This window comes from Amycolatopsis sp. NPDC114503 (assembly GCF_055633655.1).
On the sequence record NZ_JBVKDT010000025.1, the window covers coordinates 1 to 57,671 of the forward strand.

48 protein-coding genes and 1 tRNA gene (1 of these 49 running past the window's edge) are annotated in these 57,671 nt (G+C 68.6%); 35 read left to right on the plus strand and 14 right to left on the minus strand.

The features are described 5' to 3' along the window. The 7 genes from ACZ7OI_RS48445 to ACZ7OI_RS48475 all read left to right on the plus strand — a co-directional run. Nucleotides 1-876: NDP-hexose 2,3-dehydratase family protein (locus ACZ7OI_RS48445; RefSeq protein WP_470270873.1), on the plus strand; the 876-nt coding region annotated here is incomplete at its 5' end. A gap of 81 nt (nt 877-957) precedes the next feature. Next, the gene (locus ACZ7OI_RS48450; protein WP_470270874.1) at nt 958-2,193 is read left to right on the plus strand and encodes a nucleotide disphospho-sugar-binding domain-containing protein; all 1,236 of its coding nucleotides are present in this window, start codon (nt 958-960) and stop codon (nt 2,191-2,193) included. Next, nucleotides 2,193-3,440 carry a nucleotide disphospho-sugar-binding domain-containing protein gene (locus ACZ7OI_RS48455; protein WP_470270875.1) on the plus strand — a complete coding sequence of 416 codons (1,248 nt, stop codon included), beginning with the start codon at nt 2,193-2,195 and terminating at the stop codon, nt 3,438-3,440. The genes ACZ7OI_RS48450 and ACZ7OI_RS48455 overlap by 1 nt, the downstream gene beginning before the upstream one ends. Beyond that, nucleotides 3,440-4,681, plus strand: a complete 1,242-nt coding sequence (locus tag ACZ7OI_RS48460; protein WP_470270876.1) for a nucleotide disphospho-sugar-binding domain-containing protein — start codon at nt 3,440-3,442, stop codon at nt 4,679-4,681. Before ACZ7OI_RS48455 ends, ACZ7OI_RS48460 begins: the two co-directional genes overlap by 1 nt. 108 nt (nt 4,682-4,789) lie before the next feature. Further along, nucleotides 4,790-5,563 carry a class I SAM-dependent methyltransferase gene (locus ACZ7OI_RS48465; RefSeq protein ID WP_470270877.1) on the plus strand — a complete coding sequence of 258 codons (774 nt, stop codon included), beginning with the start codon at nt 4,790-4,792 and terminating at the stop codon, nt 5,561-5,563. Continuing rightward, nucleotides 5,560-6,180 (plus strand): dTDP-4-dehydrorhamnose 3,5-epimerase family protein, encoded by a 621-nt coding sequence (locus ACZ7OI_RS48470; RefSeq protein ID WP_470270878.1) that lies wholly within the window; start codon nt 5,560-5,562, stop codon nt 6,178-6,180. The genes ACZ7OI_RS48465 and ACZ7OI_RS48470 overlap by 4 nt, the downstream gene beginning before the upstream one ends. A 61-nt stretch (nt 6,181-6,241) precedes the next feature. After that, nucleotides 6,242-6,766, plus strand: coding sequence for an NUDIX domain-containing protein (locus ACZ7OI_RS48475; protein WP_470270879.1), 525 nt, complete (start codon nt 6,242-6,244; stop codon nt 6,764-6,766). Here ACZ7OI_RS48475 and ACZ7OI_RS48480 read toward each other — a convergent pair. Then, nucleotides 6,753-7,652: an NAD-dependent epimerase/dehydratase family protein gene (locus tag ACZ7OI_RS48480; RefSeq protein WP_470270880.1), complete on the minus strand. Its 900-nt coding sequence runs from the start codon at nt 7,650-7,652 to the stop codon at nt 6,753-6,755. The genes ACZ7OI_RS48475 and ACZ7OI_RS48480 overlap by 14 nt on opposite strands. A gap of 512 nt (nt 7,653-8,164) precedes the next feature. Here ACZ7OI_RS48480 and ACZ7OI_RS48485 point away from each other — a divergent pair. After that, nucleotides 8,165-8,743, plus strand: a complete 579-nt coding sequence (locus ACZ7OI_RS48485) for a helix-turn-helix transcriptional regulator (protein ID WP_470270881.1) — start codon at nt 8,165-8,167, stop codon at nt 8,741-8,743. 28 nt (nt 8,744-8,771) lie between these two features. Here the strand turns inward: ACZ7OI_RS48485 and ACZ7OI_RS48490 are convergent, their stop codons facing one another. Beyond that, the gene (locus tag ACZ7OI_RS48490) at nt 8,772-9,725 is read right to left on the minus strand and encodes an aldo/keto reductase (protein ID WP_470270882.1); all 954 of its coding nucleotides are present in this window, start codon (nt 9,723-9,725) and stop codon (nt 8,772-8,774) included. Nucleotides 9,726-9,876: 151 nt separating this feature from the next. Between ACZ7OI_RS48490 and fabG the strand changes: the two genes are divergently transcribed. Next, entirely contained in the window at nt 9,877-10,662 is a 786-nt protein-coding gene (gene fabG, locus ACZ7OI_RS48495) for a 3-oxoacyl-ACP reductase FabG (RefSeq protein ID WP_470270883.1), read from the plus strand. A 22-nt stretch (nt 10,663-10,684) separates the two neighbouring features. Further along, nucleotides 10,685-11,653, plus strand: a complete 969-nt coding sequence (locus tag ACZ7OI_RS48500) for an aromatase/cyclase (protein ID WP_470270884.1) — start codon at nt 10,685-10,687, stop codon at nt 11,651-11,653. 108 nt (nt 11,654-11,761) lie between these two features. Here the strand turns inward: ACZ7OI_RS48500 and ACZ7OI_RS48505 are convergent, their stop codons facing one another. Further along, the gene (locus ACZ7OI_RS48505; RefSeq protein WP_470270885.1) at nt 11,762-12,532 is read right to left on the minus strand and encodes a cyclase family protein; all 771 of its coding nucleotides are present in this window, start codon (nt 12,530-12,532) and stop codon (nt 11,762-11,764) included. Between the two features lie 170 nt (nt 12,533-12,702). Here ACZ7OI_RS48505 and ACZ7OI_RS48510 point away from each other — a divergent pair, with 170 nt between their 5' ends. Then, complete coding sequence (locus ACZ7OI_RS48510) at nt 12,703-12,960, plus strand: acyl carrier protein (protein WP_470270886.1); 258 nt, start codon at nt 12,703-12,705, stop codon at nt 12,958-12,960. Nucleotides 12,961-12,964: 4 nt separating this feature from the next. Next, nucleotides 12,965-14,077, plus strand: coding sequence for a polysaccharide pyruvyl transferase family protein (locus tag ACZ7OI_RS48515; RefSeq protein WP_470270887.1), 1,113 nt, complete (start codon nt 12,965-12,967; stop codon nt 14,075-14,077). A gap of 52 nt (nt 14,078-14,129) precedes the next feature. Here the strand turns inward: ACZ7OI_RS48515 and ACZ7OI_RS48520 are convergent, their stop codons facing one another. The 3 genes from ACZ7OI_RS48520 to ACZ7OI_RS48530 form a co-directional block, all read right to left on the minus strand. Beyond that, nucleotides 14,130-15,338, minus strand: a complete 1,209-nt coding sequence (locus ACZ7OI_RS48520) for an FAD-dependent oxidoreductase (RefSeq protein WP_470270888.1) — start codon at nt 15,336-15,338, stop codon at nt 14,130-14,132. 3 nt (nt 15,339-15,341) lie between these two features. Then, entirely contained in the window at nt 15,342-17,465 is a 2,124-nt protein-coding gene (locus tag ACZ7OI_RS48525) for an AMP-binding protein (RefSeq protein ID WP_470270889.1), read from the minus strand. Between the two features lie 497 nt (nt 17,466-17,962). Continuing rightward, nucleotides 17,963-18,035 (minus strand) — tRNA-Ala (locus tag ACZ7OI_RS48530). A gap of 645 nt (nt 18,036-18,680) precedes the next feature. On the opposite strand from ACZ7OI_RS48530, the gene ACZ7OI_RS48535 reads away from it, so the two are divergent. The 3 genes from ACZ7OI_RS48535 (at nt 18,681) to ACZ7OI_RS48545 (ending at nt 23,746) form a co-directional block, all read left to right on the plus strand. After that, complete coding sequence (locus ACZ7OI_RS48535) at nt 18,681-20,561, plus strand: coagulation factor 5/8 type domain-containing protein (protein ID WP_470270890.1); 1,881 nt, start codon at nt 18,681-18,683, stop codon at nt 20,559-20,561. A gap of 108 nt (nt 20,562-20,669) precedes the next feature. Further along, complete coding sequence (locus tag ACZ7OI_RS48540; RefSeq protein ID WP_470270891.1) at nt 20,670-22,322, plus strand: NAD(P)/FAD-dependent oxidoreductase; 1,653 nt, start codon at nt 20,670-20,672, stop codon at nt 22,320-22,322. Continuing rightward, nucleotides 22,319-23,746 carry an ATP-binding protein gene (locus tag ACZ7OI_RS48545; protein WP_470270892.1) on the plus strand — a complete coding sequence of 476 codons (1,428 nt, stop codon included), beginning with the start codon at nt 22,319-22,321 and terminating at the stop codon, nt 23,744-23,746. Before ACZ7OI_RS48540 ends, ACZ7OI_RS48545 begins: the two co-directional genes overlap by 4 nt. Before the next feature lie 300 nt (nt 23,747-24,046). On the opposite strand, the gene ACZ7OI_RS48550 is transcribed toward ACZ7OI_RS48545, so the two are convergent. Next, nucleotides 24,047-25,447, minus strand: a complete 1,401-nt coding sequence (locus ACZ7OI_RS48550) for a hypothetical protein (RefSeq protein WP_470270893.1) — start codon at nt 25,445-25,447, stop codon at nt 24,047-24,049. Nucleotides 25,448-25,589: 142 nt separating this feature from the next. On the opposite strand from ACZ7OI_RS48550, the gene ACZ7OI_RS48555 reads away from it, so the two are divergent. From ACZ7OI_RS48555 to ACZ7OI_RS48565, 3 genes are read left to right on the plus strand one after another with little or no spacing between them, the layout of a single operon-like run. Further along, nucleotides 25,590-26,213, plus strand: a complete 624-nt coding sequence (locus tag ACZ7OI_RS48555; RefSeq protein ID WP_470270894.1) for a pentapeptide repeat-containing protein — start codon at nt 25,590-25,592, stop codon at nt 26,211-26,213. A 49-nt stretch (nt 26,214-26,262) separates the two neighbouring features. Then, entirely contained in the window at nt 26,263-26,862 is a 600-nt protein-coding gene (locus tag ACZ7OI_RS48560) for a sulfite oxidase-like oxidoreductase (protein ID WP_470270895.1), read from the plus strand. Further along, the gene (locus tag ACZ7OI_RS48565; protein ID WP_470270896.1) at nt 26,832-27,575 is read left to right on the plus strand and encodes a ferredoxin reductase; all 744 of its coding nucleotides are present in this window, start codon (nt 26,832-26,834) and stop codon (nt 27,573-27,575) included. Before ACZ7OI_RS48560 ends, ACZ7OI_RS48565 begins: the two co-directional genes overlap by 31 nt. A gap of 13 nt (nt 27,576-27,588) precedes the next feature. Here the strand turns inward: ACZ7OI_RS48565 and ACZ7OI_RS48570 are convergent, their stop codons facing one another. Together ACZ7OI_RS48570 and ACZ7OI_RS48575 are read right to left on the minus strand one after the other, a co-directional pair. After that, entirely contained in the window at nt 27,589-30,249 is a 2,661-nt protein-coding gene (locus tag ACZ7OI_RS48570; protein WP_470270897.1) for a helix-turn-helix transcriptional regulator, read from the minus strand. Then, on the minus strand, nt 30,246-31,388 hold the full coding sequence (locus ACZ7OI_RS48575; protein ID WP_470270898.1) for an Hsp70 family protein: 1,143 nt from the start codon (nt 31,386-31,388) through the stop codon (nt 30,246-30,248). Before ACZ7OI_RS48575 ends, ACZ7OI_RS48570 begins: the two co-directional genes overlap by 4 nt. Before the next feature lie 304 nt (nt 31,389-31,692). Here ACZ7OI_RS48575 and ACZ7OI_RS48580 point away from each other — a divergent pair, with 304 nt between their 5' ends. The 3 genes from ACZ7OI_RS48580 to ACZ7OI_RS48590 all read left to right on the plus strand — a co-directional run bounded on the left by ACZ7OI_RS48580 (nt 31,693) and on the right by ACZ7OI_RS48590 (nt 37,046). After that, complete coding sequence (locus ACZ7OI_RS48580) at nt 31,693-33,009, plus strand: IniB N-terminal domain-containing protein (RefSeq protein WP_470270899.1); 1,317 nt, start codon at nt 31,693-31,695, stop codon at nt 33,007-33,009. A 97-nt stretch (nt 33,010-33,106) separates the two neighbouring features. Then, nucleotides 33,107-34,879, plus strand: a complete 1,773-nt coding sequence (locus ACZ7OI_RS48585; RefSeq protein WP_470270900.1) for a dynamin family protein — start codon at nt 33,107-33,109, stop codon at nt 34,877-34,879. A 967-nt stretch (nt 34,880-35,846) separates the two neighbouring features. Continuing rightward, complete coding sequence (locus tag ACZ7OI_RS48590; RefSeq protein WP_470270901.1) at nt 35,847-37,046, plus strand: GTPase; 1,200 nt, start codon at nt 35,847-35,849, stop codon at nt 37,044-37,046. 247 nt (nt 37,047-37,293) lie between these two features. On the opposite strand, the gene ACZ7OI_RS48595 is transcribed toward ACZ7OI_RS48590, so the two are convergent. Next, on the minus strand, nt 37,294-37,680 hold the full coding sequence (locus tag ACZ7OI_RS48595; protein ID WP_470270902.1) for a pyridoxamine 5'-phosphate oxidase family protein: 387 nt from the start codon (nt 37,678-37,680) through the stop codon (nt 37,294-37,296). Between the two features lie 99 nt (nt 37,681-37,779). On the opposite strand from ACZ7OI_RS48595, the gene ACZ7OI_RS48600 reads away from it, so the two are divergent. The 4 genes from ACZ7OI_RS48600 to ACZ7OI_RS48615 are packed head-to-tail and all read left to right on the plus strand — an operon-like array spanning nt 37,780 to nt 42,091. Continuing rightward, complete coding sequence (locus ACZ7OI_RS48600; RefSeq protein ID WP_470270903.1) at nt 37,780-38,727, plus strand: ABC transporter substrate-binding protein; 948 nt, start codon at nt 37,780-37,782, stop codon at nt 38,725-38,727. Then, nucleotides 38,714-39,607 (plus strand): amino acid ABC transporter permease, encoded by an 894-nt coding sequence (locus ACZ7OI_RS48605; RefSeq protein ID WP_470270904.1) that lies wholly within the window; start codon nt 38,714-38,716, stop codon nt 39,605-39,607. The genes ACZ7OI_RS48600 and ACZ7OI_RS48605 overlap by 14 nt, the downstream gene beginning before the upstream one ends. Then, complete coding sequence (locus tag ACZ7OI_RS48610) at nt 39,600-40,367, plus strand: amino acid ABC transporter ATP-binding protein (RefSeq protein WP_344269526.1); 768 nt, start codon at nt 39,600-39,602, stop codon at nt 40,365-40,367. Before ACZ7OI_RS48605 ends, ACZ7OI_RS48610 begins: the two co-directional genes overlap by 8 nt. After that, a complete protein-coding gene (locus ACZ7OI_RS48615; RefSeq protein WP_470270905.1) occupies nt 40,364-42,091 on the plus strand; it encodes an aminotransferase class V-fold PLP-dependent enzyme in 1,728 nt (575 codons plus the stop codon). The genes ACZ7OI_RS48610 and ACZ7OI_RS48615 overlap by 4 nt, the downstream gene beginning before the upstream one ends. A 49-nt stretch (nt 42,092-42,140) precedes the next feature. On the opposite strand, the gene ACZ7OI_RS48620 is transcribed toward ACZ7OI_RS48615, so the two are convergent. After that, nucleotides 42,141-43,307, minus strand: a complete 1,167-nt coding sequence (locus ACZ7OI_RS48620) for a macrolide family glycosyltransferase (RefSeq protein ID WP_470270906.1) — start codon at nt 43,305-43,307, stop codon at nt 42,141-42,143. A gap of 285 nt (nt 43,308-43,592) precedes the next feature. On the opposite strand from ACZ7OI_RS48620, the gene ACZ7OI_RS48625 reads away from it, so the two are divergent. From ACZ7OI_RS48625 to ACZ7OI_RS48650, 6 genes are all read left to right on the plus strand, one after another. After that, a complete protein-coding gene (locus tag ACZ7OI_RS48625; RefSeq protein WP_470270907.1) occupies nt 43,593-44,495 on the plus strand; it encodes an ABC transporter ATP-binding protein in 903 nt (300 codons plus the stop codon). Continuing rightward, the gene (locus ACZ7OI_RS48630; protein ID WP_470270908.1) at nt 44,492-45,226 is read left to right on the plus strand and encodes an ABC transporter permease; all 735 of its coding nucleotides are present in this window, start codon (nt 44,492-44,494) and stop codon (nt 45,224-45,226) included. Before ACZ7OI_RS48625 ends, ACZ7OI_RS48630 begins: the two co-directional genes overlap by 4 nt. 54 nt (nt 45,227-45,280) lie before the next feature. Beyond that, a complete protein-coding gene (locus tag ACZ7OI_RS48635; RefSeq protein WP_470270909.1) occupies nt 45,281-45,928 on the plus strand; it encodes a hypothetical protein in 648 nt (215 codons plus the stop codon). Continuing rightward, nucleotides 45,921-46,226 carry a winged helix-turn-helix domain-containing protein gene (locus ACZ7OI_RS48640; RefSeq protein WP_470270910.1) on the plus strand — a complete coding sequence of 102 codons (306 nt, stop codon included), beginning with the start codon at nt 45,921-45,923 and terminating at the stop codon, nt 46,224-46,226. The genes ACZ7OI_RS48635 and ACZ7OI_RS48640 overlap by 8 nt, the downstream gene beginning before the upstream one ends. Nucleotide 46,227: 1 nt before the next feature. Then, on the plus strand, nt 46,228-47,553 hold the full coding sequence (locus ACZ7OI_RS48645; RefSeq protein ID WP_470270911.1) for a DNA polymerase IV: 1,326 nt from the start codon (nt 46,228-46,230) through the stop codon (nt 47,551-47,553). Between the two features lie 79 nt (nt 47,554-47,632). Then, nucleotides 47,633-48,763 carry a CapA family protein gene (locus ACZ7OI_RS48650; RefSeq protein WP_470270912.1) on the plus strand — a complete coding sequence of 377 codons (1,131 nt, stop codon included), beginning with the start codon at nt 47,633-47,635 and terminating at the stop codon, nt 48,761-48,763. A 600-nt stretch (nt 48,764-49,363) separates the two neighbouring features. Here the strand turns inward: ACZ7OI_RS48650 and ACZ7OI_RS48655 are convergent. Beyond that, nucleotides 49,364-50,386: a family 2 encapsulin nanocompartment cargo protein polyprenyl transferase gene (locus ACZ7OI_RS48655; RefSeq protein ID WP_470270913.1), complete on the minus strand. Its 1,023-nt coding sequence runs from the start codon at nt 50,384-50,386 to the stop codon at nt 49,364-49,366. Between the two features lie 523 nt (nt 50,387-50,909). On the opposite strand from ACZ7OI_RS48655, the gene ACZ7OI_RS48660 reads away from it, so the two are divergent. The 3 genes from ACZ7OI_RS48660 (at nt 50,910) to ACZ7OI_RS48670 (ending at nt 54,635) form a co-directional block, all read left to right on the plus strand. Further along, the gene (locus ACZ7OI_RS48660) at nt 50,910-51,671 is read left to right on the plus strand and encodes a bestrophin-like domain (protein WP_470270914.1); all 762 of its coding nucleotides are present in this window, start codon (nt 50,910-50,912) and stop codon (nt 51,669-51,671) included. Nucleotides 51,672-51,674: 3 nt separating this feature from the next. Beyond that, nucleotides 51,675-52,979, plus strand: a complete 1,305-nt coding sequence (locus ACZ7OI_RS48665; RefSeq protein ID WP_470270915.1) for a DUF6923 family protein — start codon at nt 51,675-51,677, stop codon at nt 52,977-52,979. 90 nt (nt 52,980-53,069) lie between these two features. Next, nucleotides 53,070-54,635 carry an esterase-like activity of phytase family protein gene (locus tag ACZ7OI_RS48670; protein ID WP_470270916.1) on the plus strand — a complete coding sequence of 522 codons (1,566 nt, stop codon included), beginning with the start codon at nt 53,070-53,072 and terminating at the stop codon, nt 54,633-54,635. Between the two features lie 6 nt (nt 54,636-54,641). Here the strand turns inward: ACZ7OI_RS48670 and ACZ7OI_RS48675 are convergent, their stop codons facing one another. Both ACZ7OI_RS48675 and ACZ7OI_RS48680 read right to left on the minus strand, forming a co-directional pair. Further along, nucleotides 54,642-55,655: an autoinducer 2 ABC transporter substrate-binding protein gene (locus ACZ7OI_RS48675; protein ID WP_470270917.1), complete on the minus strand. Its 1,014-nt coding sequence runs from the start codon at nt 55,653-55,655 to the stop codon at nt 54,642-54,644. A 98-nt stretch (nt 55,656-55,753) separates the two neighbouring features. Continuing rightward, nucleotides 55,754-57,217 (minus strand): alpha/beta hydrolase, encoded by a 1,464-nt coding sequence (locus tag ACZ7OI_RS48680; RefSeq protein WP_470270918.1) that lies wholly within the window; start codon nt 57,215-57,217, stop codon nt 55,754-55,756. Between the two features lie 97 nt (nt 57,218-57,314). Here ACZ7OI_RS48680 and ACZ7OI_RS48685 point away from each other — a divergent pair, with 97 nt between their 5' ends. Continuing rightward, nucleotides 57,315-57,671, plus strand: partial view of a DUF4396 domain-containing protein gene (locus ACZ7OI_RS48685; protein WP_470270919.1) — the 5' portion only. It continues 102 nt past the right edge of the window; the window shows 357 of its 459 coding nt (coding positions 1-357); it begins with the start codon at nt 57,315-57,317; its stop codon lies off the right edge, out of view.

Sequence of the window (57,671 nt, forward strand, 5' to 3'; positions counted from 1 at the left end):
GGAGCCTGGTTCCTCCACAAACGCAACCGCAACATGATCGTCGAAACCACCCGGGACATCCCCCGCCACGACGACTTCTGCTGGCTCACCATCGGACAAATACACCACCTCCTCAACCACGACAACATCATCAACATGAACACCAGAACGGTGCTGTCGTGCGCCCCGTACGAGGCCGACGGATACCCCGTCGGCGGCAGCGAGTTCCGTGCCACGCTGAGAGATTCGCTGTCCGCCGACCGGTTCTCCCGGCACACCACGCCGGAGCTGCTGAGCTGGCTGACCGAGATCAAGGCCAAGCACGAGCTGGACCGGCATTCGGTTCCGCTGTCCTCAGTGGACGGCTGGTACCGCACGGACGACGAGATCGCCCACGAGGACGGCAAATACTTCACGATCATCGCCACCGAAGTCGCCGCCGCCGAGCGCGAGGTCGCGCAGTGGAGCCAGCCGCTGCTGGCGCCGACGGAACAGGGGGTGGCCGGGTTTCTGGTGCGGAAGATCGGCGGGGTGCTGCACCTGCTCACCCAAGCCCGGATCGAAGCCGGCGTGCTGGACGTCGCCGAACTCGCGCCCACGGTGCAGTGCCTGCCCGGAAACTACCGGGACGGAGAACCCCGCCCGCGGTATTTCGACCTCATCCAGAACCCCGGCGGGCGGGCCCGCTACGACTCCGTGCAGTCGGAGGAGGGCGGCCGGTTCTACCACGCGGACAACCGCTACGTGGTGGCCGAGGCTCCGGAGGACTTCCCCCTCGAAACCCCGGACGAGTACCGGTGGATCGCCGTGCACCAGGTCATGGACCTGTTGCGGCACAGCAATTACTTCAACATCCAGGCGCGCAGCCTCATCGCCGGGCTGCATGCCGCGGCGTGAGCGCGCCCCGCGGCGCTCGACCCGCCTTCGAACGGCGACGGCAAGGGTGGCCGGACGGACGACACGACTGGGAGGCGCTGCATGCGCGTGCTGTTCACCACCTCGAATTGGGGTGGGCACTACTTCTGCATGATTCCGCTGGGCTGGGCGTTGCAGGCGGCGGGGCACGAGGTGCGCGTCGCCTGCCCGTCCGCCCAGGCGACCGCGATCAGCCGGGCCGGGCTGGTGCCGGTGCCGATCCTGCACGGCCCGGACATGACGTATTGGGCCCGGCTGACCGCGTACCAGGCGGCGGCCGAGACCGGCGTTCTGCCGCCGCACCCGATCACCGGGCGGCGAGTACGGCGCCTCGACGAGTTCGACGCCGCCGCGGCGAGCGCGCGATTCTGGCAGGAGCTGCCCGAATTGCTCCAGCAGAGCTATGACGGCGCGGTCGCGTTCGGCCGCGCCTGGAAGCCGGACGTGGTGCTCTACGACCTGATGGCGCCGGAGGGCGCGCTCGTCGCCCGGCTCGCCGAGGTGCCCGCTGTCTACCATTCGCTGGGCCTGTTCGGGGCGATGGAGACCGAGCCGGGGATGGAGATGGGCCTGGAGGACCCGACGGGGTCGTTCGCCCGGCACGGAGCCGAACCCTGGGACCGTTCGCAGGTGACGCACGTGATCGACCCGTCCCCCGACGAGGCGGTCCCGCCGCACGGCGCCGCGACCCGGATCCCGGTCCGGTACGTGCCTTACAACGGGCCGGGCGAGCTGCCGGACTGGCTGCGGACACCGCCGGACCGGCCGCGGGTGTGCGTGATGTGGGGATACTCGGTGTCGGCGATGCACGGGCTGGAAGTGCCCGCGCTGCGGCACGCGGTCGACGCGGCCGCGGCCACCGGCGCGGAGGTCGTGCTCACCGCCAGCGAAGAGCAGGTGGAGGCACTCGGTGAGCTGCCGCCGCACGTACGGGTCCTGCGGGACTTCCCGTTGCACCTGCTGCTGGAAACCTGCAATGCCGTTGTCCACCACGGCGGAGCCAGCGCGCTGATGACTGCTGCCGCCGCCGGCGTGCCGCAGCTCGCGCTGAGCCCGAGCGACATCTATCAGCGGTACGGCAGGCGAATCGCGCAAACCGGGGCGGTGTACTGCCTGCCTGGGCTCGAAGCCACCAAGCAGCAGGTCGTCGAGGCGACCCAAGCCGTGCTGTACGACGACGGATACCGGCAGGCCGCTCAGCGGGTCATGGCCGAGCAGCAGGCTCGGCCGACCCCCGCGGACCTGGTCGGCACGCTGGCCGGCCTGGCTTCGCCCACACTCGAGAGGACGGTCGCCTGATGCGCGTGCTGTTCACGGTTTCCGGATGGCAGGGCCACTATTTCTGCATGGTGCCGCTGGCGTGGGCGTTGCAGGCCGCCGGGCACGAGGTGCGGGTGGCCTGCCAGCCCTCGCAGACCGCGGCGATCAGCCGCGCCGGGCTCACGCCGGTGCCGGCGTTGGACGGTCCGGACGTGATGACCATCGGCCGGATGACCCTGTTCATCGACGCCCTGTTCGGCAAGCGGGAGACCGCGCCGCTGCACCCGTTCACCGGCGAGCCGATCCCCGACCCGCACGCCGTCGACATGGAGTCCGAGGCGCCCTACTTCTGGCAGGACGCCGCGGCCGCCGTCCGGCGCAGCTGCGACGGGGCGGTCGACTTCGCCCGGCTGTGGCGGCCCGATCTCGTGGTGCACGACGTGATGTCGGCGGAGGGGGCGCTCGCCGCTGCCGTGCAAGGAGTTCCGTCCGTCTACTTCGGACCCGGCTTGTTCGGCGCGGTGGAATCCGCTCCCGGGCTCGACCTGCGTCCCGGCGACCCGGTAGCGGCCTTCGACGACTACGGCGTCGGTCCGTGGAGCCGCGCCGACATCACGCACATGATCGATCCGTCGCCTGCCTCGGTGATCCCGCCGCTCGGCTCCGCGACGCGCCTCCCCGTGCGCTACGTGCCTTACAACGGACCGGGCGAGTTGCCAGTATGGGCCGCGGTGCCACCGGAACGCCGACGGATCTGCTTGCTGTGGGGCAATTCGGCGACCGGGTTGTGGGGCACCGAGGTGCCCGCTCTGCGGTACGCGATCGAGGCCGCGGCCGCGCAGGGCGCCGAGGTGCTGCTGATGGCGGGCGCTACGCAGGTGGACGCACTGGGCACGTTGCCCGACGGTGTGCGGCCGCTCCGCAACTTTCCCTTGCACCTGCTGCTGGACAGCTGCGACGCGATCATCCACCACGGCAGCGACAACACCTACCTGAACGCCGCGGCGAAGGGCATCCCGCAGCTCGGCCTCGGGCTGAGCGACGACCAGCTCACCTACGGGGAGCGGATGACCGGCACCGGCGCCGCACTCGCGCTTCCCGGGTTCGCGGCCAGCCGCGAGGAGATCGGCGATGCACTGCACCAGGTGCTGACGGACCCGTCTTTCCGCGCCGCGGCAGGCAGGCTGCAGGCGGAGATCGAGCAGAACCCGACACCCGCGGACCTGGTCGGACCACTGGCGGAACTCGCCGAAACCCGCCAGGCGCAGCTCAGCGAGGGGGTCTGATGCGCGTGCTGTTCACCGCGTCGGCATGGCGCGGTCACTACTACTGCATGGTGCCGCTGGCGTGGGCGTTGCAGTCCGCCGGGCACGAGGTGCGGATGGCCTGCACCCCCGGCCACGCCGAGCCGGTGGCCGGGGCCGGCCTGGTGCCCGTCCCGGTGCTGGACTGCCTCGACATGCCGACGCTGATGAGGATGACCAACTACCTGGAAGTCGTGCAGGGCGCCCGGAAAACGCCCGAACTGCCGCTGCATCCCTACACCGGCAAACCGGTCTCCTCCCTCGACGAGTTCGACGTCGAGGCGGAGGCGCCCAAGCTCTGGCAGCAATCGGACGAGACGATCGCGCGCAGCTACGACGGCGCCGTGCGGTTCGCGCGGACCTGGCGGCCCGATCTCGTGCTGCACGACCTGATGACCCCCGAGGGCGCGCTCGCCGCGGAAATCCTCGGCGTGCCGTCGGTGTACCACCCGCCCGGCCTGTTCGGCACCGCGGAGACCGAGCCCGGGGTAGACCTCGGAGACGGCGACCCGTCGGGGTCCTTTCCGCGGTATGGGCGGGAACCGTGGCACAACAACAGAATCACTCACGTTGTCGACCCCTCGCCGGATACCGCCGTCCCGCCGATGGGTTCGGCACACCGGTTTTCCCTGCGGTACCTGCCGTACAACGGCCCGACGATCGTGCCCGGCTGGGTGCGTGAGCCATCGCGGCGACCGCGCGTGGTCGTGCTGTGGGGCAGTTCCTCCGCGGCCGAAGCGGCCGAGGTGCCCGCATTGCAGGCCGCCGTCGAGGCAGCGCTGGCGGACGGCGCCGAGGTGCTGTTCACCACCGCCGGCCCCGAGGGCACGTCGGTTCTCGGCGCGCTCGCGGAACGGGTGCGGGTGCTGCAGAACTTCCCGCTGCATCTGCTGCTCGAAGGCAGCCGGGCGATCATCCACCACGGGAGCGTGAACTGTCTGCTCACCGCGGCGGCGCTCGGTGTTCCGCAGCTCGCGCTGGCGCTCAACGCCGAGCAGACCACCGTCAGCGGCCGGATCGCGGCGACCGGGGCGGCGATCTGCCTGCCTGGCCTCCAGGCGGCGCCGGAGCAGGCAGCCGCGGCCGCGATCGCCGTGCTGACCGATCCCGGCTACCTCGACGCCGCGCGGCGGCTGCGCGCGGTGATCGCCGCCCAGCCGAGCCCGGCGGACCTGGTGCCGGAGCTGGAAGCGTTGGCGCTCAAGGGAAGTCCGCTCGTATAACCGATTCGAGCCCAGCACCACTATCCGTCGAACCGAGCCGATCAGGATACCGAGACACGCCCGTCACCGGCGGGCGGAACGCCCCACGCGGAAAGGACACCCGTCACCATGACCACAGGCGAGTTCACCGATCCGAGGATCGTGCCGCACGAGTCCGACCAGGAGCGCGAGGTCCGCGAGCGGCTGACCAAGCTCCTCGTCGAGACGCCGATACCGCCGCAGTACCTGATCGACAACCTGGCCGTGTACATGCGCCGGCACCAGCTGTCGGACCTGCTGTCGATGGACGCGCTGTACCGGATGCTGCCGGAGGTGCCCGGCGTCGTCATGGAGTTCGGCGTGCTGCACGGCCGCCACCTGGCCGCGCTCACCGCGCTGCGCAGCATCTACGAGCCCTACAACTCGCTGCGCCGGATCATCGGCTTCGACACGTTCACCGGTTTTCCGGAGATCTCCGACGTCGACAAGGTCAGCACCAGCGCCGTCGCCGGCCGGTTCGCCATGCCGGTGGACGAGGTGGACCACCTGCGCGACGTGCTCGCCGCGCACGAGGCGAGCGAACCGTTCGGCCACACCCAGCGCACGTTCGTGGTCAAGGGCGACGTCCGGGAGACCGTGCCGAAGTACCTCGAGGACAACCCCGAGACGATCATCGCGCTGGCGTACTTCGACATGGACCTCTACCAGCCGACGAAGGACATGCTGGAGGCCATCCGGCCGCACCTGACCAAGGGCAGCATCCTGGCCTTCGACGAGCTGGCCCATCCCAAGTGGCCGGGCGAGACCACCGCGCTGCGCGAGGTTCTCGGGCTGGACCACGCCCACCTTCGCCAGGTGCCGGGTCGCGAGCCGCCGGTCATCTACTTCAAGTGGGGCGAGTGACGGTGACCTCAGTCGTGCCCGCCGCCGCGAGCCGGGAGCTCGCCGTGGAGGGCGCCTTCGAATTCACCCTCCCGGTATTCCCGGACCAGCGCGGCATGTTCGTCCAGACCTTTTCCGAGCAGGCCTTCAAAGCCGTTACCGGGCACCGGTTCCCGCTGGTGCAGTCGGCACACAGCGTGTCGGCGCGCGGGGTGCTGCGCGGGATCCACTTCACCAGGACCCCGCCGGGCATGGCGAAGTACGTCTACTGCGCCAAGGGCCGCGCGCTGGATCTCGTCGTGGACCTCCGGGTGGGGTCGCCGACGTTCGGCAAGTGGGATTCCGTGGTGCTCGACCAGGTGGGCTACCGGTCCACCTACGTCCCGGTCGGGGTCGGCCACGCGTACCTCGCGCTCGAGGACGACACGATGATGGTCTACAGCATGTCGGAGGGGTACGTGCCGGAGCACGAGCTGGCGGTGTCCGCGGTGGACCCGGCGATCGGGCTGCCGGTCCACGTCGGCACGGAGCTGATCTTGTCCCCGCGGGATTCCGTCGCTCCCACCCTCGCCGAGGCGAAGGCCGCCGGGATGCTGCCCGACTACCGGACGAGCCTGGAGCTCGAGGCCGCCCTGTGACCGCGCGTCGCGTCCCGGAGGGCGGGGACGCGGCCCGCGGGCACCAAGCGCAGGGGGAGCGATGACGCGGTGGGTCGTGCACGGCGAGCGGTCGATTTACGCCAGCGAGTGGGTGGAGCTGCTGCTGGCCGACATCGAGCTGCCCGACGGCAGGCGATACGACCACCATCTGGTGAAAGTCGCGCCCGGCGCGGCCGTCGCGATGGTCGACGCCGGGCGGGTGCTCATGCTGTGGCGGCACCGGTTCACCACGGACACCTGGAGCTGGGAACTGCCCGGCGGCGCCGTCGATCCCGGCGAGACTCCGGCGGCCGCGGCGGCGCGGGAGGCCGAGGAGGAGACCGGCTGGCGTCCCGCCGGACTGACCCCGCTGGCCTACCTCCAGCCGATCGCCGGGATCGCGAACGCCGAGCAGCACGTCTTCCTGTCGGCCACGGCGACCCGCGTCGGCGCGCCCACCGACCCGTGCGAGGCGGCGCGGGTCGGCTGGGTCCCGCTCGCCGACGTGCCGAACCTGATCGCACGGCGGGAGATCGTCGCGGCGGCGTCGCTGGTGGCCTTGTTGCGGCTGATCACCGAGCCCTGACAAGCCCTTCGGGGTAGGACTCCCAGGCCGAGGCCAGTGTCTGCGCCAGCGTGCGCCGCGGCCGCCAGCCCAGCAGTGCCAGCGCCGAGGAGTTGTCCAGGCAGCTCTCCCCGGCGTCCTCTGCGGCGGCGTCGCGCACGACGATCTCGGCGGGGGCACCGCTGATCTCGACGAGCAACTCGAGCAGCTCCCGGACCAGCACCACCCGCCCGCCCCCGACGTCGATCACCCCGGACACCCGGCGGCTCGCGGCGGCGGTCACGGCATCGGCGACGTCGCGGACGTCAAGGAAATCACGGCGTGCGCGCGAAGACTCCACGCGCAGGACGGCACTCCGCCCGGATGCCTTGGCCTCCTTGAGCATCGGCACGACCGTCCCCAGCAGACCGCTCACCGTCGGATGCGGACTGAGCACACTGGACAGCCGCAACACCACACCGTCGACCTCGCCGCGTTCGGTCGCCGCGCCCACCAGTTTCGTCGCCTGCCGCTTGGACTCGCAGTACACGGAGAGCGACGCGCCGGGCGGGAACGTCTTGTATTCGTGCGCGGAACCGAGATGCACAAGCCGCGGCCGGTGCCGCAGCTCGGCCGTGGCGGCGAGCAGGTTTTCCACCAGCGTCACGTTCAGCCGGTACCGCTCCTCGTCGGACACCCAGACACCGCCCGCGGCGTTGACGATCACTTCGCATCCCTCGTCGGACAGCACGTCGGCGAGCGCGCGCGGCGGAGTGTTCACCAGGTCGATGGGCTTTCCCGTCGTGCCGTGCGGGGCTCGCGCCGGATCGCGCACGAGAACGAGCACGCGATGCCCGAGGGCGAGGAACGCCGCACAGATCTGCCTGCCGATGTAGCCGGTCCCACCGAGGACCACCGTGGTCGTCACGCCGCCGAGCATGCCGACCCGGACTCCAGGAACGGTCGACGCGGGTTCGACGCACGCCTCCCCGCGCGCGTAATGGTGCGAGGAGCGAATGAATTCACCCGTGGTGCGCGACGACATTGCCCGCTCGGATTTGAAATGCGTGCGGAAGCATTTATTCCGGTACTGTTTGATCATGCGGTCGCGCTGGTGAACAGCTTTCACTGGTGCCCCTTTTGGCAGTTTCAGGCATAGTGCGATGTTTGCCCGATTAGGGGGAGGCGGCCAGCCGAGTCGGGGGCACTCGGCTGAATAGATGCACGCCACGGCCCTGCTGGGGATAATGTGACCTTGGGCACGGCTCGTGCCGGAATATGCGCTGCCCCTCATTAGGGGTGGGCCCCCCTAATGGTCGACTTATTGCCGGTCCGAAGGGATGCTGTTAGATTCTGAATGGGAGCGGAATCAGCATAAATCCTGGGGGATTACTGATGGTATTGCGCATTGTGACGATGGAGCCCGATCCACTGGAGAGAATGCGGCTGCAATCAGTTGTCCAGTCGGTCGCCGGCGTGCGGATCGTGGGGGACGCGGACGAGAACCCGAGACGCCTGAACCTGGTGCGGCGGCGCCAGTGCGACCTGCTCATCGCCCGGATGAACGACGACGGCAGGCGAGCGGCCCGGATCGGCAGCCACTTCGCGGGCGGTCAGACGGTGCTCATTCTCATCGCCGGGCCCGGCCGGCCGGGCTCCGCCGGGGCCGACCCGCTGGGAAAACTGGCCGCGTTCACGCTGGCGGACTCCTCGCTCGACCTGTTGCCGTCGCTGGTCCAGGTGATCGACGCGATGCGCAAACAGCGGCTGAGGTACAACGTCTCCCCGCCCACGGTCAGCGTGACGGTGGGATTGCCGGGGGTGCTGTCCCAGCGCGAGGTGGAGGTGATCACGTTGGTGTCCAACGGGATGAGCAATCTCCAGATCGCCCACCGGCTGTCCATTACGGAGGGCACGGTCAAACGGCACCTGCACAACATCTACGTGAAGGTCGGGGCCAGTTCGCGGATCGACGCGGTCAATCGGCTGACCAAGGGCGAGGCTCAGCAGGCCGGGTGATCCGGCACGGACACGGCACACCGGCGCCTCACCGGTGTGCCGCCGGCTCCCGGTCCACCATCGCCAGCAACGGCGCGGGGTAGCGCTCGCCCACCGCGCACCCCCTCGGGAAGAGTTCGGCAAGCGCCCGCCATTCGGCCTCGCTCAAGCGCGCGCCGGCGGCCGTGACGTTGTCGGCCACGTGCTGTCCGGACCGCATTCCGGGAAGCGGGACGACCGGATGCGGACCGGACCGCAGCCAGCTCAAGGCCAGCGCCGCCGCAGTCGTTCCGCGTTCGCGCGCGACGGCGACAAGCGCCTCGGCCCGTCGGCGGTTCTTCGCCAGGGCGTCCGGGGCGTGCCTCGGGTCGCGGTGCCGCCAGTCTCCCGGCGGCAAGTCCGCGAGAACCGTCTGGGCGCCGGTCAGCAGGCCGAGGGCAAGGGGCCGGTAGGCGATCAGCGGGATCCCGTGCGCCGCGCACGTGGGCAGCACGTCCTCTTCGACATGGCGCTCGAACAGCGAGTACTCGGTCTGCACCGCGGCGATCGGATGCACGGCGAGCGCGCGGCGCAACGTGCCCGGTGCCACCTCGGAAAGCCCGATCCGCGCCACCCTGCCCTCGCGTACCAGCTCGGCCATGGCTCCGACGGATTCCTCGACCGGCACCGCCGGGTCGACCCGCGCGAGGTGGTACAGGCCGATCCGCTCGACACCGAGCCTGGCCAGCGAACCCGCACACGCCGCGCGGATGTGTTCCGGTGTGCCGTTGAGCCCCTTGCCGTGCACGATCCCGGTCTTCGTCGACACGACGATCTTCTCCCGCGCAGACCGGGAAAGCGCTTCGCCGAGGGCTTGCTCGGCCGCACCCTGGCCGTAGTAGTCAGCGGTGTCGAACAGGGTTATCCCGGCATCGATCGCGGTCTCGACGACCGCCCGCGGTGCTTCCACAGTGGACAGACTCATGCCGCCGAAGCCGATGCCGACGCCAGCCCAGTCGCTCATGCGGCGAGCGTGGCAGGCGGCCCTAAAGATCGGCTCGAGCCTGCTCGAAGGATCCTCCAATCCCGCCCGAGCCCTACCGCACAGCATCGCAAAGCGACTTCGCGCAAGCCGACGGCCGGTGAAGCCGTCCCGTCTACAACAAGGAGGTCAGGTGTCCACCGAGAACCTCAGGACCGCGATCGTCACCGGTGCCACGAGCGGCATCGGGCGAGCCGTGGCGGACAAGCTAGGGCAGGCGGGTCTTCGGGTGTTCGTCTGCGCCCGCTCGGCCGAGGACGTCGCCGTCACTGTCAAGAAGCTGTGCGACGCAGGGGTTGACGCAGACGGAACGTCGTGCGATGTCAGGTCCAGTTCGGACGTCTCGGCGATGGTCGAAGCCGCGGCTACCCGGTTCGGCCCGATCGACGTGCTGGTCAACAACGCCGGGCGCAGCGGCGGCGGGCCCACCGCGGGACTCAGCGACGAACTCTGGCAAGACGTCATCGACACCAACCTGACCAGTGTCTTCACCGTGACCAGGGCCGCGCTGAACGCCGGCGGGATGCTCGGCAGGGCCGGCGCGCGGATCGTCAACATCGCCTCGACCGGGGGCAAACAGGGCGTCCCGCTCGGCGCGCCGTACTCCGCTTCCAAGGCCGGGGTCATCGGCTTCACGAAGGCGCTGGGCAAGGAACTGGCTCCCCAGGGGATCACGGTCAACGCCGTCTGCCCCGGATACGTGGAAACGCCGATGGCGCAACGGGTCCGGCAGGGCTACGCCGAGGTGTGGTCCACCGGCGAAGACGAGGTGCTGAAGGCATTCAACGCCAAGATCCCGCTCGGCCGGTACTCCACCCCGGAGGAGGTCGCCGGGCTGGTGCACTACCTGACCGAGCCGGCCGCGGCGTCGATCACCGCGCAGGCGCTCAATGTGTGCGGCGGACTCGGAAACTACTGAGCACCCTCCCGAAAGGACGGCTGTGACCGCGCAATCCCATTCCACTTCCCACCGCGTCGAGATCGCCGCGGCCCCGGAAACCGTGTTCGGCATCATCGCCGACGTCACGCGGTGGCCGCACATCTTCGGCCCCACCGTGCACGCCGAAGTCGTCGAGCGCACCGAGTCGGACGCCACCGGGGTGTGCGCCGAGACGATCGAATTGTGGGCCACCGCGAACGGTTCGGTGAAGCACTGGACGTCCCGGCGGACGCTGGACCCGGCGAACCACCGGGTTTCGTTCGCTCAGCAGGTTTCCCAGCACCCCGTCGCCGCGATGAGCGGTACGTGGCAAGTCTCGGCGCGGCCGGGGGGCTCTCAGGCGGTGTTGACCCACGAGTTCGAGGCCGTCGGCGACGAGCCCGAAAACGTCGCTTGGATCACCAGCGCGATCGACCGCAACAGCGAGGCGGAGCTTTCCGCTCTCAAGGCCGCCGCGGAGACGGCGTCCGCGCGCGCAGAGCTGGTTTTCTCTTTCACCGACACGGTTTCCGTCGATGCTCCGCGCGCGGCGGTCTACGAATTCCTCTACCAAGCGGCGCTGTGGCCGGAGCGCGTTCCGCACGTCGCCCGGCTGGACCTGACCGAGGAGGTGCCGAACCTGCAGGTCATGGAGATGGACACCTCCGCGCCCGCAGGGGACGTGCACACGACGAAGTCGATCCGGGTGTGTTTCCCGGAGTCCCGCATCGTGTACAAGCAGACCAAGGTGCCCGCGTTGATGACCGCGCACACCGGGTACTGGGAGCTGACCGAACGCGAGGACGGCGGGGTCGATGCCACCTCGCAGCACCTGGTCGTGCTCAACCCGGACACGATCACGAGCGTGCTCGGCGCGGACGCGACGGTGCGGACGGCGACCGAGTTCGTGCGGGGTGCGCTTGGCAAGAACAGCACGACGACCTTGCGCTACGCCAAGGAATTCGCGGAGGCGATGGCTGCGGCGCACTGACCCGAAGAAGCACCGACCCGAAATGGGGGAGGGCCTGGCGTGTGAGACACGCCAGGCCCTCCCTTTCGTCTTCCCGGCCGCGCATCTGAGCCAGCGCGAGAGCTCAGGTCAGCCGACAATCGCGACCGCGCGGGTCCACCCCGCACCGCCGCCGGCGATCTTCACGGGGAAACAGCTGACCGTGAACGGGGTGTCGGCGGGCAGCGCGTCGAGGTTGGTCAGCCGCTCGATCTGGCAGTACTCCACCTCCCTGCCGAGGAAGTGCACGGGCCACAGCACGGAGGTGTCACCGGACGACTGGTACCGCGAGATCATGTCGGTGAACGGCGCGTCGAGGCTGAACGCGTCGGTGCCGATCACCCGCACGCCCGCGTCGAGCAGCATCCGCGTCGCCGGACCGCTCAGCCCGGTGAAGTCGGTGAAGTACTTCGGGGTGCCGACCAGTTCGGCGGCGCCGGTGTTGAGCAGCACGATGTCCAGCGGTCGCGGTTCGTACCCGGCTGCCGCCATCGCCGCCCGCAGATCGTCCTCGCCCACGGCCCCGGGCGGTGCCGCGGTCAGGTCCAGCACGACGCCGGGACGGTGGAACCAGTCGAGCGGGAGTTGGTCGATGGTGCTCGGCGGGCCGTCCGGGCCTCGGCTCCCGTAGTGCGCCGGTGCATCCACGTGTGTGCCGGTGTGGCTGGTCAGCGTCAGGGTGTCGATGGACAGAAGCTCGCCGTCGGGCAGCACGGCCGGATCGAACTCGATCCCGAAGTGCTCCCGCATCTCCTCGGCCATGTGCACCGCGCCGTCGGCGGGGCTGAGAACGGTGTGCCGCAACGGTTCCGGTTCCCAGCCCTGGGCATCGATCGGCGTCGAAAGATCGATGAAGCGCATGTGATCACCATTTCCGGTCTCCGGGCGAATTGCCGGAAAACTAGCCGGACCGGCTCGACAACGTTTCGAAGAGTCTTGGAAGGCCGGCGTCGGCCAGGCCTCCACCACGGCTCCAGGGACGCGGAGCACCGTGAACGGCAGTCTGTGCTCGAGACAAAGAAGGGACCACCATGGACTTCACTCTGTCCGAACTCGTCGAGATCATGCGCGTGAGCGCGGGCGAGGACGAGTCGGCGGGCCTGGACGGCGACATCGTCGACCGGGAGTTCGCCGACCTCGGTTACGACTCGATCGCACTGCTGGAGATCTCCTCGCGGGTGGAACGCCAGCTCGACGTCGTACTGGCCGAGGACGTGGTCACCGAGGCGACGACGCCGCGCGCGTTCCTCGCCGCGGTGGAGATGGCTCTCCAGGCTCCGGTCGGCTGACGCCATGCCGCTGCACTACCTGGTCTCGCCCGCCGGGACGCCGAACTTCGGCGACGAGCTGATCGCCGCGACCTGGCTGCGCCACCTCGCCGAGACAGCCCCGGACGCCGAGGTCGTGCTCGACTGCGCGGGCCCGGCCAAGCTGGCGATCCGGCCGGAGGAGCTGCACCCGAACGTCCGGGTCGTCGACACCCTGTGGCAGGTCTGCCTGCGCAACTGGCACGAGGGCGCCGAGGGCGCGGTCAAGATGGCCCGGTGGGCAGTGGCCAACCCCGCGCAGACCATGGACCTCGCCGAGGGGATCGAGCTGCTGCGCCGGGCCGACACGGTGCATCTGGTCGGAGGCGGCTTCGTCAACGACCTTTGGCCGCCGTTCCACGGCCTGCTCGCGGGCATGGCCACCGCGGCCGAGCACTCCGGCGCCACGATCGCCATGACCGGTCAGGGACTCTGCCCGCCGCTGGGCGGCTCGCCGACGCTGATTCGCGACCTCATCGCTCCCTTCGGCGTGGTCGACGTCCGCGACGAGCCGTCCGCCGAACTGCTCGCCGGCTTCGACGTCAGCAAGAGCGGCGACGACGCGTTCCTCCGCGCCGGCGCCGATCTCCGCCCGGCGGACGAATCCGGCCCCGAGGTGGTCGTCTCGGTTCAGGCCGAACACAGTTCGGTGGAGACCGAGAAGCTGCTCGATTTCCTGCGCCGGACGATCGACGCTTGGCAGGTGACCGACGTCGGCCTGCTGGAGTGCAGTCCGGAGGGGGACCGCGAGATTCTCGGCTTGGCAGCCGAAGCCTTGCCCGTGACGCGGCGCTACGCACTCGGAGACGTGCTGAACAAGGGGTTTCCGGCCCGGCCCGGCCAGACGTGGCTGTCCACCAGGTTCCATCCTCACCTGATGGCGGCCGCTGCCGGTGCGGGCGGTATCGCGGTGGACGTGCGCGACGACGCGTACTACACCACGAAGCACCGCTCGCTGATCGAACTCGGCTCCGGGTGGGAACTCGCGGTGCCCGGCACGATCCCGGCACGCCCGCGGCAGGGCGGTTACCCCGCGGAGTGCGTCGAGAAAATCCGCGCAGGCAAACTGGACGTCGCTCGGCGAATCTATCCGGGCTGACAAGCGAAAGGCAGGCACCGGCTTCGGTGCCTGCCTTTTCACTTGCCCTTCATCAGGCGAACACTGTCCGGTCCACCTGGATCGAGCGGTTCCCGAAGGCCACGTAGTCGAGCATCTTGCGGTACACCGGCGTGTGCTTGACCACCCAGGCCAGTTTCGGCCGGATCCTGGTCGCCGCGAACCCGGTCGACAGCATCGCCTTCCACTGCATCGCTTGCAAACGCTGCACTTTCGCCACGTCCGCCGTGCGCACGCGCTCGAACGCCGACAGCCGTCGCGCGGTGAGGTCGTTCTCCCGCAACGCACCCAGCAGGATCGGATGGGCCAGCACGGCGTCCTGGATGCCGAGGTTGATGCCCTGTGCTCCGATCGGGCTGTGCGTATGCGCCGCGTCGCCGATCAACACCAGGCCGTCATCCGCCCACCGGCTGGCCCGGCCGGCGAAGACGTCGAGCAGGCTGAGTTCTTTGAACGACCCGATCTGCTCGGTGATGAGATCCGCGTACGGCGGCAGCGCCCGGATCAGCTCCGCCTTGATGTGACCGATCCCGCGCGCGGCCAGCTCGCGGTAGCCGCCGTGCGGCAACGTCCATCCGACTTGGAGCCGGTCCGGCCACGACCGGTACACCAGCGCCGGGTTGGCACCCGATCGGAAGACCCGCACGGAGGCGGCTTCCTCGGCGACCCCGGACAGCTTGAACCACAACACATCCGCGTCGAAGGAGTCCCGCCTGCCCGCGTCGATGCCGGCCAGCCGGCGCACCTTCGAGAATTGGCCGTCCGCGCCGACCACGATCCGCGCCCGCACGGTGTGCCTGCCGGCAGTGACCCCGGCGACCGCACCGCCGACGGTGACCAGACTGTCCACACGCGACTCGTCGTAGTAGGCAAACCCTTCGTGTTCACGGCAAAGCCGCAGCAGCTCGTCGAGCACGTGCACCTGCGGGACGCTGAGCAGATGGTTGTACGGGCTCGGCAGAACGCGATAGTCGATGTCCAGCAAGGTCCGGCCCGCCTCCACCACCTGGAACGCCGAGTGCTCGTGACACCCGCGTGCCCGGGCTCCGGCCAGCACCCCCAGCTCGTCCAAGATCGAGAGCGCGCCCGGCTGCAGGAGTTCGCCGCGGAAAGCCCGTTGGTGAGAACCGGATTTTTCCAGCACCGTCACGCGCACGCCGGAACGGGCCAGCAGCAGAGCCAGTACTAACCCGGCAGGCCCGGCCCCGACCACGCAGACGTCGGTGTCAGTCTGACGCTCCACGGCTCAGTCCGCGTGCGCGGCGAGCAGGTGCTCGGCGTGCTCGACGACCCGCAGCGCCACCTCCGCCGGCTCGGTCTCCGTGGCGTGTGCAGCCTCGGCGTCCGACCACCAGGTGGTGAAGGTGTAGGCGCCCGGGTTGGGCAGCGATTTGCTCAGCTCGGCTCGCTGGAATCCGTTCGCGCCGCGCAGAGTGTCCGTGTGGTCGGCCAGCTTCTGCTCGAAGGCGGCGGCGTCGCCGTACGCGGTCAGCGTCTCCACTACGACGGCCGGCCCAGCGGGAACTTCTTGTCCCACAGCGAATACCTGGTTCGACGGGTTGATGCTCACGTCCACCAGTTCGTGGAATTGCTTGGCGTGCTGCTGGAACACCTCGCTGGCCACGACCTGCTGGAAGTCCTGGGCCGACCGCCACCGCCCGATGTTGACGTAGGTGCCGTCGGCGCTCACGACGCGCACGGCCTGGTGCGAGTGGAAACCATTTTGCTCTCGCATCCACCGGACGTGCTCGGCGAACCGGGATTCGAAAGCGTCGGCGTCACTCGCCTGCTTGCAGGTAAAAGCGTTGATCACGGTGAACAAGGGCGCCTCACTCATGGCAGTTCCTTTCTCGGCGGTCCGATCGGTGAGCATGGTGCGAATCGTGTGGCGCTGAATCTTTCCGTTGGGCGACCGAGGAATCTCCGGTACCGTGACGACCTCGCGAACGTGCTGGTAATACGGCATCCGGTCATTCACCTCGGCGACAATGGCAGCTGCGTCAGCATCGGTGACCAGCACCGCCCCGGCCACCGCGCCGCTGAATTCGTCGGGAAGGTCGACGACGGCCGCGTCGGCGACCTCTGGATGTGCGACTATCTCCCGTTCGATCTCAGCGGGGGACACAAGGAAGTTGTCGCATTTGAAGACATCCTTGAGCCGGTCCACCAGAACCAGGCTTCCGTCCTGGTCTTCCCGCCCGACATCCCCGGTGCTGAACCAGCCGTCGGGTTGGATCCCGGCGTCGGCGGGCCCGCCCAGGTACCCCTTCATCAGCTGAGGCCCGCGGACCTGCACCTCGCCGACCGCTCCGGGGGCCAGCACCGCCCGAGATTCGACATCCACAACCCGGCATTCGGTGTCCTTGACGGGCTTGCCGACCGAACCAGGCGTCGGATTGCCGGGGTCGTCGCAGTGCGTGAGCGGTGAAGTCTCGGCCAGGCCGTATCCCTGGTACACCTTCAGCCCGAAATGCTCGCCGAGCAGTTTGGCCGCAGCGGGCGCGAGCGCGGACCCGCCGGACGCGATCCACCGCACTGTCGGCATCGCCAGCCCGTCCAGATTGCCTGCCATCCGGGCGAGCCGAACCGGCAAACTGTAGAAATGGGTGGCTCGATACCGATTCGCCAGTGCTACCGCGTCACCCGGCTCTGGCGAATCGCACAGCACGTGCGTCGCACCTGCCCGAACTGCCGAGTTCAAGTGCATCGGATGAAACGTCGGCAGATAATTGACCGTGACGGAGTCGCTGGTCAACCACTGCGCCTCGGCCACTTGTTCGGCATTCACCACGACATTCTTGTGAGTGAGCAGCACCGCCTTCGGCAACCCAGTAGTGCCACTGGTGAAATGCACGCAAGCGACGTCGTCCGCTTCAACCGCCACGTCGTCAACCGGCACGGACGGGCCCTCAAGAAACCCGGCCAGATCCCCACCCTCGCCGACGACCACGACCCGCTGCAACGCAGGCAACCGATGCCGGACCGCGGTCAGCCTCGAAGCTAACCCGGCATCCACAAAGGCGATCCGCGCCTCGCTCAACCCGAGGACGAACGCCAGCGCTTCCTCCCGCAAATAAGGATTGACCACGGCGACGGCCTGCCCGGCCCGCGCGGCCCCGTAGTACGCGACGGCGAAGTCAGGATGCAACGTCGCCGCGACGGCGACGTTGTTGTGCAACCCCTCCACTTCTGCGGCGAGCGCACCGGCGAACGCGGACACCCGCCGGTCCAGCGTCGTGAAGTCGATCTCGTCGTCGCCAGCCACCAAAGCGAGCCGGTCTGGGTGTGCCCTTGCTGTGGCAGCGAGCAGATCTCCCACCCGCGCGTGTCCATCGCCCACAGCACCGTTGACTTCTTTCGCGCGTGTCACGCCCGCCACTATCTGTCGTCTTGGTCGAGCCAAGCTCGAGCACTGCCGCGCAGGTAGCCGGGCGGGCGGTTGTGCCGGACGGCGTCGTGCCGGGTGGCGCCGTGCAGTGCGGAAGATCGCTACCTCGAATTCGTCTACCCCGCCGCCCTTTGCCTCCCGCCAACCCAATAGCCCGCGTCCCACACGGCGCACAGCAGAAGCGGCCAGCGACGCGGAAAGGGCAGCGGAGTCGCCGAGCCCGCCGTCACAGACTCGCTGGCAGTTGGCGAATCCGCCGCCCCTGTTCCCTCCGGAAGGAGGGCAACCCGCACGACATCACCAGGGGGCGCGAAAGAGTCCCGTCGACATGGCCAGCTCCTGGAGCGACGCACCCCAGAAACACTCCACCAGAGGCGCCCGACGCCGACCGGAAACGATCACCCGAGATCATCGCCCGAACACAAGAAAACCCCTCCGACCAGCGCCAACCGCGTGATCAAAGGGGTTTGTCGAACTTGTGGAGCTAAGGGGACTCGAACCCCTGACCCCCTCACTGCCAGTGAGGTGCGCTACCAGCTGCGCCATAGCCCCGAAGCAGAGGTGAACTCCGCATCTCGTATGGACATACAGTACACCCCGCCTCGAAGGCCTTCGGCAGGGGGTCGGTTACGTGCCGCAAGCGCCCCCGAAAGCCGCGCCAGGCTGGTCAAACCGGTGCCACCACTGCCCACTACTAGCGCATTAGTGCAGGTCGCCTGCCCTTCCTGACTTTTCTTCAGGTTTGCGTTGAGCGTACGTGTGCCCGCGGTTACATTCCTCCGCAGTCGCGACGTCAAGCCGATCCCTGCCATGCGGCGGACCGCATCCCCGGCCGAGGTCGCCCGACGATCCCTTCTCGGCAAGGAGGTGGCGATGGGGCCCACATCACGGAGAGTGGCACCTCTGGTGCCGACACCTCCGAACGCAGCTGGCTACCTCTCCGAGCGGAACAGCGGAGCGCTGCTCCATCAACACGATGCCGCAAACGCTGAAGCGTGGCCCAGTCAAGCCACGGCGGCGAACGCTCAGCGGTCCGCAGCTCAGCCGCCCGCGAGGCCCGCCCGGCTGGCCCGCTCGTACATCGACGCCGGAACAAACGCGCACGATTGGCACTTCCACCTCACCCGTGAGGGCGATGCAGAGACGACCACCCGTCGCTCCCGGCTTCCTGTTCCGCAGGACAAGAACGCTCCGCGAATGTCCCGCGCCGCGGTCCCGCCGCGATTGCCGTTCACCGAGGTCGACCCGCGATGGCCAGCGCATCCGGCCGCGCCGGTTGTCGATCTTGACTCCGGCCAAGACCGTGAACCGCGCCCGGCCGGACCGGCCGCCGGCCACGAGAAGCCGCAGCAGCACGGCAGTCATGACGCCGCCAACCGGTCGTTCACACTGATCTCCGTGGGTGGCACTCCTTCTCCGCCGCCGGGACAAGTGGACCTGGGGCCGAACGTCGTCGTTTTCGATCCGTCGATGCCGAGCGCGAGCATCCAGCGCAAGCTGGACGCGATCTTCGCGGAGCAGGAGAAGAACCAGTTCGGGCGCGAGCGCTACGCGGTGCTGTTCGAGCCGGGCACGTACTCCAACGACGTGAACGTCGGCTTCTACACCCAAATCCTCGGACTGGGCAGCACGCCCGACGCCGTGACGATCAACGGCGCGGTGCACGTCGAGGCGGACTGGTTCCCTCCGAACAACGCGACCCAGAACTTCTGGCGCGGCGCGGAAAACCTGTCAGTGAACCCCGTCGGGGGCACGGATCAGTGGGCCGTCTCGCAGGCGAGCCCGTACCGGCGGATGCACGTCCGCGGCGACCTCCGCCTCGACCACGGCGGCGGCTGGTCGAGCGGCGGCTGGATCTCGGACACGAAGATCGACGGCCAGATCCGTTCCGGGTCGCAACAGCAATGGATCTCGCGCGATTCGCAGTTCGGCAGCTGGAACGGGTCCACTTGGAACATGGTGTTCGTCGGAGTGAGCGGCGCCCCCGCCGGCACCTTCCCGGACCCGCCCTACACGACGGTCGACCAGACCCCGGTCGTGCGCGAAAAGCCGTGCCTTCAGGTCGACGAGTCCGGGCACTACCAGGTGTTCGTGCCCGCGTTGCGAACCAACACCGCCGGGGTCACCTGGGAACACGACAGCGCGCCAGGCACTTCCTTGCCGATCGGTCAGTTCTTCATCGTGAAGCCCGGTACTGCCGCGGCCGAAATGAACGAGGCGCTGACAGCAGGCAAGAACCTGCTGATCACCCCAGGCGTCTACCACCTCGACCAGCCGCTGCACGTGACCCGCCCGGACATCGTCATCCTCGGCCTCGGCATCGCGACTTTGGTGCCGGACGGCGGGATCACCGCGATAAAGGTCGACGACGTAGACGGGGTGAAGATCGCAGGCCTGCTCATCGATGCCGGAACGACCTCGTCGGCCATGCTCATGCAGGTCGGCGATCCCGGGTCGGACGCAGACCATTCGGCGAACCCGACGTCGCTGCACGACGTGTTCTTCCGTGTCGGCGGTGCCGCCGCTGGAAAAGCGCGCACCAGCCTGGTCGTCAACAGCAACCACGTGATCGGCGACCACCTGTGGCTCTGGCGAGCCGACCACGGAGCTGACGAAAGCCACGTCGGCTGGAGCTCCAACACAGCCGACACCGGCCTGGTCGTGAACGGCGACGACGTGACCGTCTACGGGTTGTTCGTCGAGCACTTCCAGAAGACTCAGGTGGCCTGGAACGGAAACGGCGGGCGCACCTACTTCTTCCAGAACGAGATGCCCTACGACGTCCCCGACCAGACCAGCTGGATGAACGGCGAGGCGGAGGGCTACCCCGCCTACCAGGTCGCCCCGGACGTGACCAGCCACGAAGCCTGGGGCCTGGGCAGCTACTGCTTTTTCAGCGCGAACCCGTCGGTGGCCTGCTCGCGCGCTTTCGCCGCCCCGGCTGCGCCAGACGTGCGATTCCACGACATGGTGACGGTTTCGCTCAACCACCAGGGAACGATCACCCATGTGATCAACGCCGTCGGCGAGACCACTCCGGCGGGCACGAAACCGGCGAACTTGGTGCGCTATCCGTAGCCGCCACCTGGACAACCGGTGCCCGTCGCGGTGGCGGCCGCGGCGGGCGCCGGTCCCTGGTTCTGTTGCTTGCCACGACGGACGGCGGGACACCGTAGGCTGTGCCGTGTGAGCCAGCCGATCCTGATGACCGTCGACGACGACCCCGCCGTTTCGCGGTCGGTGGCGCGCGACCTGCGTCGCCGCTACGGCAAGGACTACCGCGTCATCCGCGCCGACTCGGGTGCCGACGCCCTCGACGCACTTCGCGAGATCAAGCTGCGCGGTGACGCCGTCGCGGCGATCCTCGCCGACTACCGCATGCCGCACATGGACGGCATCGTCTTCCTGGAGAAGGCGATGGACCTCTTCCCCAACGCCCGGCGCGCGCTGCTGACGGCGTACGCCGACACCGACGCCGCGATCCAGGCGATCAACGTGGTCGACGTCGACCACTACCTGCTCAAGCCCTGGGATCCCCCCGAGGAGAAGCTGTACCCGGTCATCGACTCTCTCGTCGAGACCTGGCTCGCGGTCGGCGATCGTCCGGTCGAGGAGACGAAGCTGATCGGGCACCGGTACTCGGCTCCGTCGTTCCGGATGCGCGATTTCCTCGCTCGCAACGCCGTGCCGTACCGGTGGTACTCCGTCGACGACGACGAAGCCGGCCGCATCCTCCAGGCCGCTGGCGCGTGCGAGACCGACATCCCGGTCGTGGTGACGCCGGACGGCACGGTGCTGAAACAGCCGACGGGAAGCGAGATCGCCGACGCGGTGGGCCTTTCTACCCAGCCCGCGCAGGACTTTTACGACCTGGTGGTGATCGGCGGCGGTCCGGCCGGACTCGGAGCTGCGGTGTACGGAGCTTCCGAGGGGCTGCGAACCGTGCTGGTCGAGCGCAAGGCCACCGGCGGCCAGGCCGGAACCAGTTCCCGGATCGAGAACTACCTCGGCTTCCCGGACGGCGTGTCCGGCGCGCAGTTGACGGATCGAGCCCGCCGCCAGGCGCAGAAGTTTGGTGCCGAGGTGCTCACGGCACGTGACGTCGTGGGCCTGGAAGCGCGCGGGTCGAGCCGCGTCGTGACCTTCGGCGACGGATCCGAGATCGCCGCGCACTCCGTGATCCTTTCCAGCGGTGTCAATTACCGGGCATTGGAAGCCGAGGGAATCCAGGAGCTGACCGGCCGCGGCGTCTACTACGGCTCTGCCGCGACGGAAGCACCTGAGTGCTCGAACGACCACGTGTACATCGTCGGCGGCGCGAACTCCGCGGGACAGGCCGCGGTGTTCTTCGCTCAGCACGCCACCGACGTGACGCTGCTGGTGCGCGGCGCGTCGCTGGAATCGTCGATGTCGCACTACCTCATCGAGCAGATCGCCGCCATCGAAAACGTCCACGTCCGCACGCACACCACGGTGCTCAAAGCTCACGGGGACGATCACCTCGAGTCCATTACGGTCTGCAAAGACGGCGTGACCGAGGAACTGGACACGGAACACCTCTTCATCTTCATCGGAGCCGCTCCGCGCACGGAGTGGCTGGGGAAAGGCGTCCTGCGGGACGCCCACGGATTCGTCCGGACCGGCCCGGACCTCGTGGAAGACGGACGCAGGCCGCCGGGATGGACGCTGGACCGCGATCCGCATTACCTGGAGTCGTCAGTGCCCGGCGTGTTCGTGGCCGGAGACGTGCGCTCGCAGTCGGTGAAACGCGTGGCGTCCGCCGTCGGCGAGGGCGCCATGGCCGTGACCCTGGTCCACCGTTACTTGGAGGAACAGTGACTCAGCCCGCCTTGTCGCGCGAGGAACTGCGCGGCCTGTTCTTGTTCGAACACCTCTCGGACGCGCAGCTCGACTGGATCGAGCGGAATGCGGTTCGCGAGGAGTTCAAGGCTGACTCCGTGGTGATCCGCGAGGGCGATCCGGCCACCTGCTTCTACGTCCTGCTCAACGGCGCGCTGCGGATGACCCGCGTGGTGGCCGGTGCCGAGGTCGAGATGAAGCGGTCCGATCAGCGCGGTTCCTATTGCGGCGCAACGCAATTCCTGGCCTATCAGGACAGCGAAGCCACCTACGGCGCGACGATCTACGCCGTCAGCGACCTGACCTTTCTCACGCTTCCCGCCGCCGAGTTCTCCGTGGAATTCCGGCAATGGTTCCCGATGGCGGCGCACCTGCTGGAGGGGATGTACCTCGGCTGGCGCAACACCGACGCGCTGGTGTCGTCGCGGCGCCGGCTTGTCGCCCTCGGCGAGCTGTCCGCGGGGCTCATGCACGAACTCAACAACCCGGCCGCGGCCGCGGTACGGGCGACCGCCGCGCTGCGGGAGCGGGTCGCGGGCATGCGGCACAAGCTGGCGATCCTGGCGAAGAAAGACATCGACCCGGACCTGCTCGAGCTGCTGCTCGACGTGCAGGAACGCTTGGTGAAGCAGGTCGGCGACGCGCCTAAGCTCACCGCGATGCAGCAGGCCGACCGCGAGGACGAGGTCGGCGACTGGCTTGACGACCACGGCATCGGCCAGGGTTGGGACCTCGCCAGCATCTTCGTCGCGGCTGGGCTCGCCCCGGAGAACCTCGACCACGTCCTCGAGTCGGTGGGCGAAGGCCTGCTCGACGGTGCGATCCGCTGGCTCGCCTACGCGCTCGAAACCGAGATGCTGATGGGCGAGATCGAAGACTCGACCAGCCGGGTTTCCACGCTCGTGGGCGCGGCGAAGCAGTACTCGCAAATGGATCGCGCGCCGCACCAGTTCATCGACGTCCACGAAGGACTCAACTCCACCCTGGTGATGATGTCGGGCAAGCTCGGCGAAGGCATCCGCGTGGTCAAGGAATACGACTGCTCGATCGACCGGGTTCCCGCCTACGCCGCCGAACTGAACCAGGTGTGGACCAACATCATCGACAACGCCGTGGGCGCCATGGGCGGCAAGGGAACGCTGACCCTGCGCACCTGGCAGGTCGGCAAGCAGGTGCGCGTCGAGATCGGCGACACCGGGCCGGGAATCCCGGAAGAGGTGCGGCAGCGCATCTTCGAGCCGTTCTTCACCACCAAGGGCGTGGGCGAAGGCACTGGTCTCGGGCTGGACATCTCGTGGCGGATCGTCGTGGAACGGCATTCGGGCGACATCAAAGTGACGTCGGAACCGGGCGACACCCGGTTCGAGGTCTGCCTTCCGGTGGAGGAACAAGCGTCGCTCTGAACGCGCGCTTGCCTGCGGCGGCCCGGCATGGGACCGGGGTCTTCGGCTTCTTCGGAGCGGTTTTGCGGTGACGGTCATCGGTGGCATCCCCTCGGAGTGATTTAGCGGCTCGATTCCGAGGTTAGCCGACCGCACCGACAGGATTTCGGGCTGTTTTCGAGTTTTCCTTGTGCGCCAACGGTTTTCGATCTTTCCCCGATCGAGTGATGATTCCGAACGGATGTTCGAGCACTCTGGATCACGGCAGTTCCGCATCCATTGCTCGGGCCCAGACGGGGCCCGGTGGACGCCGCTGCCGGTTCAGGGGAGGGACCGTGATCCGAATCCGGGAAGTGTCAGTGTCATTGCCGCTGTCGTCAGCCAGGTCAGCATGTCCGGCAAGGGAATCCGGGCGAGCCGTCCGGGCCATTCATCGGCTGCGATCGTCAGCGCGAGCTCGTCTTCGTCCGGACGGATTCCGGTCAGCCGCAACCCTTTCGGCAGATCCGGGAGCGGAAGCACGATCGGCCGGATCCGCTTCGGCGGACGCCTCTCCCATCGTCCGAGACGGAGCGCGGTCGGGGTCAGCACTATTGCTTCGTCTGCGATGTCTGCGACGAGGGTCAAATGCCCCCAGTGCGGACGCTTTCGCCAGCGCACCCGAAAACCTTCCGGATGCGGCGTCGCGATCAGATCGGGACGTACCGCGGCAACCCGATCCCGCACCACAGCCCCGCTCACTTCGATCTCGAGTTCGACAGATCCGGGAATCACCGCTGGCGAAGGCAGTCCTCGAAGCCGTACGTCCTTGGCGAGCACGGTTACGCGCCGCAGCGGAATGCGGTCGACGTCTGACTGTGCGGGCGTGTCGGCAGCTGGCTGGCTTGCCGAGTCGGTTTCGCGGCTGGTGGACGGCCGTCCGGAGTTCCGCCGAGAAGGCAGTAGCTCAGCTTCGTGCGGTTCCGCGTTTGGTGCGTCAGGTGCCGAGGTGGGGTTCCGCGCTGCGACACCTGGTGTGGCTTCCGCGATTCGGTGATCACGTTGTGCCTGAACAGAATCCGACGATGCCGTGTTCTCTCGTAGACCGGATGGGCGTGCGGCAGTTCGGTCGTCGCCGGGCTGCTCGACGCGGCCAGACGCAAGACCAGTCGTGTCCGGCGAGCCGTCAGTGCTCCTCGGCTCGTCGGCAGGAGGTCGCGTGCCCTTCCTCGCCGGCACACCGAATGCGCCCGCGGTGGTCGGGGCCTTCGTTTCACCACGCGCGTTCGACGCTGCTGCAGCCGCTCCGTATCGAGACGAGCCAGCAGTGCCGGCAAGGCTGCCGACGCCGTGCTCAACGGGGGCCGCCGAGCTGCTCGGAACTGGCCAATCGACGTCCTCCGCGACAATGCGGACGTCTCCCACCCGACCGGTGGCCAGCCGAAGCGAATCCGCCGGGTAATCGAGTTCGGTGAGGGTCAGGCCGACTTCGTGGCCTTGCACCGTGGTCGTAAGACGACGGCCCACGAGTTGCTCGGTGACAGTTCGGGCGAGCGCGGCCGGGGTCGCGGGCACGGCGGGCAGCAATGCCCGGCCCGCGGCGGCCAGGCCCGACAGTTCGGGCCAAGGCACCCAGGCATCGAACCATCGGCCTTCGCTCATCCGGCCATCGTATGGCTGTCCTGAGGAGACCGCTCCTCGCTGTGGCATGGGCCGCGTAACAGAGCGGAAGGAGCCGACCACGCAACCGACCTGGCAACAGGCGGCACGGCATGCGCGGCGGTCCCGGCGTTTCTGGCCGCCACCAGCCAGAATCCCGTGGCGGCGAGACGCCGGACGTCGCGTCCAGTACCCGGCCGGCAGGCGAGCGAACTAGGCTTGGCGAATGTCTGAACACGACCCGGAGCCGCCCGCCGCCGAGACGGTCGAGGACCGCGTCTACCGGCGGGAAGACTGGTACGCGGAGGAGTTCACGGCGCGACGGTTCGTGCGCTGTGAGTTCCACCAGGTCGATCTCACCGAGGCCGTCACGCGCGGTGTCACCTTCCTGGACTGTGTGTTCGGGAACGTCCAGTTCAACGCTTCGCGGCACACCGACTCGGCGTTCACCGGATGCGTGTTCAAGGGGTGCAACCTCTTCGATGCCGAGTTCACCGGATGCAAGCTGGTCGGCAGCCGGTTCCAGGACTGCGACCTGCGGCCGTTGCGCGTAACGGGCGGAGACTGGTCTTTCGTCGGATTGAACGGTGCCGACCTGCGTGGAGTCACGTTCCAGGGCGTCCGGATGCGCGAAGCGGACCTCACGAAGGCGAAGTGCTCAGGGGCTGTGTTTACCGACGTGGATCTGTCCGGAGCAGAACTGCAGGACATCGACGTCACGCGCGCTGAGCTGCGGGGGAGCGATCTGTCGTCGCTTGACCTGACCCGTGCGTCGCTGACTGGCGCGATCGTGTCCCCGGAGCAGGCAGCGGTGCTCGTCACGTCGCTCGGGTTGCAGGTGCGCGGGTAGTCTCACGTCCAAGAGGCTGGGCTGCCGGGTATGTCCGGAAGGGAGTGCGATGGGAGTCGTCACACCAGGCTTCACCGGACGCGCCCGTGGTGCCAACCCGCGGTTGCCGCCAGGGCAGTACCTCGCCGAAGACTTCCCGGTTCTCTCGGCCGGGCCGACCCCTCGGGTGAGCACCGAGCGGTGGGAGTTCGCGGTGGTGACCGAAAGCGGCGAACGTCGGTCGTGGTCGTGGCCGGAGCTGATGGCGCTGCCCAGCGAGAAGATCACGGTTGACATCCACTGCGTCACTCAATGGTCCAAATTGGACACTCGTTGGCGCGGCGTCCCAGTGGACGCGCTCGTCGGGGACCTCGATACAGCCGCCGATTACGTCATGGCGCACTCCTACGGCGGCTACACCACAAACCTCCCGCTCGCCGACCTGCTCGGCGGACAAGGGTGGATCGCCTACGAGTACGGCGGCAAACCGCTCACCCCGGAACACGGCGGCCCCGCCCGGCTGCTGGTGCCGCATCTCTATTTCTGGAAGTCCGCGAAATGGGTCCGCAAGCTGCGACTCACTACGAAGGACGATCCAGGCTTCTGGGAAACGGCCGGCTACCACGACTACGGAGATCCATGGCGGGAACAGCGGTATCAGGGCGACTAGCGTGGCGCGTCGCCCGGCTCGCGGAGATCCGCCAGGAGACGCCGACCGCGCGCACTCTGGTCTTCGACATCCCCGGGTGGCCCGGCCATCTCGCGGGACAGCACGTCGACGTTCGTCTCACCGCAGCTGACGGCTACACCGCACAACGCAGCTATTCGCTCGCCGGGCCGGCGAACGGAGACCGAATCGAGCTGACCGTGCAGCGGGTAGCCGACGGCGAGGTATCCGAACACCTGACCGGCCCTTACGCGATCGGAGACCCGGTCGAGATCCGCGGCCCGATCGGCGGCTGGTTCGTATGGCCTCCCACTGATTCAGCACCGGTGCTGCTCGTCGCCGGTGGCGCAGGCATCGTCCCGCTGATGTCGATGATCCGGGCTCGTCGTGAATCTGGCAGCAAAGCGCTGTTCCGGCTGGTCTATTCGCTGCGCACCCCAGCGGAGCTGTACTACGCCGAGGAACTTCGCCGACCGTATGCAGGTTTGGACATCACCTACGTCTACACGCGAGAGCTCCCGGAAGGGCGACCCGGAGTTCCGCGGCGCATCGACGTCGCCACGTTGAGCACTGTTGCATGGCCAGCTGAACTCGGTGCCACCACGTACATTTGCGGGCCGACCGGGTTCGTCGAAACCGCCGCGGACATCATGCTCGCGCTGGGACATTCGCCGCAGTCGATCCGGACCGAGCGTTTCGGCCCCAGCCGGGACTGAGGCTGTCCGCGATTTAGTGCACTGTCGGCTTGGCGAGCAGCTCACGCAGGGTCGCGAGCAGCTCGCGACGGTCTGCGGCACCAAGTTTTCCGCGGATGCGGGCCATGTGGTGTTCGACGGTCTTGCCTGAGATGAAGAGTTTGCTGCCAGCTTGTTTGTAGGTCAGACCGTCGACCACTAAGCGGGCAACCTCCAGTTCTCGTTCGCTCAGCGCGCTCAATCCGGTCGCCGCGCCCGGTGTCGGGGTGGAGGATTCGAGGCGTCCAGTTGTGCCTTGGAACTGCCGAGCTGCTTCGAGGAGTTGGACCATCGCCTTGCGGTCCGAGGTGCGAATCGCGGCTTGGCCAGCAAGTCGGGCAGCGTCCCAGCACAAGTCCAGTTCATGAAGTTCCGCGGCCGCTGCGGAGATTTCGCCCGGATCGAACGTGCCGCTGAGCACGGCAAGCCAGCACCCGGCGGCGCGGGCGAGCGCGGCCGGATAGCGGCCGCAGTCCGCGAAGCTGTTCAGCGCAGCCAGTTGCCGTTCCGCCGTGGCTCGGTCTTCGGTGGTGATCGCGGCGTGCAGTTCGTGCCAGCACAGCGAGACTGTCCACAAAGGAGGATTTCCGAGACGGCCCAGCATGGCGTGAGCGCGCTCTAGCCGCCGGGACAGCTTGGCGTGCGCACCGGTCCGAGCGGCCGCGATTGCCAGTTCTCCCAACGGCAACAGCGTGAACAGATCCACTTGCTGACGCATAGAAGCCTGATACGCCCGCTCCCACGACTGTTGCAGCCCGACCAGATCGCTCGCCCGCCGCGCGAGGCCGAGTTCCAGCGTGGCGAAGAACAGTTCGTCGCGGGCTTCAAGTTTGGTGCCGGCAACGGCGTCTCGGTGTTCAGTCGCGGCGGCGAGGTGACCGCCGGTCATCGCGACCCAACCGAGCAGCAGCCGGTGCCGGGTGGCAAGCAGGTCGCCGCCGACGCTGCTCGCCAACGCTCGTTCCAACACCGATTCGGCGAGCGCCAGTTCGCCAGCATGCAGACCAGCGAGCGCGGCGAGCGCGGCCGGACTGTCCGGAAGCGGCGCACCGCCGACCGCTGGTTCGAGCATCGCCGCGGCACCTACGAGCGTCGGCAACGCCTCGGTCCCGCAACCGAACACCGACTCCACGATCCCGGTCGCTGTTCGCGCCGCAGCACCGGTGAACAACGTCGGCGCGGCGCCCGGTATCGGGACGGTGGCGACAGCTTGGCCGTCGGTGGCCTGGCCGGTTCCGACGAGGGCGATCGTGGCGAACGCATCCACCGCGCCAGGGCCCACCCAGCGATAGGTTTCGCCATTTGGTTGGGGCGACGTCGGGAAAGAGGCATTCCCGTTGGGAACGTATGCGGTTGGTGCTGGAGAAGCAGGATCGGCCGGAGCTTCGGCCGCGTTCACTGCAGAGGCTTGAGCGTGCGACGAATTGGCTACCGCCGGGTCTTGGCTGCTCGTTGCTGCGGCACCGGGGCTTTCGGTGTCTGTCGGGGTGGAGCCGTTGCCGCCAGCGTTGGACGCCGGGGTGGCTGCGTGCTGACGAGACCAGTTGTCCGTGGCTGCGGCCCAGCGGTACAGCTCTGCGGTTCGGGCCAGTTCACCGCGGTGGGCCAGGACCGTCGCGGCGATCTCCGCACCGGCGGCTCGTGCCTCGGGGTCCTCGCCAGACAACATGCCGTCCCCTAGACGGAGGGCGGTGTCCAGATCCCCGGACAGTGCGGCGGCGCGGGCCCAGCCAGTGGTAGTCGCGGCGTCGCGGGCACCGGCTTCGGCTGCGGCTTCGAAGAGGCGTGCGGCGTGCTTTGGATCGGTGGGGAGCGCTTCGCTTGCTGCGGTCGCGAATGCGGTCGCTGCGGAGGCACCGGAGCTGCCTGCGTCGAGGAGCGAGGTCGCGAGATCAAGTACAGGCAGGCCGCGGGTCAGCTGTGCTTCCACGAGCTGTTGCAAAACCGCCAGGCGACGGGCAGGCGGCCCGTAAGCGCGCACTGCTTCGGCTGCGGCAGGCAGCAGAATGTCTTCGGCGTCGAGGAGGCCGGTAGCGCGGGCTCCGTCGACGACTTCGGGCAGTTCGTCCGGTGTGCGCTCCAGCAAGGAACAGAGCAGGTCGAGGTTGCGAGCCGCGCCGGCTTCGGCGGCGATGAGGTAGCGGAGAACGTCGTCGTCTAGTGCGGCCAGTTCGGCGCGGAAGTCGGCGAGTCGGGCGGTTACGACTCGTTCCACAAGGCGGGGGACACCGCCGGTACTGGCGTGCAGGGCGGAGGCATCCGCGGTGCGGCCGGTGAGTTGTTTCACGAGCTTGCCGACTTCGTCGACAGTCAGCGGCGGCAGCAGCAGCGTTTCGCCGAGAGCTCGCAACGCTTGCGCACGAGGGTTCGGACGGTGTGCCACCACGAGCGGTCCCTCCTCGGCGGCGGCGAGCATGGTGAGCCTGGTCAGGTCTTCGTCGTCGAGCTGGTCGGCGTCGTCGACGACAGTGGCCTCGACGCCTGCCTCGCGGTAGCTGCGGTCGAGGGCGCCCAGCAACGCAGTCTTGCCGTAGCCGCCTGGGGCCACGACGACGAGCCGGACTGGGGCCGCGGGGGTGTCGGCGAGTTGTTCAAGGAGGCGGCGGGCTGCGGGGTGGACGGCGTCGTTGCCGGTTTTCGCCAGCAGTGCGTTCAACAGTGACCTTCACCGGAGGGAGTTGTGGCTGGGTGGGCACACGAACTCAGGACAGGGGGACGGGGAGAAGCGGGTTCCTTGTCCGCGGTCGCTTCGTGTGACGTGAGGACCGCGATCAGGATCGAGGAGCTGATCGCCAGCACCGCTGCCGCGGCGGCGAGCGGTCGCCAGCGACGCATCAGTTTGGCAGCGCCCTCGGGCTCCGGCAGCGTGAATGGAGTGATCTCCACCGGCGGCCGCTCGGGTCTGTCCGGAAGTTCGGGTTCTCGGTCGACTCGCGGCAGCAAGGTGGTTTCGGGGGCGGGGGCTTCCCGCCGCGCGAGGGGCCTCGTCCGCTGGCTGGCGAGGATCCCGGCGCCGATGGCGGCCGTATCCGCAGGCTGAGGGCCGGTGAAGAACGGGCAGGGCAAGCGTCCAGGGCGAGCGCCCTGGCCGGGTTCGCCGCAGAACACGATGCCGGCCAGCGATTCCGGGGTGACGTTGGCCGCCTGCGCGAGACCGAACGCGGTCGTGATCGCGGCACCCGGGGCAACGCCTTCCGTGCTGGTCCGGGCGATCCATCCGCTGGCTCCCGAAGCGGTCGCCAAAGTGACGGTGACGCCGTCCGGGCCGAACTCGCACACCGCGGCCGTCCGGTCGCCCGCGCCGGGCTCCGGGAGGTGGGCGTAGAGCGCGGCGACCGCACTGGGAACGAGGGTGACCGCGTTGAATCCGGACTCCGCGAGCGACTGGCGCAGGAGATCGCGTCGGTAACCGCCCCAGTCACCAGGGTGGGTGACGACGAGCTGTCGCGGTGGCCCGCCGGTCTGGCCGGCCGCGACGTCGGCGATGCCTTCGACGAAGACTGTCGTCAGGGATTCCGGCGTGAACGGTTCGCTGCCGATGAATACCGGCACGTCGTCGCCGACGCGGCGGTGGAAGCCGGTGATCAGCCGGGACGGCACGGCGGCACCGGCTTGCGTGGCCGCGTCGCCGGTGAGCAGGTAGCCCTCGTCGTCGAGGAAGAGCGCGGTCGCGGTCGCCGGGGAGGTCTCGCCCAGCCACAACGGCTCGGGATCGTCCCACCGGTCACCTTGCCTGCGGCGGAGCGCGGCGTGGGTCCGGGCAGCGCCGAGGTCGATGCCGAGCACGTAGGGCACCGCCGCTTCCTCCCTTCGTCGCAGTCAGGGTTCGGCCAAGGGGCGTAACTCACTGAACGGATACGCATCCTCACCCGTTCGGGTCAGACGGGCAAGAGTGGGGTGGGATTTAACCCAACCGGGTTCCGCGTGTCCGATCCCCTAACTCCCTAACGATCTCATATCGACCCCCTAACGGCTGAGCGAGGCGCGACTGGGTGTAAACCCCGATGTGAGCGGGGGTGCCCCGTCCCTACCTTGGGCGCCACGCCCGGCCGGGGAGGGCCGGGCATTCCCCGTAATCACTACAAGTGGAGATCCCCCCATGGATTCGGTGCAGACTCTGCACGACTTCACGCTCACCTTGCTCCAAGACCCGTCCGCGCTCGCCGCTTTCGGCCAGGACCCGCAGGCCGCGCTGGCCGCTGCCGGGCTGGGCGACATCAGCGCCGCCGACGTGAACGAGGTCGCGCCGCTGGTGCTCGACTACGTCCCGGTGGACCACCTGGCCTCTCTTGGTCACCTGCCCCAGGCGGGCGACCTGACCACTGCGCTCGGCGACGGTCCGCAGGGCGCGATCGAGCAGCTGCAGGCGCTCACCGCTTCGGTCGGCGGTGCGGCCGCGTCCGCGGGTGCGCCTCAGCTGCCGGGCCTCGGCGAGCTGCCGGCGGTGCCGGGCTTGGGCGAGCTGCCCGGTCTCGGCGAGCTGCCGGGCGCGGGTGCGCTGCCGGCCGTCGGCGACCTTCCTGGTCTCGGCGAACTGCCCGTCGTCAGCGACGTGGCTGGTGCTTCGGCGCTGCCGGTGGCCGGCGACCTGCCGGGCCTTGGCGAGCTGCCGGCGGTGCCGGGTCTCGGCGAGCTCCCGGGCGTTGGCCAGTTGCCTGGCCTGGGCGAGCTGCCGGGTGCCGGTGCTCTTCCGGGCGTCGGCGCGCTGCCTGGTGTCGGCGACGTCGCCAGCGCTGTTCCGGCACTGCCGGTGGCCGGCGAGCTGCCGTCGGTTCCGGCGGTGCCGGGTCTCCCAGCCGCGCCGGCTCTGCCCTCGGTTCCGGGTGTCGGCGACGTGCAGAACGCTGCCGCGTCGGTCACAGCGCTGGTGCAGAACCCGACCAGTGCGCTCGCCCTGGGCAACGACCTGGCCAGCGGGCTGGACTCCAGCGCCGTCGCGCAGGCGAGCGGGCAGGCGGCCTCCGCGGCTGACGGTGCCGTCTCGCAGGTGCAGCACGTCGGCGGCGAGCTCGCCGCGGCTTCGCCGGTCAACGTCGGCGACCTGCCGGTCGCGAGTTCCGGCGCGCAGGTCGCCGACCACGCGACCGAGGCTGGCGGCGGCATTGCCGGGCACGTCAGCGACGCTGTCGGGACTGTCACCGACAACGTCGGCAGCCTGAGCAACACGCTCAGCGCCGAGGGCTTGAACCACGCGGTGAACGGCGTGACCCAGCAGGCGCACTCGCTCATGTCGCACGGCGACGCCGAGCGTTCCGACGCCGCGACCGAGACGCACACCGGGACCGACGCTGGCGTCGGCATGGTGCACGACACCGTCTCGACGGTTTCCGACCTCGGGCACCAGGGCCTCGGCCTTGACCTGCACGCCGGTGCGGAGACCTCGCACGGCGGCGGTGAGCTGCACATTTCCCTCTGAGCAAGGGTAATTCGGGACTGGCTCCGCGGTCTGGGTGCGACCGCGGAGCCACCACCCGGTTCGGATACTCCCCGTACACAGGGGACACTGGTTCGCCGTGACGGCTCCAGCTTGGCTCGAAGTGCTCGCCGAGACCTCGGACGCCTGCCGGAAGCACGGCCGCGAAGACCTGGCCCAACGTCTTCGCCGGCGTCAGGACCGGCCGCCGGGAGGCACGCGCGTCGCGGTGCTCGGCTTTCCCAAACAAGGCAAGGGCTACCTGGTCAACGCGGTGCTGAACGCGCCGGTCTGTCCGGTCGGCGATGCGGCGACACCCGCAGTGCCGATCGAAGTCGCGTACGCGACCGAACCCGGCGCAACGCTCGTCGGGCGCGCTGACGAACGCATCCCGGTCGAGATCGAGAAGCTGACCGGCGAGGTCGGCGCACGGCCGGCCGGGTCGCTGCGCCGGGTCGAGGTCGGGGTCCCGCGCGATTTGCTGTCCGCGGGCCTGGTGCTCATCGACACCCCGGCGATCGGCGACCCGAGGTCGCCTCGCACGGCTGCCGCTCTCGACGTTCTCGCGGACGCCGACGCGGTCATTCTCGTTTCCGACGTCGCCACTCCGCTGGATCAGGCCGAGCTGGCGTTGGCGCACCACGTCCGGACGTGGTGTCCGCACGTGGTCATCGCGCTGACCAAGATCGATGTCAGCGCCGGATGGCGCACGGTTGCCGAACAGAACCGGACCGCGTTGTCCTCGGCCGGGATCGACTCGCCGGTGCTGCCGGTATCCGCGACGGTTCGTTTCGCTGCGGCCAAAGGCGGCGATCAAGACCTCAACGTGCGGTCCGGGTTCCCGGAGCTGCTTTCCTGGATCGCGACGCAGGTTTCGCGGCCGGCGGAGAGCACGGCCGCGTTGCTCGCCGCAGTGAGCGTGCGCGCGGCGGCAGCGGAGCTGGTCGAGACCTTGCGCGCGCGAGCCGAAGCGGCGGGGCAGGAAGCAGGCGTCGACCAGACGACGTTGCTGCAACGCTCCCAACGTCGCGCCGACGAGCTGCGCCGGCGCAACAGCCGCTGGCAGAACCTGCTGTCGGACGAGATCGCCGACCTGCAGTCCGACGCGGAGTACGACCTGCGCGAACGCACTCGGAAGATCGTCGAGACGATCGACGAGACCTTCGACCGCGGGGATCCGGTGAAGGTGTGGGACGAGTTCGGGCCGTGGCTGGACAGCACGCTCGCGGAAGCGGTCGAGACGACCTATACGTTCGCGGCCGAACGTGCGGAGTGGATCGCGCATGCGGTGGCGGTGAGCTTCGGCGCGCAGTACGACCTGCCGGAACTGGCCTTGATCGACTCCGGTGTGGACCAGATCGCCGAGGTTCGGCAACCGCGGATCGAGCGGTTCAAGATCGGGCAGAAGGCGTTTACCGGGTTGCGCGGTTCGTACGGTGGCGTGCTGATGTTCGGTCTGGTGACCGGGTTGGCGGGACTGCCGTTGATCAACCCGGTGTCGATCGGCGCGGGCGTCGCGTTCGCGGCGAAAACGATCAGCGACGAGGGCGGCATGCGGCTGCAACGTCGGCAGGCAGTGGCCAAGATGACCGCGCAACGGCATGTCGACGACGTGTTCCTGCGGTTCAGCAAGGAGTGCCGCGACGCGATCCGCCATGTGCAGCGACGGTTGCGGGACCACTTCACCGAGCTTGCGGACGGTCTGGCCGACGAGTTGACGCGGGAACGCGAGATGATTATCGCCGGGTCGGCCGAGCGGGAGCGGCGGAGTGCGTCGCTGCGGCGGGAGATCGACCGGCTCGCTGGGCTGCACAAGAGGGCTGGGGAGTTGGGGATGCTGGCCAATCGCGCGCCTAAGGAGTTGCCTGCGTGACTTCGGCTCGGGTGGGCGCGGCGTGTTCGGGCAGTGCTGCGGCTTTCTTGGGGAGGGCCTTGGGGATGCTGGCTGGTTGGGTACCTCGGGAGTTGCCCGTTTGATCTGGGCTGGCTGAGCGGTGCCTTGCGGTTGCGCTGGCGGCTTTTGTGGCGGGGCGTGGGAATACTAGCCAGTCGGGCGCCGGAGGAGTTGCCGCTTGACCTCGGCTGGCTGGGCGCGTCGTGTTCCGGTAGTGCGGGCGGGACATGGGAATGCTGGCTAGTGGGGCACCTGGGGGCCGTTGCTCGGTGACCTCGGCCTGGGGTGGCTAGGCGCGGCGTGCTCGGGCAGGCAAGCGGCTTTCTGCAGGTTGGCGAGTGGGGATGCTGGCTGATCAGGTGTCCGCGGAGCTGGCTGCGCGACTTCGCCTGGATTGGTTGGGCGCGGCGTGCTCAGCGGTGCTGACGGATCTTGCGGCTAGGCCTGTGCGCCGTCCGGTGCCTGAGGAGTTGCGTGCGCGACGTCGGTGGAGATGGCTGGATGCGGCGTGTTTTGGTCGTGTTGGTGGCTTTCTTCGGGATTGAGCGAACCGAGCCTTCGGCGGGATCCGGCGCTGGCTGAATGAGGCGCGGCTCCTGAGAGATGGGTCGGTGGTTGCTGAGCAGGTTTCCGCATCGTGGGAGTGATTTGGCCCCCAGCGCGTTGAGGCGTTTTGCTGCGGTGAACGCGGTTTGGCGAGCTGGGACGAGTTTTGTGTGGAGTCGGCTCGGTGGTTGGTCGATGGGTCGAGGCTTGCGAACCGCTTCGGGCGTGGGAGCTGAGTCGGAGGATGTGGCGTTCTTGGGCGGTTGAGGGGGTTTCGGGGGTTGTCGGCCGGATTGGTGATGGCCGGATTCGGTGGTCGGTGAGCGGGGTGTCGCCGGGTAGTCGAGGATGTGCGGGACTGTGCCGGGTGGCGTGAGGCGAGTGAGGAGTGGTGTCGCGCGTGGTTGAGGACGTTCGGGCGCTTCTGGCGGATGCTTGTGCGTACTACCGCGACAGTCCGAGGGCTTCGGCGTTGCTGGGGGAGGCGCTTGATCATCTCGACGAGCCGCTTCGGGTGAGCATCGGCGGGACTGCGGGGACGGGGAAGTCCACGCTGGCTGCGGCGTTGGGCGATTGGCCGACGCGGGCGTTGCGTGATCTGGAGTTTCTCGATGCGCCGCATCCGTCGACGCTCACTGACGCATCCGTACGGCTGCTGCGCCACCTTGAGCCCGATCAGTTGGCGACGCTGCGTCCGACAGCACCTTCACCCTTCGCGCGACAGACGGCCGTCGACACGATCCTTGTGCTTGCGCGCGCAGACGAGACTGGCGCGGGGCGGATTGACGCACTGCTTACCGCGAAGCAGATTGCGCGGCGTGCGTGGCGCGAAGATCCGCTGTGCAGTGGATTCCAGGGCGTCATCGCGGTGGCGGCGCAACTTGCGTACGGGGCGCGCGCGTTCACTGACGACGAGTTCGAGCTTCTCGCGGCCTTCGCGGCCGTACCGCGTGAGGAGTTGGAGCGGTATCTGCTGTCGGTGGATTCCTTTACTGATCCGGCGTTTCCGGGACCGGTGTCGGTCGAGACGCGACGGTCGTTGGTGGTGCGCTTCGGGCTCTTCGGGGTGAAGCTTGCGCTGACGTTGATCCGTACGGGCTGTGACGACCGAGTGAAGCTGTCGACGGAACTGGTGCGGCGTAGTGGTCTTGGCGAGCTTCGCGACACCATTGCGGGTTGTTTCGCTGCGCGTGCGGACGCGTTGCGTGCGCGGACGGCGTTGATTCGCCTGGAGACCGTGTTGAATGCGGAGCCTCGGCCGCACAGCGATCGGCTTGCGGCGCGGGTTGAGCGGTTTTCGGCTGGTGCGCATGACTTTCGCGAGTTGCGGTTGATTGCGGACATTCGCGGTGGGCGTACCGCGCTGGCGGGGGAGTCGGCGGAAGAGGCTGTGCGGTTGCTCGGTGCGGAGGGGACGGAGCCGGAGGAGCGACTGGGGCTTGCGGCGGGTACGGATCCTCGCGAGATGTATGAAGTCGGTCTTGACGCGGTGATGCGGTGGCGGCATGAGGCGGAGCGGCCGGACCGGGCGCTGGCGGAGCGGGCGGCGGCGCAGGTTGTGGTGCGTAGCGCGGAGGGGTTGCTGGCGCAGTTCGTTTGACCCGGGCAGTCGTCCGGGGCGGTTGTCCGAGACAGATGGCAGGACGACTTCTCAGGGCGATTGATCAAGGCGATTGACCCGAGTAGTTGACCTGGGCAGTCGTCCGGGGCGGTTGACCTGGACCACTGACAGGGCGATTGACCAGGGCAATCGACCGGGGCGAGTGGCCGAGGCAGATGCCTGGACGACTGTTCAGGGCGAGTGACCAAGGCGTTCGACCGGGGCAGCCAGTCAGAAGGGCGGAGCGTCAGGCGTTGCCCAGCACCCGTCCGATGGTGAGTTCCAGGACGACTCGCTGTGGGTTCTCGCGCGGCTGCCGGTACCGCTGGGCATAGCGTTCTTCGGCGTCTCGGACCGAAGCGGCGTCGTCGAGGAGGCGGATTCGGCCTTCCAGCGTGGACCAGGTCCGGCCCTCGAATTGGCACACCGCGGCGGCCAGCCCGGTGTCACCTGCGGCGCGGATGAGGCGGGCCTTGTAGGACGTCCCGGAGGCGATCACGCGGGCGAGGCCCTGCTCGAAGTCGACTGTCACGCCTACCGCGACCACGTGCGGCGTTCCGTTCGGGCGCACCGTCGTGAGCGACGCGAGCCGCCGTTCGGTCCAGAACTGGCGGAAGCCCTCGTCGAGTGTCATGTCCGCACGCTAGACGAGACAGGAATTCAACTTCTTGTTGACCTCTTTAACAACCAGTTGTAGCGTCCCGCGGAACCAACGACGTCCTGGAGGTTCCGCATGTCGTCGCTTCGTTCCCGTGCCTGGCAGGCCGTACTGCTGGGCGGCTTGCTCGCGCTCTCCACCGCCTGTGGAGGGGGTCCCGACGGGGCAGGTGGCGGGCAACAGCAGAAGCCGAGCGCTGTTCCGGACAACGCCGCGTTGCTCGGCGCGATCAAGGCTGACCCGCAGCTCGCCGGAGCATTGCCGCCGGCGGTGGTGCAGGCCAAGACGTTGCGGTTGGCGTCCAACATCCAGTCGGCGCCGAACAACTTCTACGCCGCGGACGGCAAGACGCCGATCGGCTACGAGGTCGATCTGGCCAAGGCGGTCGGGGCGAAGCTCGGGGTGACCGTCGCGTACCAGGATCTGGCGTTCGGTTCGCTTATCACGAGTCTGCAGTCCGGCCGCGTCGATCTGACCATGGCGGCGATGAACGACACCAAGGAACGCCAGAAGCAGATCGACTTCGTCGACTACTTCTCGTCCGGCATCACGATCATGATCCGCAAGGGCAACCCGGACGGCATCACCGGACCGGACACGTTGTGCGGCAAGAACGTGGCAGTCGTACAGGGCACCAGTCACCAGAAGTTCGCCACCACGCAGAGCGCGAAGTGCACGCAGGCGGGCAAGCCGGCGGTCACGGTGACCGCGACTGACAGCGACAACCAGAACCAGAATCAGCTGCGCACCGGTCGTGTCGCGGCGATTCTCAATGACCTGCCGAGCGCGGTCTACATCTCGCGCACGGCGGGCGACGGCAAGTTCTTCGAGGTCGTGCCTGGACAGCCGATCGAGGGCGGGCCGTACGGGATGGGGTTCGCGAAGAGCAACACGAAGCTGCGTGACGCCGTCAAGCAGGCGTTGCAGTCGCTCGTCGCCGACGGGACGTACGGCAAGATCCTGCAGTCCTGGGGAGTCGAGCAGGGTGCGATCAAGGAGGCGGCCGTCAATGGCGGAAGCTGAACCGCTGCCGATCGTCCGGCTGCGGCATTGGGGTCGCTGGGTCAGCGCGGCGGTGATCGTCGCGCTGCTGGTACTGCTGGGGTTCGCGCTCGCGCAAGCGCAGATCGAGTGGGGTTCGGTACCCGACTTCGTCTTCTACCGCGTGATGGCGCTCGGGCTGCTCAACACCGTCGTGCTGGCGGTGATCGCGCAGGCGATCGCGATCGTGCTCGGCATTCTGATCGCGTTGCTGCGGCTCAGTGCCAACCCGGTCGCGAAGTGGTTCGCGGCGGCCTACATCTGGCTGTTCCGCGGGCTTCCGGTGCTGTTGCAGATCTTGATTTGGTACAACCTGGCCCTGATTTTCCCGACCGTCTCGATCCCGCTCCCGTTCGGCGGCTACCTCGTCCACGAGCCGACGAACGTGCTGATCAGCGCGTTCACCGCGGCGCTGCTCGGACTGGCGCTGAACGAGAGCGCGTACATGGCGGAGATCGTCCGGGCCGGGCTGACCAGCGTCGACACCGGACAGACCGAGGCGGCGAAATCCATCGGCATGACGCCTGGCGCGACGCTGCGCCGGGTCGTGCTGCCGCAGGCGATGCGCGTGATCATCCCGCCGACCGGCAACGACTTCATCAACATGCTCAAGGGCACGTCGATGGCTTCGGTGATCGGCGTGACCGAGCTGATCCACGCGGCCAACAACATCTCGTCCAACAACCTGCTGGTGATGGAGACGCTGATCGCGGCGGCCGTCTGGTACATGGTCGTGGTGACGGTGGCGGGCATCGGCCAGCACTACCTTGAACGATCGTTCGGGGCGGCCGACCGGAGTCCGGTGGCGCGGGTCGGGAAGGCGTTCAAGGGGATGCCGCTGGTGAGGGGTGCGCGTGTCTGAGCCGCTGCTGAAAGCTGTGGGGGTCCGCAAGAACTACGGGCACACCGAGGTGCTCAAGGGCATCGATCTGGAGGTCCGCAAAGGACAGGTGGTGTGCCTGCTCGGGCCGTCCGGAGCGGGGAAGAGCACGTTTCTGCGCTGTCTCAACCATCTCGAGACGATCGACGGCGGCCAGGTCTGGGTGGACGGCGAGCCGATCGGGTTCAAGCTGCGCGGCGGCAAACTGTACGAGCTGCGGGAGAAGGACGTCGCCCGGCAGCGCCGCGACATCGGCATGGTTTTCCAGCGGTTCAACCTGTTCGGGCACCGGACGGCGCTGGAGAACGTGGTCGAGGGACCCGTGCGGGTGCTCGGCGTCGATCCGGCACAGGCGCGGAAAGAGGCGCTGGACCTGCTTGACCGGGTCGGGCTCGCGGACCGAGCGGGCGCTTACCCAGGGCAACTGTCCGGCGGGCAGCAGCAGCGCGTCGCGATCGCGCGGTCGCTGGCGATGAAGCCGAAGCTCATGCTGTTCGACGAGCCGACGTCCGCGCTGGACCCGGAATTGGTCGGGGAGGTGCTCGCGGTGATGGGTACGTTGGCTCGGGAGGGGATGACGATGGTGGTCGTGACGCACGAGATGGCCTTCGCAGCGGAGGCTGCCGACGAGGTGGTGTTCCTCGCCGACGGCGCGGTCGTCGAAACCGGGCCGCCGGAGCGCGTGCTGAAGTCGCCGGAACACGAGCGGACGCGGCAGTTCCTCGCGCGGGTCCTCTCGTGACCCGGATCCCGCCCCGGTACCTGCTCCAGTTCGACGAGCCCGCCGGTTACCTGGACTTCGCGCGGTTCGGGCCGCCGTCGCACGCCGTGCTCGACACCACCGCGCGGTTGCTGGAGGCGACGACAAAGGCCGGTCCGTCCACTGTGGACGAGCTGATGCGGCAGGAGATCCGGGCGAAAGCAGCGGCCGCGCGGCTTTGCGGCAGCGACACCGACCACACCGTGCTGCTCCCGCACACCAGCCTCGGCCTGTTCCAGGCGGCCTTCAACAGCCACGGCGAGGTGCTCGTTTCGGCCGCGGAGTTCCCGGCCAACACGTATCCGTGGGCACGCGCCGAGCAGGCCGGAAGGGTGCGGATGCGGCGGTTGGAAGGCGGCTACGTCACCGCCGATCGCCTCGCGGAAGCGCTTACGCCGGAGACCGCTGTCGTTTCGGTGAGCGCCGTCGACTTCCGCACCGGGTACCGGGCCGATCTCGCCACGTTGCGCGAGGTCGTGGGCGACCGGCTGCTGGTGGTCGACGGGATCCAGGGCTTCGGGGTCGTCGACGCGCCGTGGGAGGTCGCCGACGTGCTCGTGGTCGGCGGGCAGAAGTGGCTGCGGGCGGGCTGGGGAACCGGGTTCGCGGTGCTGTCCGACCGGGCGCTCGCGCGGATGGACCCGATCCTGTCCGGCTGGACCGGCGCGCGCGACCCCGGCCTGTTCGACAACGAGATCCACCCGGCCGACCCGACCGCGGCGAGCTGGTCGATCTCGAACCTCAGCCCGGTCACGTCCGGCGCGTTCGCGGCGGCGCTCGAACTGGTCGAGGAAACCGGTGTCGCGGCGATCGCGGGGCGGATCGGCGAACGCGTCGGCGAGCTGGAGGACGTGCTGCGCTCGTTCGGCGCGGAGATCGTCTCAGCGACTGAACGGCGAGCCGGGATTCTCGCGTTCTCGTTGCCGGACAAGCCGGCGGAGCAGGTCGGGGCGGCGTTGACGGCGGCGGGGATCGCGGCGACGGTGCGTCCGGAACACGTCCGGTTGTCGCCGCACGCGTCGACTCCGCCGGCGGCTGCCGATTTGGTGCGGGATGCTTTGGAAACGCTGATCCGGCCTCGCCGGGTCGTGCCGGTCGCGTCGGTTTCGGGCACGGCCACGCATGAGCTGCTGACCGCGTTGATTCCGGCGGTGGACGGGCTGGCGGCGATGCTCGGGCCGGGCAACGAGGTGTTGCTGCACGACCTGTCGCGGCTGCCGGACTCGATCGTCGCGATCGCGGGCAAGCTCACCGGGCGTTCGGTCGGCGGGCCGATGACGGATCTGCTGCTCGGGCTCGTCCGCCGCGGCACGACGCAGGACCTGACCAACTACCGCACGCACAGTCCGGACGGCCGCGAGATCCGGTCGTCCACGTTGTTTCTGCGCGACGCCGAGGGCACGGCGATCGGTTGCCTGTGCGTGAACAGCGAACTTCCCGCGGCGGCGCAGACGTCGGAGGAACGGCGGGAGGAGACGTTCCTGCCGGACGTCGACAGCCTGCAGCGGTTCCTCGTCGGGCGGGCGATCGGGAAGTCCGGGATTCCGGTGGAGCTGATGAAGAAGCGGCACAAATCGGCGGTGGTCCGCGAGCTGGACGAGGCCGGGTACTTCCTGATCAAGGACGCCGTGGACCATCTGGCCGGGCAGCTCGAGGTGACCCGGTACACGATTTACAACTACCTCAACGAGATTCGGGCTGGATAGCCGGACTGCCCGGGCTTGGTGCTGTCCAGCCCGGGCAGTCCGTGCGTGCTTACTTCAGGAATTTCTCCACCGCGTCCGCAGCCGCGGTGATTCCGCCGTTGGCCCGGATTTCCGCGCGCAGTTCGGCTAACCTCGCGGCAACGTCCGGCGAACTGCTGACCTCGTCGACGGCTTCACGGAGGGACTTGGCGGTCACCTGATCCGCGGGCAGATGCTTGCCGACCCCCAACGCCTCCAGCTGCGCGGCGTTGCCGAACTGGTCGACGGCCTGCGGGATGGCGACCGTCGGGACGCCGTACCACAAGGATTCCGTGCAGCCGCCCATGCCGGCGTGCGTGATGAAGGCCGACGCGGCGTCGAGAATTGCCAGCTGTGGCACCGTTTCGTGCACCTCGACCGACTCCGGCAGCGGGCCGAGATCGTCCTTCGAGACGTGCTTGCCGATCGAGAGCACGACGTGCCAGCTGTCGAATTCGGTGATGCAGTGCCGGTATACGTCCAGTTGGTCGTTGTACGCGGTGCCGAACGACACGAGCAGCACGGGTTTCCCGTCGGACGGCGGCGTCCAGTGTTCTGCCGCACGCGCCGGGTCGAGGCACGGGCCGACGAACTGGACGCGGTCCTCCGGCACCCGGTCGGCGTTGGGCTGCATCGCGCGCGGGATCAGCGACAGGATCGGCACCGGTCGCGCGAGCCACGTCCAGGCGTCTTCGGCGACGCCGTGTTCCGCCAGCCATTCGGTGAACGTCCGGTCGTAGTCCACTCCGGACGGTGAAGTGCGAATCGGTTTGAGGACCTCGGCGAGTTCCTCCTCGTAGCCGTCCCAGGCGACGTAGGTGGGGGAGAGCTGCACCGCCGGCACGTCGTAGCGGAGGCCGAGCAGCGGCGCGCCGAGGCCGCCGATGTCGTAGAGCAGCAGGTCCGGGCGGTCCTGGTCGAAGGTTTCGACCAGCTGCGGGTGGATCGCGATGGCTTCGTCGAGGAAGACGCGCATCGCTTCGGCCGGGTCCTCCGGCCATTCGGCGTCCGGGCCGATCGGGAAGATCGTGGGGTGCGCGACGACGTCCGCGCCGGTCGGTTCGACCAGCTCGGCGAGCGGTTCGCCCACGACGTAGCTGACCCGGTGCCCGCGTCGCACGAGTTCGCGGATGATCCCGAGCGAGGGGTAGACGTGGGAGGGCGCGGAACAGCCGATCACGACGATGTGCTTGCCCATGAGGCGAAAGTGTCCTTTCCGGACGAGATGCGGTCCGGCACGCACAGCGAGGGCGGCCCGGTGGCGGGCGGCCCGGAGAGTCGTGCCGGGATCAGGACAGGCGGCGGCGGGCGAAGATCGTCATGGATCGGGACGGTAGTGGCGCCGGTTGCGGGGAGCAACCGGATTTGCCGGGCATAGCCGTCGCCAGCTTGTCGTGGTGAACAACTCCGCATTGCCCACTACTTTCTATTTCAACCTACTTTGTGTTACAAAGTTCAGGACAGCGAAGCACTGGGGGACGAGATGACAGAAGCGTTCAGGCTGACCGGCCTGGTGAAGCAGTTCAAGCAGGTCCGCGCGGTCGACGGCGTGTCCTTGGCCGTGCGGCGCGGCGAGGTCGTCGCGCTGCTGGGGCCGAACGGCGCGGGCAAGTCGACCACCATCGACATGCTGCTCGGGCTCACCTCGCCGGACGAGGGGAGCGTGCAGGTGTTCGGCGGTTCGCCTCGGGCGGCGCTCGACTCCGGGCGGCTCGCGGCGATGGTGCAGAACGGGTTCCTGCTGCGGGACGTCACGCCGGCCGAGTTGGTCGAGTTGCATCGGTCGATGTTCCGGGATCCGTTGTCGGCCAAGGAGGTTTACGAGCGGGCTGGCATCGGGGAGTTCGCGAAGCGGCGATGCGGCAAGTTGTCCGGCGGGCAGCTTCAGCGGGTCCGGTACGCGCTCGCGCTCACTGGCGACCCGGAGCTGCTGCTTCTTGACGAGCCGACGGCAGCGTTGGACGTCGATGCACGGCGCGAGTTCTGGGCGTCGATGCACGAGTTCACGGCGGCTGGGCGGACCGTCCTCTTCGCGACGCATTACCTCGCCGAAGCCGAGGACTACGCGGGCCGCGTCGTGTTGATGCGGCACGGGAAGATCGTCGCGGACGGGGCGGTCGACGAGGTGCGCGCGAATGTGTCCGGACGAGTGATCAGGGCAGTCGTACAGGGCGCCCGTACGGAAGCTCTGGCCGCGCTGGACGGGGTCGCCAGGGCACGTGTTCAGGGCGATCGTGCGGAACTCGGCTGTACTGACTCCGACCTGGCGATCCGAGCTTTGCTCACGACATTCCCGCGGGCCAGCTCGATCGAGATCACCTCCGCGGGGCTCGAGGAAGCGTTCCTCGCCCTCACTTCCGACGAGCCGCAGGGAGCGCTCCGATGAACCTCGTCTACCTCCGCCTGGAGATCCTGCGCATCGTCCGCAGCCCGCAGTTCGCGCTGTTCACCATCGTGGTTCCGCTCGGCATGTTCCTGCTGTTCGGCGGGCTGTTCGGCGACCAGGTCGGCGCGAACGGCGTCAGGGGCAGCGTCACGACGATGATCAACATGGGTGCGTACGGCGCGATGAGCGGCGCGTTGTTCACCGGCACCCGCGTCGCGACCGAGCGGACTGACGGCTGGCAGCGGCAGCTCCGGCTCACACCGATGCGTGGACCCGACTACCTGATGGTGAAGATCGTGTCCTCGATGGCGATGGCTTTGCCGGTAGTCCTGGTGATCTTCATCGGCGGCGCGTTGCGCGGTGTGCAGCTCACCACAGCACAGTGGCTGCTCAGCGGGGTCTCGCTGTGGCTGGGTGCGTTGCCGTTCGCGGTGCTCGGACTGCTGTTGGGGCTGTTCGGCAAGGGCGACACGGTCGGCGCGATGACTGGGGCGTTGATGCTGCCGCTCGGTGTGTTCGGCGGGTTGTGGATGCCGCTCGCGTTCCTGCCGGAATGGATGACCGCGGTCGCGCACTTCTTCCCTACGTATTGGCTCGGCCGCGTCGGCACGCTCCCGGTGGATCACGCCAGCGGGCTCGGTCTGGCGGTCGGCGTGCTGGCGGTGTGGCTGGTCGTGCCCGCGCTCGTGGTGGTGCGGCGGTTCCGGCTGGGCCCGGTGAAAGTCGCGTGACGTGTTAGCTTCCGTGCTGCATGCGGGGTCAGTACGGGGGAAGGGCGGTTCGGGGTGAACAACGACGCGGGTGACCCCGTCGAGGACGAGGGCGAGCCGCTGTCCGCGGCGGAATCGCTCGAACTCATCGCCCGGCAGAACGAGCGGACGCGCCGGGAGCTGCGAGTGAGCCCGGCGCGTCTGTTCGGCGTCTGGGCGTTCACCTGGCTCGTCGGCTGGGGACTCGTCTACCTCGCCGACGACCGGTCGGCGGCGCTGCTTCCCGGCTGGGTCGCGGGAATCGTCGTCGCGGTGCTGATGATGGGCGCGATCTTCTACTCGGCTTGGCACGGCAGCAAACCCAGCCGGGGGATTCGCGGCCCGTCACGGCGGATCGGAGCGATGTACGGCTGGTCGTGGGGGATCTCGTTCGCCGGGATGTGCCTGATCGACATCCGGATCACCAAACTCCTTCCCGAGGGCTCCGATCTCGTGCCGCTTTTGTGGTCGGGCACTTCGCTGCTGCTCACCGGAGCGCTTTACCTCGCGGGCGGGATGCTGTGGCAGGACATGCGGCAGTACTTCCTCGGCGGCTGGATCATCGTGTGCAGCGGGGCGAGCGTCCTGGTCGGCGTGCCAGGCAACTTCCTCGTCCTCTCGCTCGCCGGCGGCGGCGGATTCGCGGTCGCCGCGCTGGTCTACGTGGTGCGGCCCCGTGGCTGAACTGCCGGAGCTCGACCCCGTCATCCACGCCCAGGCGCGGCTGCGCGTCACGGTCGCGCTCGCCGGGCTGCCTCCCGCCGACCAGATCACCTTCCCCCGGCTGCAGCAGCTGCTGGAGATGACCGCGGGCAACCTCTCGACGCATCTGCGCAAACTCGAGGACGCCGAGTACGTCGAGATCACCAAGGCCTACGAACACCGCACGCCGGTCACGCTGGTGCGGCTCACAAGCAAGGGCCGGGCCGCGTTCGAGAGCTACACGAAGGCGTTGCAACGGCTCCTGGACGCTGGAACCTGACATGTCTCGCTGGGTCGTGCACCTGGACCTCGACGCGTTCTACGCCTCCGCAGAACAGCTCACCCGGCCCACGTTGCGCGGGCGTGCGGTGGTGGTCGGCGGCACCGGGCATCGCGGCGTCGTCGCGGGGGCGAGTTACGAATCCCGCGAGTACGGCGTGCGTTCGGCGATGCCGATGTCCCAGGCGCGACGGCTGCTTCCGGCCGGCGGAGTCGTGTTGCCGCCGCGGTTCCGGTTGTACGAAGTCCTGAGCAAGCAGGTCTTCGACGTCGTCGGCGAGGTCGCGCCGGTGCTGGAACGGATTTCGCTCGACGAGGCGTTCGCCGAACCGCCGGTGCTGGCGGGCGCGTCGGTCGAGCAGGTGACCGAGTGGGCGGAGAACCTGCGGACGCGGATTCGGGACGAGACCGGGCTGACTGCGTCGATCGGGGCGGGAACCGGAAAGCAGGTCGCGAAAATCGGTTCGGACCGGGCGAAGCCGGACGGTCTGCTCGTCGTGCCGCCGGGCACTGAACGCGAGTTCCTGGCACCGCTGACCGTGCGCGCGTTGTGGGGGATCGGGCCGGTGGCGGAAGCGAAACTGCGCACGATCGGTGTCCTCACCTTGGGCGAGCTAGCGGCATTGCCGGAGCCGGACGCGGTGTCGACGCTCGGTGGCGTGGTCGGGCGCGACCTGCGACGGCTGGCGAGCGGATTCGACGACCGTCCGGTCGCGGAGCGGGGCGAAGCCAAGCAGGTGAGCGCGGAGACGACCTTCGACGTTGATGTGGTCGATCTCGTCCGATTGCGCGCGGAGGTAAGGAAAATCGCGGCTGGTGCACACGCTCGGCTGGTGAAGGCTGGTCGCGTCGCGCGCACGGTGGTGATCAAGCTGCGGCATACGGACATGAGCACTGTGACTCGCTCCGAGACCACCGCGTCGCCGACCGATGACCTCGAACAGCTTGCGGCTACTGCGGAACGGCTGCTGCTCGACCCGCAGGAGTTCGGCGGCGTGCGGCTGGCGGGAGTTGCGTTCAGCGGGCTTTCGGTGCCGCATCAGGACGCGTTGTTCAGCTTGACGGTGCCCGCTGCGACGGAGGAGCCGGTGGTCACCTCGACCTCCGCGCCGTCGCCGGGCGGGAGCGCGCCGGTGTCGTCGTCGGGGTGGCGTCCGGGGGACGACGTCGTGCACGCCGAGTACGGCACGGGCTGGGTGCAGGGCGCGGGGCACGGCCGGGTGACAGTGCGGTTCGAGACGCGCACGTCCGGCCCTGGCGTCGCGCGGACGTTCGACCAGACCGATTCAGCGCTGACTCGCGGACAGCCCGCCGACTGTCTGGCCTGAGCATTTCGCCTGGTCACGACCGGGGTGTTAACCCACAAGAGTGATGAGGAAGGATGTGCCGGGCAGTCGGGCAAAGGGGATGATCATGACGAACATGCGCCGCGCCGCCGCCCTCGCCGGGGTCGCGCTGATGCTGACGGCGTGTGGGAGCGAAGCCGCCCCGCAACGCAGTGGATCGCCTTCGGCCGGGCCCTCGTCGTCGGCGGCCGCTTCGCCGGATTCGTTCACCGTCGTGGCGACCGGGGACGTGCTGATCCACCCGCGGCTCACCGAGCAGGCCGAGGCGGACGGCGGCGGGAAGATCGACTACCGGCAGCTGTTCGCCGGGGTCAAACCGCTCGTGTCCGGCGCGGATCTGGGCATCTGCCACCTCGAAACGCCGCTTGCGCCGGAAGGCGGGCCGTACAGCGGGTATCCGTCGTTCAGCGCGCCGCCGGAGATCGCGGATGCGTTGAAGGACACCGGGTACGACACTTGCTCTACCGCGTCGAACCACACACTCGACCAGGGTGCGGCGGGTGTCACGCGCACGTTGGACAAGCTCGACCAGACTGGGTTGAAGCACACCGGCTCCGCGCGTTCGGCCGAGGAAGCGGGGAAACCGCTGATTCTGGACGTGCACGGGGTGAAGGTCGCGCAGCTGTCGTATGCGTTCGGGTTTAACGGGATCAAGCGTCCGGCTGGAAAACCGTGGCTGGCCAACGAAATCGACCCCGACGAGATTCTGGCCGCGGCGCGCGCGGCGAAGGCGGCTGGGGCGGAGGTCGTGATCGCCAGCCTGCATTGGGGCGTCGAGTATCAGCATGACGTGACTGCTGAGCAGAAGCAGCTGGCGCAGAAGCTGACGGCGTCGCCGGATCTCGACTTGATCGTCGGGCATCACGCGCATGTGGTGCAGCCGTTTCAGAAAGTCGGCGGCAAGTGGGTGGCGTTCGGGCTGGGCAATGAGGTCGCTCGGCATGACGAGCCTCGCGGGTCCACCGAGGAAGGGGTCGCGGCCCGGTTCCGGTTCAGCCGGGCTGGCGGGCATTGGGCGGTGGACAAGGCCGAGTACGTGCCGACGTTGATCGACCTCGGGCCGCCGATCCGGTTGCGGGATCTCACGACTGCGCCGCCGACGCAGCGGGGGAAGGAAGCGCTCGCGAATACCGATGAGGTGGTGCTTTCCCGGGGTGCTGGGGATGACGGGTTGAGTCGGCCGGGGCGGTGACGGGTCGGGTCGGTGGCGCGCCGGGGTGGTGGGTGCGTTGGAGGCCAGCGAGTGTTTTGTTGGGTGGGTTGATCGAGCGTTGAGTTGCGCGGGGGCTTCGTTGAGGGCGGTGGCGGAGCGGGGATGGAGGGCCCGGCGCTCGGTGGGCGATCGCCTGCCGGGCGTTTGAGCCACGGTGGGATGCGCTCGAAGGGGTATCAGGGCGATCGCCCTGTGCGGACGATCGCCCTGGTTGGGCGTTCGCCCGAGGCAGTCGTCCGGGGCAGGGCGGACAATCGTCCTGGTCTAGGTGGTTGTGCGTGTCGGACGGTCGTCCAGGGCGATCGCCCTGGACGGACGATCGCCCTGAGGGCGGACGGTCATCTGTGTGTCGAGCGGTCGTCCTGGTCGGGTGTCTTGGGCAGTCGCCCAGGGCAGACGTTCGTACAGGTCGGGTGTCCGCCCCGGACGGACGATCGTGTGGGGCGGGCGGTCGTCCTGGTCTGGTGGTCGTGCGTGTCGGGCGATCGTCCAGGGCAGGCGATCGTGCGGGACGGACGTTCGCTCTGGTCGGGCGTTCGCCCGGGGCAGACGCCCGCCCGAGGCAGACGCCCGGCCCGGTCAGTGGTCCCGGCGGGTGATGAGCTGGGCCAGAGCAGTCAGTTCGGCCGTCGCTCGTGGAGTCGGGTTGGCGGCGGTCAGCGCGGTTAGCGCGTCGGTGAGCAGTTCGTCCGCCTGGGCGTGGCTCCAGGCTCGGCCGCCGGCTTCGTCGACCAGGGCCGCGGCTTTGGCGAGGCAGTCGTCCGGCAGTGGGTGTCGGTACAGCATCGACAGTTCCTGTCCGGCTGACGTGCCCGAGGTGAGCGCGGCGACCACCGGCAGGGACTTCTTGCGGCTGCACAGGTCCGAGTACACCGGCTTCCCGGTGACTGCCGGGTCGCCCCAGATGCCGAGCAGGTCGTCGACGTGTTGGAAGGCCAGGCCTAGCGATCGGCCGAAGCGGCCGAAGCGTTCGATGTGTTCGCCTCGGCCGCCGACTACCAGCACGCCTAGCGTGCAAGCCGCGCTCAGCAGGGCGGCCGTCTTGCCTTGTGCCATTCGCACGCATTCCGCGACTTCGACGTTCGTCCGCTGTTCGAACGCCAGGTCTTCGTGCTGGCCGTGGAGGAGGTCCAGTACCGCTGTGCTCAGCAAGCGCGCCGCGGCGGGGCCGTCTGGGGACAGGACGTCGAAGGCCAGGGCGAGCAGGGAGTCTCCGGCCAGCACGGCTTGTCCGGTGCCGAACACGGTCCACGCGGTGGGGCGGTGCCGCCGGGTGCGGTCGCCGTCCATGACGTCGTCGTGCAGCAGGGAGAAGTTGTGCGCCAGTTCGACGGCCACGGCGGCCGGGATCGCGTCTTCCGGGTCTCCGCCGCAGGCCTCGGCGCACAGCAGCACCAGCGCCGGGCGCAGTGCTTTGCCTCCGGAGGCGCTCGTCGCGGTCCCCGTCTCGTCCCACCAGCCGAGGTGGTAGCCGGCGATCCGGCGCATCGACACGGGCAGCCGGTCGACCGCCTTCCGCATCGCCGGTTCCCATCGGCTCCGGCTCCAGTCCAGCACCTCGGCCACGGAACGGGTCCCGGTGCGCGCGTCCACTGTCGTCATCGCCGCACCGCTTCCCTGCGCGGCGCGGCGGCCAAAGTGGACAGTTCGGCGGGGTCGGTGACGGTCACTGCGAAACCACCTAACGTCGAAAACGCCCGGGAACACGGAGAGACAGTGTTTTCCGGGAGCGGGAGAGGAATGCGAATCGAAAAGCGGCGCCGCGGATCAACATAGCAAGCGGGATCACCCCGACAATCACTCGATCGGGTAGCCGGGTCCGATTCACCTGTTTGCCGAAGCTCCTTTTCGGACATTGCCGGTGCTGTTGTCAGGTCGACAACCAGGAGTGCGTCACCGTCGGTCTGCTGCCGTAACCCGGTCGTGTGCGCGCGACCGGTACCTGTGTCGTTTCCCTTGTCAATCAAGGGCAATCGGGGGAACCGGTATCCGGGTCACTGCTCCGATCCGGCGAACCGAGGCGGCGGCGGACGGCCACCCGGCTGAATCGCGCGTTCCGCCGTTGTCCGTTCCGGAATCTGCTGGATAGCGTCGGCCAGCGTATTTCCCGCGCGAAAGGAACCGGATGAACGTCTACGTGACCGGGGTGTTCTGGGTCGTCGGCGCGGCCATCGCGGCCGCGGTGATCGGCTATCTCGTCCGGCGCTTCGGCTGGGACGAGGGCCGCCGCGACAACAACGACGCCGCGGGCCAGGTGTTCACCATCGTCGGCGGGCTGCACGCGGTCCTGGTCGCCTTCGTGCTGATCTCGCTCTTCGACGCCGTCACGTCCACGCGCGAGGGTTCCTACACCGAGGCGGAAGGCCTGGTCGCCGCGACCTGGTCGGCGCAGGCGCTGCCCGGGGACACCGGCGAGCAGGTGCGGCACCTCGCGATCGCTTACGCGACGACGGTGTCGAAGCAGGAGTGGCCCCGGCTCATCGACGACGGCCCGATCCCGGACACCGGCTGGACCCAGCTCGACCAGATGCGCCGCGTCGTCGCCAACGCGCAGGCGAGCGACGACTGGACCAACGACCGGAAGAAGGACGCCGCCGCGCAGCTCTGGCAGGTCTACCAGGCCCGGCAGACCCGGCTGACCGGCGCGGAAACCGACGGCGTCGGCTCGGTCATGTGGTTCGCGCTCATCCTCGGCAGCGTGATCTCGGTCCTGCTGCCGAACCTCTTCGGCGGCACGCGGATGGCCGCGCACCTGGTGATCGTGTCGACGCTGGCCGGCACGATCGTCCTGCTGCTCTACGCGATTTACCAGCTGCAGAACCCTTATGCCGGAGGCGCGAACGTGCATCCGGACGCGTTCACCGGTGCGATCTCGCGGCTCGGCTGACCGGTGCGAGGTTCCCGGTACCTGACTGTGGTGGCCGCCGCGGCCGCGGTCGCCGGGCTGCTCGTCGCGTCCGGCTGGCTGGCTCCCGCCCGGCAGCGCGCGGCCGCGACGTCCTGCCGGGTGCTGCAGGTCGAAAGCCGCGACGGGTGGTCGTCCGACATCGTGCGGTTGACGTTGCCCTCCGGCGCACGGCATCTCTTGCACCACAGTCCTTTCGCGCTGAACGCCATCGCGTACTCGGCGGCGCAGGATGTTACGTACGGCGTCGCCGACGGCCGTTTCCACGACGGCTCGCACGCGGTGCGGATCGACTCCGACGGCAAGCTGACCGACCTCGGCCCGGTCGGCCGCGACACCCACCACGGCGTCTGGAGCTGGGTGACCGGCGCGACGGCCGGGGCGATGTCCGGCAATTCCTGGTACGTGAAGCGGGCGACGAGTCTGTACACAGTGGACGTTGACCCGCGCAGCTCCGGTTTTCTCACCGCGACCGGGCCGGTGCTGCTGCATCCGTGGTGGCTCGCTTCGGGGGTCGACGATTTCGCGTACAACCCGGAAGACGGTCTGCTGTACGGGGTTTCGTCCACCGGCGAGGGCGCGGTGGTCACGGTGAATCCGGTGAGCGGGAAGGTCGCGAAGGTGCCGGGGGAGCGATTTCCGGACGCGACTTACGGTTCGGTCGTGTTCGGGCCGGACCACAAGCTCTACGCGACGGCGAACTGGATCGACGGGCGGAGCGTCACGTACCGGATGGACGGCGGTTCCGCGGTCGAGGTGAGCACTGGGCCGCCGTTGGTGCTTTCCGACGGTGCCGGATGTTTGGCTGAACCCGCGCCACCGCCTCCGCCACCTCCGCCGCCACCCCCGCCGCCGACGTCGTCTTCGGCACCGCCGCCGTCCTCGGCGTCGCCCACACCATCCCCGACGCCGACGCCGACGCCGTCCCTGTCGCCCACGCCGCCGCCGTCGACCTCGGCGAGCCCCACGCCGTCCTCAACCCCGGCACCCCCGCCGACGCCATCGTCACCCCCGCCGTCCCCGGCGCCGACCCAGCCGAGTCCGATCGCCCCCACCCTGACCCCGACGCATCCCCCGCAACCGCGGGACGCGATCATCCAGCCCATCCCCATGCCGCAACCCCCCGCGCCCTCGCGCGCCGCTCCGGTGAAGGCCATCCAGAAACTGCCGGAGAAACGCGCGACGAAAGCGCGCAACGCGGTGAAGAAGCAGCGTCGCTGGGGTGTGGCGGCGATCCTGCTGATCGTCGGAGGAGGTGCAGTAGCGGCTCGAGCACGGCGCGCTCGTTAACGCGGCAGTCGTCTCGATGACGGATACTGTCCAACTCGGCCGTCGAGACTTCCCCGGGCGTCGAAACGACGTCAGAGGAGGAGAAAGCCGATGAAACGCGTGAAGATCGGGCTGGTCGCCGGGGCGCTGGTGCTGCCGCTGGCCGCCGCGGGCCCGGCCGAGGCCAAGGGCCGTCCGGACGACCATTACCGGGTGCGGGCCGGGCACACGCTGCAGGTGCGCGGCGACGCTCAGCGCGACGGTGCGGTCGTGCGGCACACCGATCCCGGGCACGGCGCGCTGAGCATCGGCCCGGACGGAGCGTTCCGCTACACGCCCGCCGCGGGGTTCACCGGGCGCGACACGTTCACCTACACCGTCAGCGACGCGGTCCGGCTGTACCCGACGGACTTGCCGTCGCTCGGCACGATCGGCGGCGTCAAGATCACTGGCGGCGGGTACGGTTCCGCGCTCGCTCCGGTGCCGGGTTCGCGCGACGAGTTCTACGGACTCACCGACCGCGGCCCGAACGTCGACGCGCCGGACGGGTCCAAAGTGGAGCCCATCCCGTCGTTCACGCCTGCCATCGGCAAGTTCCGGCTCAAGGGCGGGAAAGCCGTGCTGGAGCGGAACATTCCGCTGCGCGCGGCGGACGGTTCGCCGTACAACGGCCAGGTCAACACCCTGGCGAACACCGGCGAGACCATCGTGGATCTCCAGGGCGCGAAACTGCCCGCGTCGCCGAACGGCTACGACTCCGAAGGCCTGGTCGCCCAGCGCGACGGCACCTTCTGGGTGTCTGACGAGTACGGCCCGTTCATCACGCACTTCCGCGCCGACGGCCGCGCGATCGAGCGGCTCTCTCCGTTCGACGGTTCGCTGCCGAAGGAACTGAAGAACCGCGTGCCGAACAAGGGCATGGAGGGGCTCGCGCTCACGCCGGACGGCCGGACGCTCGTCGGCGTCATGCAGTCCGCGCTGCAGCAGCCGGATCTCGCCAAGAAGCCCAGCAAGGTTCCCGCGCTGCGGATCGTGACGGTCGATCTGAAGACCCGCGCCACGCACGAGTACGCGTACCTGCTCGACAACCCGGACGAGACCGGCACTGCGGTCTCCGAGATCACCGCGCTGTCGGCGACCCGGTTCCTCGTGGACGAGCGCGACGGCAAGGCCGAGCCGGGCGCGTACAAGAAGCTGTTCGAGATCGACCTGAGCAAGGCGACTGATCTCGGCCCGGCGGCGAAGGTGCCGGGCGCGACCTATGACGCGGCCAAGGGCGGGCTGCTCGTCGACGGCGGCAAGAGCATCGAGGCGTACGTCGGCAAGGCGACCACCGACGAGGCTGCTGACGCCCTGAAGAAAGTCGGTGTGACGCCCGCGGCGAAGAAGTTGTTCCTCGATGTCGGCGGGCTGGTGACCGGGCTGGATCCGAGTGGTGGTTTCTTCGGTCACGACAAGGTGGAAGGTGTCGCGACGACCGATGGCGGCCGCACTGTGGTGATCAGCAATGACAGCGACTTCGGCATCGACGGTGTCGCGAACGCGGCGGCTCCGTACACGCTGCATGCGAAGACGCAGCCGAACGGTCAGCAGGACGACGGCGAGTACCTGCAGGTGGACATGACGAAGCTGCCGGCGCGGACGCGCACGCTGACGGTGACCGTCGACGTGCGCTGACGGGCGTCAGTACTTGAACTGATCCACGTTGTTCTGCGTGATCAGCAGGGGATCGCCGAGCAGGACCGTCCGGGTGGCCGCGTCATAGCGCACCGCGGGAAGCTCCGGGCTCACGTTGTTGCTGGGCCGGAGCGGGGTGCCGGTCGCGAGCTGCTCGGCGGTCCAGGCGGTGAGGTAGCCGAGGGATTCGACGTTCCACAGCACCGTCATGGAGCAGGACCCGTCGACCAGGTACGGCTTCATCGTCTGCGGCGTGCCGGTGCCGACGGTGAACACCTGGCCGATCTTCTGCTGATCACGCACCGCCCGCGCGATGCCCGGCGTCGCCGTCGTGCACTGGCCGATCATGCCGGTGAGCTTCGGATGCCGGTTGAGGATCTCCTTCGCCAGTTTCGTGGCGGTGGTGGTGTCCTCGTCGGCGTACACCGTCTCGACCAGCTTCGCTCGCGGATAACGTTGTGCCGCATAGGCTTTCTCGGCTTCGATCCACGAGTTGAGGTTCGCCGCGGTCCGCCCGCACGAGACGATCGCGTACTCGCCGGCGCCGCCGGTTTTCTTCATCAGCGAGTCGACCAGCGCCGAACCGATGCCCTCGGCCGTCGTCTGGTTCACGAAGACCTCGCGCTGCGAATCGGCGGCGTCGGTGTCCGTGGTGAGCACGTGGATGCCCTTCGCGCGCGCCTCCGCGATCGTCGGGGCCAGCTCCGCCGGGTCGTTCGGGGCCACCGCGATGACGTCGACGCGTTCGGCGATGAGCTGCCGCAGGATCGCCGTCTGCGCCTCCGGATCGACCGTCGCCGGGGCGCGGGTGAACCACTTCGCGCCGAGCCGTTCGGAGGCCAGCATGCCGCCGGCGTTCATCGCGTCGAAGTACGGGATCCCGCCGATTTTCGGCACGAAGGCGATTTTCGCCGGCTCCGGAGCCGAGCCGGACAGGACCGGCGTGCAACTGGCCGCCACCGCCGCCGCGGTCGCCACCAGCGCCGCACCCAGCACGAGCGTTTTGGTCCGCCCTCGCATCCCCCACCGTTCCCCGGCAACTTGACCTGGCAGCCGAAGGTAGGGCCAGTGACCGCAGGGGGTCAACCGAACGCGATCAAACGGTTACGCAAACGAGTTCAACCGCCGGAAGGCGCAGCCCCCTCTCCGCCCGCCGGACACGTCCCGTCCCCGGGCAGTTCACCGGTCAGCAGGTAGTGCGCGGCCTTGTCGTCGACGCACGGGTTGGGCTCGTTGAGGTACGCGGCGTGGTTGCCGCCGCCGTCGACGAGCAGGCTCGAACCGCGCAGCGCCCGGTGCATCCGCTGCGCGCCGATCAGCGGCGTCGCGGCGTCGTCTTTCCCTTGCAGCAACAGGATCGGCGGCACCGGAGCGGAGCCGATCCGGACCTCCGGAGACGGCGGGACCCGCCAGAACGCGCACGGGGCGCTGTACCAGCTGTTGAGCCAGGCGAACAGCGGTGCGGTCGTGGCCGATTTCGCGGTGTCCGCGTGCCAGGCCGCCCAGTTCCGCGGCCAGCCGGCGTCGGCGCAGTTGTAGGCGAGCTGGCCGGGATCGACCGCGTACTGGGCCTGTCCGGCGGCGACGTTCAGCCCGGTCGAATCCCCGCCGCGATGGCTCGCGACCGCCTGCATCAGCGACGGCCAGGCCCAGTCGCCGTACATCGCGGACGACAGCAGATCGTCCAATTCGGACACTCCGGTTTTGCCGTCCGCCGGTTGCGTTGCGAGCTTTTCGCGCAGCTCGTTCCAGGAAGCCTTCACCGCGGACGCGGTGGTGCCGAGGTGATACGTGCCATCGCGCTCCGCCGTCCACGCGAACAGCTGCTCAGCCCGCGCCTGCAGGGCCGTGTTTTGCTGGAACTGCGTTTGATACGTGGTGACCGTCGGATCGACGACGCTGTCCAGAATCATCCGGCCGGTGTGCGCCGGGAACAACGTCGCGTACGTGGCGCCGAGCTTGGTGCCGTAGGAATAACCGAGATAGTCGATCTTGTCCTTGCCGAGCGCTTCGCGGATCCGGTCCATGTCGCGCGCGGCGTTCTCGGTGGTGAGGTGCGGCAGCAGGTCTTTCCCGTTCTCCGCGCAGTGCGCCGCGATCTGCTTGGCCAGATCTTCGCGCTTGCGCTCTTGCGGAAGGTTGGCCGGTTGGTACGGCGACGCGGGATGCGGCGCGAGTTTCGAGGTGTCGCCACACGAAACCGGTGTGCTCGCACCGATTCCGCGCGGGTCGAAGCTGAACACCGCGTGCTGCTGCGCGACGTCCTGCGGCAGCTGGCTGAACACGAGCTTCTCGGTGCCGAGCCCGGACGCGCCTGGGCCGCCGGGGTTCACCAGCAGGAAATGCGGCGCACTGAGACTGCCCATGCCGGAGACGGTGAGGGTGATCTGCTTCCCGTCCGGTTTCGCGTAGTCGAGCGGCACCTGAAGGCTCGCGCACGACACCTGCCGGGGCGTCCCGGCAGGGCATTCGCCCCACTTGAGCGGAGACGGCTGCGCGCTGGCCGGAGCGCTGAGGAAGCTTCCGAGGAGGAGAACGAGGACGAATGCGGCGGCGCAACGGCGCGCCGAGTTGATCACCACACTTCCGGTTATACCGATTCGCCGGAGCCGCCGGGCGACAGTCATCACATCGGGCGACCTTGCGCCATTGATACCCCTGAGGGGTATAGTCAGCCGCATGAACGAGCACCAGCACGGAGCGTCTTGGTCCACCGCCGCCCAGGCGACGCTGCACTGCCTCACCGGGTGTGCCATCGGCGAAGTGCTCGGCATGGTTCTCGGCACCGCGTTCGGCCTGCACAACGCGGCGACTGTGGTGCTGTCCATCGTGCTGGCGTTCGTCTTCGGGTACGCCCTCACCATGCGCGGCGTACTCAAGTCGGGGCTCGCTCTCGGAGCTGCCTTCAAGGTCGCGCTGGCCGCCGACACGGTGTCGATCGCGGTCATGGAGGTCATCGACAACACCGTCGTCGTGGCGATCCCGGGCGCGATGGACGCGGGACTGTCGAGCGGATTGTTCTGGCTGTCGCTGGCC

Coding starts and splice junctions, on each gene's coding strand:
- ACZ7OI_RS48450 (WP_470270874.1), top strand. CDS start 958: ATGCGCGTGCTGTTCACCACCTCGAATTGGGGTGGGCACTACTTCTGC.
- ACZ7OI_RS48455 (WP_470270875.1), top strand. CDS start 2,193: ATGCGCGTGCTGTTCACGGTTTCCGGATGGCAGGGCCACTATTTCTGC.
- ACZ7OI_RS48460 (WP_470270876.1), top strand. CDS start 3,440: ATGCGCGTGCTGTTCACCGCGTCGGCATGGCGCGGTCACTACTACTGC.
- ACZ7OI_RS48465 (WP_470270877.1), top strand. CDS start 4,790: ATGACCACAGGCGAGTTCACCGATCCGAGGATCGTGCCGCACGAGTCC.
- ACZ7OI_RS48475 (WP_470270879.1), top strand. CDS start 6,242: ATGACGCGGTGGGTCGTGCACGGCGAGCGGTCGATTTACGCCAGCGAG.
- ACZ7OI_RS48485 (WP_470270881.1), top strand. CDS start 8,165: ATGCGGCTGCAATCAGTTGTCCAGTCGGTCGCCGGCGTGCGGATCGTG.
- ACZ7OI_RS48490 (WP_470270882.1), bottom strand. CDS start 9,725: ATGAGCGACTGGGCTGGCGTCGGCATCGGCTTCGGCGGCATGAGTCTG.
- ACZ7OI_RS48505 (WP_470270885.1), bottom strand. CDS start 12,532: ATGCGCTTCATCGATCTTTCGACGCCGATCGATGCCCAGGGCTGGGAA.
- ACZ7OI_RS48510 (WP_470270886.1), top strand. CDS start 12,703: ATGGACTTCACTCTGTCCGAACTCGTCGAGATCATGCGCGTGAGCGCG.
- ACZ7OI_RS48515 (WP_470270887.1), top strand. CDS start 12,965: ATGCCGCTGCACTACCTGGTCTCGCCCGCCGGGACGCCGAACTTCGGC.
- ACZ7OI_RS48535 (WP_470270890.1), top strand. CDS start 18,681: ATGTCCCGCGCCGCGGTCCCGCCGCGATTGCCGTTCACCGAGGTCGAC.
- ACZ7OI_RS48555 (WP_470270894.1), top strand. CDS start 25,590: ATGTCTGAACACGACCCGGAGCCGCCCGCCGCCGAGACGGTCGAGGAC.
- ACZ7OI_RS48560 (WP_470270895.1), top strand. CDS start 26,263: ATGGGAGTCGTCACACCAGGCTTCACCGGACGCGCCCGTGGTGCCAAC.
- ACZ7OI_RS48565 (WP_470270896.1), top strand. CDS start 26,832: ATGGCGGGAACAGCGGTATCAGGGCGACTAGCGTGGCGCGTCGCCCGG.
- ACZ7OI_RS48580 (WP_470270899.1), top strand. CDS start 31,693: ATGGATTCGGTGCAGACTCTGCACGACTTCACGCTCACCTTGCTCCAA.
- ACZ7OI_RS48595 (WP_470270902.1), bottom strand. CDS start 37,680: ATGACACTCGACGAGGGCTTCCGCCAGTTCTGGACCGAACGGCGGCTC.
- ACZ7OI_RS48600 (WP_470270903.1), top strand. CDS start 37,780: ATGTCGTCGCTTCGTTCCCGTGCCTGGCAGGCCGTACTGCTGGGCGGC.
- ACZ7OI_RS48605 (WP_470270904.1), top strand. CDS start 38,714: ATGGCGGAAGCTGAACCGCTGCCGATCGTCCGGCTGCGGCATTGGGGT.
- ACZ7OI_RS48620 (WP_470270906.1), bottom strand. CDS start 43,307: ATGGGCAAGCACATCGTCGTGATCGGCTGTTCCGCGCCCTCCCACGTC.
- ACZ7OI_RS48625 (WP_470270907.1), top strand. CDS start 43,593: ATGACAGAAGCGTTCAGGCTGACCGGCCTGGTGAAGCAGTTCAAGCAG.
- ACZ7OI_RS48630 (WP_470270908.1), top strand. CDS start 44,492: ATGAACCTCGTCTACCTCCGCCTGGAGATCCTGCGCATCGTCCGCAGC.
- ACZ7OI_RS48645 (WP_470270911.1), top strand. CDS start 46,228: ATGTCTCGCTGGGTCGTGCACCTGGACCTCGACGCGTTCTACGCCTCC.
- ACZ7OI_RS48650 (WP_470270912.1), top strand. CDS start 47,633: ATGATCATGACGAACATGCGCCGCGCCGCCGCCCTCGCCGGGGTCGCG.
- ACZ7OI_RS48655 (WP_470270913.1), bottom strand. CDS start 50,386: ATGACGACAGTGGACGCGCGCACCGGGACCCGTTCCGTGGCCGAGGTG.
- ACZ7OI_RS48660 (WP_470270914.1), top strand. CDS start 50,910: ATGAACGTCTACGTGACCGGGGTGTTCTGGGTCGTCGGCGCGGCCATC.
- ACZ7OI_RS48670 (WP_470270916.1), top strand. CDS start 53,070: ATGAAACGCGTGAAGATCGGGCTGGTCGCCGGGGCGCTGGTGCTGCCG.
- ACZ7OI_RS48675 (WP_470270917.1), bottom strand. CDS start 55,655: ATGCGAGGGCGGACCAAAACGCTCGTGCTGGGTGCGGCGCTGGTGGCG.